Origin of the sequence: Bradyrhizobium sp. NBAIM03 (assembly GCF_020194055.1) — a bacterium.
Taxonomy (GTDB): domain Bacteria; phylum Pseudomonadota; class Alphaproteobacteria; order Rhizobiales; family Xanthobacteraceae; genus Bradyrhizobium; species Bradyrhizobium yuanmingense.
This window is the reverse complement of record NZ_JADYVS010000033.1, coordinates 1-57,671: the sequence shown is the minus strand read 5'-3', so window position 1 is coordinate 57,671 and position 57,671 is coordinate 1. Positions and strand designations below refer to the sequence as shown.

At 64.4% G+C, this 57,671-nt stretch carries 50 protein-coding genes and 1 tRNA gene (1 of these 51 running past the window's edge); 21 read left to right on the top strand and 30 right to left on the bottom strand.

Annotation, left to right across the window (positions count from 1 at the left end):
• Both I6F21_RS33080 and I6F21_RS33075 read right to left on the bottom strand, forming a co-directional pair.
• Positions 1–816, bottom strand: partial view of a PLP-dependent cysteine synthase family protein gene (locus I6F21_RS33080; protein ID WP_225184078.1) — the 5' portion only. It extends 348 nt beyond the left edge of the window; 816 of the gene's 1,164 nt are visible here — the first part of the coding sequence; it begins with the start codon at positions 814–816; the stop codon falls past the left edge of the window.
• 44 nt (positions 817–860) lie between these two features.
• A complete protein-coding gene (locus I6F21_RS33075; protein WP_057030169.1) occupies positions 861–1,325 on the bottom strand; it encodes an Lrp/AsnC family transcriptional regulator in 465 nt (154 codons plus the stop codon).
• A 158-nt stretch (positions 1,326–1,483) separates the two neighbouring features.
• Here I6F21_RS33075 and I6F21_RS33070 point away from each other — a divergent pair, with 158 nt between their 5' ends.
• Positions 1,484–2,500, top strand: a complete 1,017-nt coding sequence (locus I6F21_RS33070; protein WP_225184077.1) for a 1-aminocyclopropane-1-carboxylate deaminase — start codon at positions 1,484–1,486, stop codon at positions 2,498–2,500.
• Between the two features lie 203 nt (positions 2,501–2,703).
• Here I6F21_RS33070 and recQ read toward each other — a convergent pair whose 3' ends face one another.
• The 7 genes from recQ to I6F21_RS33035 form a co-directional block, all read right to left on the bottom strand.
• Positions 2,704–4,569, bottom strand: coding sequence for a DNA helicase RecQ (recQ, locus tag I6F21_RS33065; protein ID WP_225148656.1), 1,866 nt, complete (start codon positions 4,567–4,569; stop codon positions 2,704–2,706).
• Positions 4,570–4,810: 241 nt separating this feature from the next.
• The gene (locus tag I6F21_RS33060; RefSeq protein WP_346656844.1) at positions 4,811–5,554 is read right to left on the bottom strand and encodes a polysaccharide deacetylase family protein; all 744 of its coding nucleotides are present in this window, start codon (positions 5,552–5,554) and stop codon (positions 4,811–4,813) included.
• Between the two features lie 106 nt (positions 5,555–5,660).
• Positions 5,661–6,659 (bottom strand): homoserine O-succinyltransferase, encoded by a 999-nt coding sequence (locus I6F21_RS33055; RefSeq protein ID WP_225184075.1) that lies wholly within the window; start codon positions 6,657–6,659, stop codon positions 5,661–5,663.
• Between the two features lie 12 nt (positions 6,660–6,671).
• Positions 6,672–7,973 carry an O-acetylhomoserine aminocarboxypropyltransferase/cysteine synthase family protein gene (locus tag I6F21_RS33050; protein WP_225184074.1) on the bottom strand — a complete coding sequence of 434 codons (1,302 nt, stop codon included), beginning with the start codon at positions 7,971–7,973 and terminating at the stop codon, positions 6,672–6,674.
• 353 nt (positions 7,974–8,326) lie between these two features.
• Positions 8,327–9,886 carry an amidase family protein gene (locus I6F21_RS33045; protein WP_225184073.1) on the bottom strand — a complete coding sequence of 520 codons (1,560 nt, stop codon included), beginning with the start codon at positions 9,884–9,886 and terminating at the stop codon, positions 8,327–8,329.
• Positions 9,887–10,009: 123 nt separating this feature from the next.
• Entirely contained in the window at positions 10,010–11,044 is a 1,035-nt protein-coding gene (locus I6F21_RS33040) for an aldo/keto reductase (protein WP_225137190.1), read from the bottom strand.
• A gap of 10 nt (positions 11,045–11,054) precedes the next feature.
• Positions 11,055–12,236, bottom strand: a complete 1,182-nt coding sequence (locus I6F21_RS33035; protein ID WP_225137192.1) for an MFS transporter — start codon at positions 12,234–12,236, stop codon at positions 11,055–11,057.
• Between the two features lie 98 nt (positions 12,237–12,334).
• Between I6F21_RS33035 and I6F21_RS33030 the strand changes: the two genes are divergently transcribed.
• From I6F21_RS33030 to I6F21_RS33005, 6 genes are all read left to right on the top strand, one after another.
• Complete coding sequence (locus tag I6F21_RS33030; RefSeq protein WP_225148649.1) at positions 12,335–13,288, top strand: LysR family transcriptional regulator; 954 nt, start codon at positions 12,335–12,337, stop codon at positions 13,286–13,288.
• A 295-nt stretch (positions 13,289–13,583) separates the two neighbouring features.
• A complete protein-coding gene (locus I6F21_RS33025; RefSeq protein WP_225184072.1) occupies positions 13,584–14,546 on the top strand; it encodes a fatty acid desaturase in 963 nt (320 codons plus the stop codon).
• A 236-nt stretch (positions 14,547–14,782) separates the two neighbouring features.
• Positions 14,783–15,781 carry an NrtA/SsuA/CpmA family ABC transporter substrate-binding protein gene (locus tag I6F21_RS33020; RefSeq protein WP_225184071.1) on the top strand — a complete coding sequence of 333 codons (999 nt, stop codon included), beginning with the start codon at positions 14,783–14,785 and terminating at the stop codon, positions 15,779–15,781.
• Positions 15,778–16,551, top strand: coding sequence for an ABC transporter permease (locus tag I6F21_RS33015; RefSeq protein ID WP_057030178.1), 774 nt, complete (start codon positions 15,778–15,780; stop codon positions 16,549–16,551). The genes I6F21_RS33020 and I6F21_RS33015 overlap by 4 nt, the downstream gene beginning before the upstream one ends.
• Positions 16,539–17,414 carry an ABC transporter ATP-binding protein gene (locus tag I6F21_RS33010; RefSeq protein WP_225153367.1) on the top strand — a complete coding sequence of 292 codons (876 nt, stop codon included), beginning with the start codon at positions 16,539–16,541 and terminating at the stop codon, positions 17,412–17,414. The genes I6F21_RS33015 and I6F21_RS33010 overlap by 13 nt, the downstream gene beginning before the upstream one ends.
• Positions 17,415–17,518: 104 nt before the next feature.
• Positions 17,519–18,208, top strand: coding sequence for a Crp/Fnr family transcriptional regulator (locus I6F21_RS33005; RefSeq protein ID WP_225184070.1), 690 nt, complete (start codon positions 17,519–17,521; stop codon positions 18,206–18,208).
• On the opposite strand, the gene atzF is transcribed toward I6F21_RS33005, so the two are convergent.
• Positions 18,205–19,587 carry an allophanate hydrolase gene (atzF, locus tag I6F21_RS33000; protein ID WP_225152594.1) on the bottom strand — a complete coding sequence of 461 codons (1,383 nt, stop codon included), beginning with the start codon at positions 19,585–19,587 and terminating at the stop codon, positions 18,205–18,207. The genes I6F21_RS33005 and atzF overlap by 4 nt on opposite strands.
• A gap of 245 nt (positions 19,588–19,832) precedes the next feature.
• Here atzF and I6F21_RS32995 point away from each other — a divergent pair, with 245 nt between their 5' ends.
• Complete coding sequence (locus tag I6F21_RS32995; RefSeq protein WP_225184069.1) at positions 19,833–20,879, top strand: SMI1/KNR4 family protein; 1,047 nt, start codon at positions 19,833–19,835, stop codon at positions 20,877–20,879.
• Between the two features lie 24 nt (positions 20,880–20,903).
• Here I6F21_RS32995 and I6F21_RS32990 read toward each other — a convergent pair.
• Positions 20,904–20,993, bottom strand: a tRNA-Ser gene (locus tag I6F21_RS32990).
• Positions 20,994–21,186: 193 nt separating this feature from the next.
• Here I6F21_RS32990 and I6F21_RS32985 point away from each other — a divergent pair.
• Positions 21,187–21,528 carry a hypothetical protein gene (locus I6F21_RS32985; protein ID WP_225153359.1) on the top strand — a complete coding sequence of 114 codons (342 nt, stop codon included), beginning with the start codon at positions 21,187–21,189 and terminating at the stop codon, positions 21,526–21,528.
• A 237-nt stretch (positions 21,529–21,765) separates the two neighbouring features.
• On the opposite strand, the gene I6F21_RS32980 is transcribed toward I6F21_RS32985, so the two are convergent.
• The 3 genes from I6F21_RS32980 to I6F21_RS32970 form a co-directional block, all read right to left on the bottom strand.
• Positions 21,766–23,229 carry a trehalose-6-phosphate synthase gene (locus I6F21_RS32980; protein WP_057030182.1) on the bottom strand — a complete coding sequence of 488 codons (1,464 nt, stop codon included), beginning with the start codon at positions 23,227–23,229 and terminating at the stop codon, positions 21,766–21,768.
• Positions 23,230–23,471: 242 nt separating this feature from the next.
• Entirely contained in the window at positions 23,472–24,293 is an 822-nt protein-coding gene (otsB, locus tag I6F21_RS32975) for a trehalose-phosphatase (RefSeq protein ID WP_036016048.1), read from the bottom strand.
• A 4-nt stretch (positions 24,294–24,297) separates the two neighbouring features.
• On the bottom strand, positions 24,298–25,785 hold the full coding sequence (locus tag I6F21_RS32970; protein WP_036026149.1) for an MFS transporter: 1,488 nt from the start codon (positions 25,783–25,785) through the stop codon (positions 24,298–24,300).
• Between the two features lie 182 nt (positions 25,786–25,967).
• Between I6F21_RS32970 and I6F21_RS32965 the strand changes: the two genes are divergently transcribed.
• Positions 25,968–26,348, top strand: coding sequence for a DUF3175 domain-containing protein (locus tag I6F21_RS32965; protein WP_225184068.1), 381 nt, complete (start codon positions 25,968–25,970; stop codon positions 26,346–26,348).
• A gap of 84 nt (positions 26,349–26,432) precedes the next feature.
• Here the strand turns inward: I6F21_RS32965 and I6F21_RS32960 are convergent, their stop codons facing one another.
• A complete protein-coding gene (locus I6F21_RS32960; RefSeq protein ID WP_225143303.1) occupies positions 26,433–28,481 on the bottom strand; it encodes a HAMP domain-containing methyl-accepting chemotaxis protein in 2,049 nt (682 codons plus the stop codon).
• Between the two features lie 158 nt (positions 28,482–28,639).
• Positions 28,640–30,679 (bottom strand): HAMP domain-containing methyl-accepting chemotaxis protein, encoded by a 2,040-nt coding sequence (locus I6F21_RS32955; protein ID WP_225184067.1) that lies wholly within the window; start codon positions 30,677–30,679, stop codon positions 28,640–28,642.
• A gap of 205 nt (positions 30,680–30,884) precedes the next feature.
• Here I6F21_RS32955 and I6F21_RS32950 point away from each other — a divergent pair, with 205 nt between their 5' ends.
• Together I6F21_RS32950 and I6F21_RS32945 are read left to right on the top strand one after the other, a co-directional pair.
• On the top strand, positions 30,885–32,051 hold the full coding sequence (locus I6F21_RS32950; protein WP_225184066.1) for an FIST N-terminal domain-containing protein: 1,167 nt from the start codon (positions 30,885–30,887) through the stop codon (positions 32,049–32,051).
• Positions 32,052–32,056: 5 nt separating this feature from the next.
• A complete protein-coding gene (locus I6F21_RS32945) occupies positions 32,057–33,412 on the top strand; it encodes a hybrid sensor histidine kinase/response regulator (RefSeq protein WP_225184081.1) in 1,356 nt (451 codons plus the stop codon).
• Positions 33,413–33,514: 102 nt separating this feature from the next.
• Here I6F21_RS32945 and I6F21_RS32940 read toward each other — a convergent pair whose 3' ends face one another.
• Positions 33,515–34,030 (bottom strand): MarR family transcriptional regulator, encoded by a 516-nt coding sequence (locus I6F21_RS32940; RefSeq protein ID WP_225184065.1) that lies wholly within the window; start codon positions 34,028–34,030, stop codon positions 33,515–33,517.
• Positions 34,031–34,177: 147 nt separating this feature from the next.
• Here I6F21_RS32940 and I6F21_RS32935 point away from each other — a divergent pair, with 147 nt between their 5' ends.
• On the top strand, positions 34,178–34,855 hold the full coding sequence (locus tag I6F21_RS32935) for a VOC family protein (protein WP_225184064.1): 678 nt from the start codon (positions 34,178–34,180) through the stop codon (positions 34,853–34,855).
• Positions 34,856–34,891: 36 nt separating this feature from the next.
• Here the strand turns inward: I6F21_RS32935 and I6F21_RS32930 are convergent, their stop codons facing one another.
• The 5 genes from I6F21_RS32930 to I6F21_RS32910 all read right to left on the bottom strand — a co-directional run bounded on the left by I6F21_RS32930 (position 34,892) and on the right by I6F21_RS32910 (position 40,303).
• Positions 34,892–35,593 carry a response regulator transcription factor gene (locus tag I6F21_RS32930; RefSeq protein WP_050996263.1) on the bottom strand — a complete coding sequence of 234 codons (702 nt, stop codon included), beginning with the start codon at positions 35,591–35,593 and terminating at the stop codon, positions 34,892–34,894.
• 115 nt (positions 35,594–35,708) lie between these two features.
• Positions 35,709–36,401, bottom strand: coding sequence for a response regulator transcription factor (locus tag I6F21_RS32925; RefSeq protein WP_036016149.1), 693 nt, complete (start codon positions 36,399–36,401; stop codon positions 35,709–35,711).
• Positions 36,402–36,554: 153 nt separating this feature from the next.
• Complete coding sequence (locus I6F21_RS32920) at positions 36,555–37,751, bottom strand: transporter substrate-binding domain-containing protein (RefSeq protein ID WP_192893009.1); 1,197 nt, start codon at positions 37,749–37,751, stop codon at positions 36,555–36,557.
• A 143-nt stretch (positions 37,752–37,894) separates the two neighbouring features.
• Positions 37,895–39,610: a PQQ-dependent methanol/ethanol family dehydrogenase gene (locus tag I6F21_RS32915; RefSeq protein ID WP_063824126.1), complete on the bottom strand. Its 1,716-nt coding sequence runs from the start codon at positions 39,608–39,610 to the stop codon at positions 37,895–37,897.
• Positions 39,611–39,859: 249 nt separating this feature from the next.
• Complete coding sequence (locus I6F21_RS32910; protein WP_225145446.1) at positions 39,860–40,303, bottom strand: carbon monoxide dehydrogenase subunit G; 444 nt, start codon at positions 40,301–40,303, stop codon at positions 39,860–39,862.
• A gap of 721 nt (positions 40,304–41,024) precedes the next feature.
• Between I6F21_RS32910 and I6F21_RS32905 the strand changes: the two genes are divergently transcribed.
• From I6F21_RS32905 to I6F21_RS32890, 4 genes are all read left to right on the top strand, one after another.
• On the top strand, positions 41,025–41,510 hold the full coding sequence (locus tag I6F21_RS32905) for a (2Fe-2S)-binding protein (protein ID WP_036016131.1): 486 nt from the start codon (positions 41,025–41,027) through the stop codon (positions 41,508–41,510).
• Positions 41,511–41,594: 84 nt separating this feature from the next.
• Positions 41,595–43,937, top strand: a complete 2,343-nt coding sequence (locus I6F21_RS32900; RefSeq protein WP_036016129.1) for a xanthine dehydrogenase family protein molybdopterin-binding subunit — start codon at positions 41,595–41,597, stop codon at positions 43,935–43,937.
• Between the two features lie 13 nt (positions 43,938–43,950).
• A complete protein-coding gene (locus tag I6F21_RS32895; RefSeq protein WP_225184063.1) occupies positions 43,951–44,751 on the top strand; it encodes a xanthine dehydrogenase family protein subunit M in 801 nt (266 codons plus the stop codon).
• A gap of 201 nt (positions 44,752–44,952) precedes the next feature.
• Positions 44,953–46,059: a CaiB/BaiF CoA-transferase family protein gene (locus I6F21_RS32890; RefSeq protein ID WP_225184062.1), complete on the top strand. Its 1,107-nt coding sequence runs from the start codon at positions 44,953–44,955 to the stop codon at positions 46,057–46,059.
• Between the two features lie 133 nt (positions 46,060–46,192).
• Here the strand turns inward: I6F21_RS32890 and hppD are convergent, their stop codons facing one another.
• On the bottom strand, positions 46,193–47,311 hold the full coding sequence (gene hppD / locus I6F21_RS32885) for a 4-hydroxyphenylpyruvate dioxygenase (RefSeq protein WP_225184061.1): 1,119 nt from the start codon (positions 47,309–47,311) through the stop codon (positions 46,193–46,195).
• Between the two features lie 120 nt (positions 47,312–47,431).
• Here hppD and I6F21_RS32880 point away from each other — a divergent pair, with 120 nt between their 5' ends.
• Positions 47,432–47,911: an Lrp/AsnC family transcriptional regulator gene (locus I6F21_RS32880; RefSeq protein ID WP_036016121.1), complete on the top strand. Its 480-nt coding sequence runs from the start codon at positions 47,432–47,434 to the stop codon at positions 47,909–47,911.
• A gap of 74 nt (positions 47,912–47,985) precedes the next feature.
• Positions 47,986–48,297, top strand: coding sequence for a DUF1272 domain-containing protein (locus I6F21_RS32875; protein WP_225137233.1), 312 nt, complete (start codon positions 47,986–47,988; stop codon positions 48,295–48,297).
• Between the two features lie 9 nt (positions 48,298–48,306).
• Here the strand turns inward: I6F21_RS32875 and fahA are convergent, their stop codons facing one another.
• The 5 genes from fahA to I6F21_RS32850 all read right to left on the bottom strand — a co-directional run bounded on the left by fahA (position 48,307) and on the right by I6F21_RS32850 (position 53,935).
• Positions 48,307–49,575, bottom strand: coding sequence for a fumarylacetoacetase (gene fahA, locus I6F21_RS32870; RefSeq protein ID WP_225184060.1), 1,269 nt, complete (start codon positions 49,573–49,575; stop codon positions 48,307–48,309).
• Between the two features lie 140 nt (positions 49,576–49,715).
• Positions 49,716–51,062, bottom strand: a complete 1,347-nt coding sequence (hmgA, locus tag I6F21_RS32865) for a homogentisate 1,2-dioxygenase (RefSeq protein ID WP_036016113.1) — start codon at positions 51,060–51,062, stop codon at positions 49,716–49,718.
• Positions 51,063–51,064: 2 nt separating this feature from the next.
• The gene (locus I6F21_RS32860) at positions 51,065–52,021 is read right to left on the bottom strand and encodes an MBL fold metallo-hydrolase (protein WP_225148635.1); all 957 of its coding nucleotides are present in this window, start codon (positions 52,019–52,021) and stop codon (positions 51,065–51,067) included.
• A gap of 22 nt (positions 52,022–52,043) precedes the next feature.
• Entirely contained in the window at positions 52,044–52,268 is a 225-nt protein-coding gene (locus I6F21_RS32855; RefSeq protein ID WP_025032749.1) for a DUF2783 domain-containing protein, read from the bottom strand.
• An 8-nt stretch (positions 52,269–52,276) separates the two neighbouring features.
• Positions 52,277–53,935 (bottom strand): FAD-dependent oxidoreductase, encoded by a 1,659-nt coding sequence (locus I6F21_RS32850; RefSeq protein ID WP_225184059.1) that lies wholly within the window; start codon positions 53,933–53,935, stop codon positions 52,277–52,279.
• A gap of 111 nt (positions 53,936–54,046) precedes the next feature.
• Here I6F21_RS32850 and I6F21_RS32845 point away from each other — a divergent pair, with 111 nt between their 5' ends.
• Positions 54,047–54,589, top strand: coding sequence for a MarR family transcriptional regulator (locus tag I6F21_RS32845; protein WP_225113702.1), 543 nt, complete (start codon positions 54,047–54,049; stop codon positions 54,587–54,589).
• A gap of 91 nt (positions 54,590–54,680) precedes the next feature.
• Here I6F21_RS32845 and I6F21_RS32840 read toward each other — a convergent pair whose 3' ends face one another.
• Both I6F21_RS32840 and I6F21_RS32835 read right to left on the bottom strand, forming a co-directional pair.
• Positions 54,681–55,517 carry a hypothetical protein gene (locus I6F21_RS32840; protein ID WP_225113701.1) on the bottom strand — a complete coding sequence of 279 codons (837 nt, stop codon included), beginning with the start codon at positions 55,515–55,517 and terminating at the stop codon, positions 54,681–54,683.
• Between the two features lie 180 nt (positions 55,518–55,697).
• On the bottom strand, positions 55,698–56,504 hold the full coding sequence (locus I6F21_RS32835; protein WP_225184058.1) for an N-acyl homoserine lactonase family protein: 807 nt from the start codon (positions 56,502–56,504) through the stop codon (positions 55,698–55,700).
• 347 nt (positions 56,505–56,851) lie between these two features.
• Here I6F21_RS32835 and I6F21_RS32830 point away from each other — a divergent pair.
• On the top strand, positions 56,852–57,671 hold an 820-nt coding region (locus I6F21_RS32830), incomplete at its 3' end, for a caspase family protein (protein WP_225184057.1).

Sequence of the window (57,671 nt, the reverse complement as noted above, 5' to 3'; positions counted from 1 at the left end):
GCGATCGACCACGCCGGGCACGAAGGACGCCTCGCAGCGGGGACGACCGACGCCCTCGATCAGCGACGGGCGGTCGCAAACACGGGAGCGGTCCTGCGTGCGGAAGCAATCGAAGAACGCGGAATGCTCGACATCGGCGACGCACAGCCGGGTCGGATATTGCCGATACCGCAGATAACGTCCGATGGTGGCCGACGTGCCGCCGGTGCCGGCGCCCATCACGATCCAGTCCGGAATCGGCCGCGGCTCGCCTCCCAATTGCGTGAAGATCGATTCGGCAATGTTGTTGTTGCCGCGCCAGTCGGTGGCGCGCTCGGCGAAGGTGAACTGGTCTATGTAATGGCCGTTCAGGCGGCCGGCGAGCGCGGCGGCTTCCGCATAGAGCGCGCGGCCGTCGTCGATCAAATGGCAATGGCCGCCATAATGCTCGATCGCGGCGATCTTCTCCGCCGAGGTCGTGCGCGGCATCACGGCGTAGAAGGGCACGCCGATCATCTCTGCGAAATAAGCCTCCGACACCGCGGTCGATCCCGACGAGGCCTCGACCACGGGCGTGCCTTCGCGGATGTGGCCGTTGCAGAGCGCATAGAGGAACAGCGAGCGCGCGAGGCGATGCTTCAGGCTGCCGGTCGGATGCGTGGACTCATCCTTCAGATAGATGTCGATGCCCGATAGCGCCGGCACGATCAGCCGGATCAGATGCGTGTCGGCGGTGCGGCACTGGTCGGCCTCGATCGCGGCCAGGGCCTCGTCGACCCAGCCGCGCCGATAGGCCGGCCCGGCCGGATTGTGCTGGCGGAAGGGGAATGTCTGCATCGGGCGAATCTCTCATGATGCGGATAGCGCATCAATAGCTGCGCCTAAAATTCCAGCGGCGCGTTATCGACGACTTCCTTCATCACGAAGAAGGTCCGGGTCTGGCGCACGCCGGGGAGCGCGATCAGCTGCTCGCCGTGGATGCGGTTGAAATCCTCCATGTCGCCGACGCGGATCTTGAGGAAATAATCGAAATCGCCGGCGACGAGATGGCAGTCGAGCACGAATTTCAGCTTTGCAACGGCCTGCTCGAAGGTGGCAAAGCTTTCCGGCGTCGAGCGGTCGAGCACGACCCCGACCATCACCAGCGTGCCCTTTGCCACCTTCTTCGGCGCGACCATGGCGCGGACATTGGCGATGAAGCCGTCCTCGAACAGGCGCTGGGTGCGACGATGGCAGGTGGCGGGGCTGATCGCGACCGTTTCGGCCAGCTCGGCGTTGCTGAGCCGACCGTTATTCTGAAGCAATCTCAAGATCTTGAGGTCGGTGCGGTCGAGCCGGGCAGCCATGAAAGAAACTTCCGAAAATAGGTGCTGTTCTGGAAGGAATGTTAGCAATTATCACGACTTTCGCAAGAAGCCGTGCAACATGGCCGCAATATTCGAGAGCACATTTTCCCGACGTGATGCTAGGGAGCCGCCAACACCAACGCCAATCGAGATGACCCATGAAGCTGGACAAATTTCCGCGCTATCCTTTGACCTTCGGCCCGACGCCCATCGAGAAGCTGGAGCGGCTCTCAAAACATCTCGGCGGCCATGTCGAGGTCTATGCCAAGCGCGAGGACTGCAATTCCGGCCTTGCCTATGGCGGCAACAAGCTGCGCAAGCTCGAATACATCATCCCCGATGCGATCGCCTCCAACGCTGATACGCTGGTCTCGATCGGCGGCGTGCAATCGAACCACACACGCATGATCGCGGCGGTCGCGGCCAAGCTCGGCATGAAATGCCGCCTGGTGCAGGAAGCCTGGGTGCCGCACGAGGACGCGGTGTATGACCGTGTCGGCAACATCATGCTCTCGCGCATCATGGGCGCCGACGTGCGCCTGGTCGACGACGGCTTCGATATCGGCGTCCGCAAGAGCTGGGAGCAGGCGATCGAGGAAGTGAAGGCGGCGGGCGGCAAGCCTTACGCCATTCCCGCCGGTGCCTCCGTGCATAAGTTTGGCGGCCTCGGCTATGTCGGCTTTGCCGAGGAGGTGCGCAAGCAGGAAGCCGAGCTCGGCTTCAAGTTCGACTACATCGTCGTCTGCACCGTCACCGGCTCCACCCATGCCGGCATGCTGGTCGGGTTTGCGGCGGACGGCCGTGCGCGAAAAGTCATCGGTATTGATGCGTCGTTCACGCCGGCACAGACCAAGGCCCAGGTGCTCGAGATCGCGCAGAACACGGCAAAGCTCGTCGAGCTCGGCAAGGACCTCGTCACTGACGACGTCGTGCTGATCGAGGACTACGCCTATCCCGCCTATGGTGTGCCATCGGAGGAGACCAAGGAGGCGATCCGCCTCACCGCGCGCCTCGAAGGCATGATCACCGACCCCGTCTATGAGGGCAAGTCGATGCAGGGCCTGATCGATCTCGCCCAGAAGGGCTATTTCGAGAAGGGCGCGAAGATCCTCTACGCCCATCTCGGCGGCGCGCCGGCGCTGAACGGGTATGCGTATGCGTTCAGGAATGGGTGAGTGAGAGCGTAGCGCACTCGCACGTCATACACTGCTGTCGTCCCGGGGCGCGACGAAGTCGCGAGCCCGGGACCCATACGCCACAGCAATCGTTTTGCGAGGACTGGCAGTTGCCAGCCTGCCGTCATCACACCGGCCTGTGGTTATGGATCCCGGATCTGCGCTTCGCTTGTCCGGGATGACAGGGGAGTTTTTGGCTCGCCCTACCTCGTCCTCACGATCTGCAGCAGCTCGTCGCCGTAGTGCTCGAGCTTCTTGTCGCCGATCCCCGGCACGTTGCGCAGCTCGTCCAGCGTGGTCGGCCAGGCCCGGACGATGCCGTCGATGGTGGCATCGTGCAACACCACATAGGCCGGCACGCCGCGTTCGCGCGCGACCTCTGACCGCCAGGCGCGCAGGCGCGCGCGCAATTCGGGATCGACGTCGCCTTGCGGCGCGCTCGCCGCGGGCGCGAGGTCACCGCGGCGTGACGTGGCCCGGCTGGCGCGAACCCGCGTGCCGGGCGCCTCCTCGCGCAGCCAGACCTCGGTCTCGCCGCGCAGCACGCCGCGCGAAGACTCCGTCAGCTTGAGCGCGCCGTAGGCTTCGCTGTCGCTGCGCAAATGGCCCGTCGCCACCAATTGCCGCAGCACCGTGCGCCACTGCTTCTCGTTGAGCTCGCGGCCAATGCCGAACACCGACAGCTTGTCGTGACCGAACTGTGTGACCTTCTCGGTCAGGCGTCCGACCAGCACGTCGATCAAATGCATGGCGCCGAAACGCTGCCCGGTGCGATAGACGCAGGACAGCAGCTTCTGCGCCAGCACCTTGCCGTCGCGCATCTTCGGCGGCGTCAGGCAATTGTCGCAATTGCCGCAGCTCTCGCCCATCACGATCTCGCCGAAATAGGCGAGCAGGCGCCGGCGTCGGCAATGCGGCGTCTCGGCGAGGCCGACCAGCGCGTCGAGCTTGCCGATCGAGACCCGCTTGAAATCCTCCGATCCGGCCGATTCGTCGATCATGCGGCGCTGCTGCACGATATCGGAGAGGCCGTAGGTCATCCACGCCGCCGACGGCTTGCCGTCACGACCGGCGCGTCCGGTCTCCTGGTAATAGGCCTCGATGCTCTTGGGCAGGTCGAGATGGGCGACGAAGCGCACGTCGGGCTTGTCGATGCCCATGCCGAAGGCGATGGTCGCGACGATGACGATGCCGTCCTCGTTGAGGAAGCGATCCTGGTTGCGCGAGCGCACCGCCCCGTCGAGCCCGGCGTGGTAGGGCAGCGCCGCAATGCCGGCCTCGGCAAGCGCTGCGGCGACCTCCTCGACGCGGTTGCGCGACAGGCAATAGACCACGCCGGCATCGCCCATGTGGCGCTCGCGGATGAATTCCTTCAGCTGCGACACCGCATTGCGCTTGTCGACGATCTCATAGCGGATGTTGGGCCGGTCGAAGCTGGAGACGAACTGCGGCGCGCCCGTCAGCTGCAGCCGCTCGACGATCTCCTTGCGCGTCAGCTCGTCGGCGGTCGCGGTCAGCGCGATGCGCGGCACGTCGGGAAAGCGCTCGGCGATGACGGAAAGGCCGACATATTCGGGCCGGAAATCGTGGCCCCATTGCGAGACGCAATGCGCCTCGTCGATCGCGAACAGCGCCACTTTCGCCTGCGCCAGCAGCGATAGGCAGCGCGGCGTGACCAGCCGTTCCGGCGCGACATAGAGCAGATCGAGATCGCCGGCGAGCAGGCGGCGTTCGATGTCGGAGGCCTCCTGCGGCGTCAGCGACGAGTTCAGCGCGGCGGCATTGACACCGGCCTCGATCAGGCCGGCGACCTGGTCGCGCATCAAGGCGATCAACGGCGAGACCACGATGCCGCAGCCTTCGCGCAGCAAGGATGGAAGCTGATAGCACAGCGACTTGCCGCCGCCGGTCGGCATCAAGACCAGGCAATTGCCGCCGTCCGTGACGTGGCGGACGATCTCGCCCTGCGCGCCGCGAAATCCCGGCAGGCCGAACACCGAATGCAGCACCGACAGCGCATCGCCGCCGTTGGCCGGCGCAGGCAGTGGGGCGTTGGAGGGAGCGGACATGGGCGGAGCAGATCAGGCCGTGGGATTCGTCACAAGGCCAGTCGCATGCTGGTGTGGCTGTGGCAAGACTGTTTGGAGGCGAGGCACGACTCTTCCCTCTCCCCTTGTGGGAGAGGGTGCCTCGCGAAGCGAGGTGGGTGAGGGGTTCTATCCGCGAACGCAGATATGAGCTTGTGGAGACATACCCCTCATCCGGCGCTTCGCGCCACCTTCTCCCACAAGGGGAGAAGGGAAGAAGAGGCTACGCCCCGATCCGTCGGAGCGCTTCTGCGACCGTCACGATCGGCATGTTGCGCTTGGCGGCGGCTTCAAGCGCATGACGCATCAGATGCGGCGTGCAGCCATAGGGGCTCGGCCTGTCGCTGACGTCGTGGCCGTAGAAGATCAGCCAGCCGCCGCTCGCGACCGCCTCGTCGAAATAGCGATCGACGCCCGCCTCGTCGATCTCGCAATCGACCAAGGGGGAGGCGCGCAGGAATTGGAGGTCGATGACGCCGCTGTTGACGCCGGGAAGAATGCCGCGCGCGGAACGGAAGGCTTTTGTCAGCTGCGGCTTGCGCCACACCGAGGCGATGCCATAGGGATAGGCGAAATTCTCCAGCGTGATCGAGGCATCAATGCCACGGAGATGGCTGCGGTTTCGTTCGATCTCGCGCGCCATCGCGGCTTCATCGAGCGTGGCCGAGCTCTGGTGCGAGAAGGTGTGGCAGGCGATTTCGTGCCCGGCGCGGTGAAGCCGGACGATGGCGTCATCCGACAAGCCATGCCAATGCTCCGACGGCTGACCGATCAGGCTGCCGGCGAGGTAATAGGTGCCGCGGCCGCCATGCCGCTCCAGTAGCTCGGCGCCCTCGCCCGCGGCGCTATCGGGGGCATCGTCGAACGTGAAGCTCACCATCGCCGCATGCGCGGCCAGCCGGTGCGGCGCGGCGCGGAAATGCCGGGCCAACCGATTGCTCACGCGTCCCTGGAGTGCCGACCACACGACTGCGTTTCCTGTGATGCCTTCTTGCTCTACTGAAACATTCGTGCGCAGGTCGAGGCAAGCCTAACGCCCGGGTAATCCTAACGCCGAACCAAGAGCGCTTCGGCTAGCGCACCGACATCGACGCGTCGGCGTCCGCGCCGAGATAACGCAACCAATTGCGGAAGAGCACCGCCGCCGCGTCGCCAGCGCCGATATCGGCGCGCAGGTTCAGCGCGGGCAGCTCGTTGCTGAGCGCCGGATGGCGCTGGTGCGCCGCCTTCTTCTCGAACCGAGCCAGCTTCTCTTCAGTCGCTGCGTCAAAATAACTCACCGGCAGGCGCGGATAGGTCTCCCGCTCCCGCGCGAGATAGCGGCCGATGTCACGCAGATATTCGCGCTGCAGCGACAGCGCGTCATATTCGGGGTGACCCTGGAAGAACACGAAGCGGCTGGCATATTGGCGAACGAAGACGTCGACGCCAGCCTCCTGTGAGCGTGTCAGCACCTGATAACCGGCGTGCACGAGGTCGCTCTCGGCGATCTCGTTCAAACGTGAATGCGAGACCTTGAGCGGCGCAGACGCAGCGCGGGTCAGCGAATCGTCTGCGGCGATCTCGCAATCGAAAATGCCGTGACATTTGGCCGGCAGCCGCCGCCGTTCAATATTGTCGAGATGCAGCACCGCGGCATGCGCGGCAAGGCACGACCAGATCGTCGAACGCGTGTTGGCCTTGGCCCAGTCGATCAGGTTGGTGAGGTCGCGCCAGTACGGCTCCCTGTCGAGCTCGGGCGCGATCGGCTCTGCGCCCGTCACGATCAGCCCATCGAACTTGCCGCGCTCGAGATCGGAAAGGTTGGAATACTCGCTCTCGACATGCCATTTCGCTTCCGGCGACCGCTTCACGCTGGGAAGCGAGAAGCAGTGGAAGCGGATACGGCGCGAGCCCGCCGCGGCCTGAAGCAGCTTCATGAACTGCCGCTCGGTCGCCTTCAACGCGGCATCCGGCATGTTGTTGACGAGGCCGATGGTGAGCTCGGCGCCAGCATCGCGCGCGAGATCGTGCGCGGCCGGCACCAGCGTCGGGCCCGCGATGACCTGATCCTTGTCGATCAAGATCGTCATGGCCGGCGCCGCCTACTCCGCGGCCTCGCGGCGCGCCGACGGGCAGGCATTTTCCAGCGCCTGGTCGATGTCCTCGATGATATCAGAGACATGCTCGATGCCGATCGACAGACGAATCGTCTCCGGCAGCACGCCGGCGGCGCGCTGCTGCTCCGCCGACATCTGGCGATGGGTGGTCGATGCCGGATGGCAGGCGAGCGACTTGGCATCGCCGATATTGACGAGCCGCGTGATCAGCTTCAGCGCATCGTAAAACGTCTTGCCGGCCTCCATGCCGCCCTTGATGCCGAAGGTGAACAGCGAGGAGGCGTTGCCGTTCAGGTACTTCTGCACCAGGGGATAATAGGGGCTGTCCGGGAAGCCGGTGTAATTGACCCAGGCCACGCGCGGATCGCCGCGCAGGAATTCGGCGACCTTGCGGGCGTTCTCGACATGGCGCTCCATGCGCAGCGCCACGGTCTCGATGCCCTGAAGCAGCAGGAAGGCGTTGAACGGCGACAGCACCGAGCCCATGGTGCGCTGATAGACGCTGCGCGCGCGCTCGATATAGGCGGTCTTGCCGAAGCGCTCGGCATAGACCAGGCCGTGATAGGAGGCGTCGGGCTTGTTGTAGGCCGGGAAGCGATCGGCGTGCTCGGCCCAGGGAAAGTTTCCGGAATCGACGATGGCGCCGCCGAGCGTGGTGCCGTGACCGCCCAAGAACTTGGTCAGCGAATGCACCGCGATGTCGGCGCCGTAGTCGAACGGCTTGAAGAGGATCGGGGTTGCAACGGTGTTGTCGACGATCAGCGGCACGCCATGCGCATGGGCGATCTTCGCCAGCGCCTCGATGTCGCAGACATTGCCGGCGGGATTGCCGATGGTCTCGGCGAACACCGCACGGGTGTTCTCGTCGATCAGCTTCTCGACCGCCTCGGGCTTGTCGCTCTCGGCGAAACGGCCGGTGATGCCCTGGCGCGGCAGGATGTGGGAGAGCAGCGTATGCGTGGTGCCGTAGAGCTGCGGCACGGAGACGATGTTGCCGCCGTGATCGGCGACGTTGACGAAGGCGAAATGCAGCGCTGCCTGCCCGGTCGCGACCGCGAGCGCGCCGACGCCGCCTTCGAGCTGGGCGATGCGCTTCTCCAGCACTGCGCTGGTCGGATTGGCGATGCGGCTGTAACGAAAGCCTTCGGTCTCCAGATTGAACAGGGCGGCGCCATGATCGGCGCTGTCGAAGGCGTAGGCCGCGGTCTGGTAGATCGGCACGGCCACTGCGTGCGTGGTGGCTTCAGGCTCGTAGCCGGCGTGAATAGCGATCGTCTCGTTGCGCATCGTGCCACCTCCGCGTGGAGCGGGCCGCACTTATTGGCCTAGAATGAGGCATGTGCGTTGTCCGCCGCTCCTCTGTTAGAGGCGGGTGGTAAAGCGGACAATAATTCGCTTAGAGATCGAGGAAGTAACCCTAATGCTTGCTCGCGGATTGGCTGAAATCCGGGTTAAAGCGGATTAACGAACGCGCTCTCGCCGTGGCGCTCCTTCTCCCCTTGTGGGAGAAGGTGGCGCGAAGCGCCGGATGTGGGGTGTCTATCCACACGCGAACTCGTGGAGGGATACCCCTCACCCGTCTCGCCGCTCTGCGGCGAGCCACCCTCTCCCACAAGGGGAGGGGGTGAAATTACCCGCCGCTACGCCATTCTTTCCCACAGCCGGTGCGCGAGCACGCCGACGCGTTTCTCGATGGCGGCTGCGGCATCGAGGGCGAGATCCTCGCGATAGCGGCCGGCAATCAGTTGCACGCCGATCGGCTTGCCGTCATGCAGCGCCACCGGCACCACCGCGCCGGGCAGGCCCAGCACGTTGATGGCGGAGATGAAGCGGATCTCGCCCCAGAAGATCTCGCGCACGCGCTCGGAGCTGATGGTGTCCTCGCGCGGGCCCGGCGTCGGCTTCACCGTGGTCGGCGCCAGCACCACCGGATACTCCTCGAAGAACAATTGCCAGGCGCGGATGTGGCCGTTGCGCGCGGCGGTCGCCTGCATCCAGCCCTTGAGATCGAGCACGTTGGCCTTGGCCTTCATGCCGCCCCAGGACTTGTGAAAATCCTCGGATGTGACCTTCAGCATGGCGGCCTCCTGCATCATCACGGTCTCGTTGGTGATGATGTCGCACCAGGCCTGCCAGACCCCGTTGATGTCGGGTACCTCGACCTCGCTGACGCGATAGCCGGACCGCTCGAGATGATCGGCAGCCTGGCGCAGCGCCGCGGCGACAGAGGGATCGACGTCCATGTCCTCGGGGATCTTTGCCAGTGCAACCTTGATCGGCCGCTTCGGCCGCTCGCCGACCAGCGGCGCGGGCACCCACCAGGGATCGCGCGGATCGCGCTGGCTCATCACCTCCAAAGCGAGGCGCACGTCGGCGACATGGCGCGCGAGCGGCCCCTGCGCCGACATCAGATGCGCCAGCATAGGCCGCTCCGACGTTGCGCTTCCGTTGAAGGCGGGGATGCGGCCCTGCGTCGGCTTGATGGTGGCAACGCCGTTGCAATGCGCCGGCCAGCGCAGCGAGCCGCCGATGTCGTTGCCGTGGGCGATAGTGCCGATGCCCGCAGCGACCGCCGAGCCCGCGCCCCCGGAGGAGCCGCCGCAGGTGATGTCGGGATCCCAGGGGTTGAGCGTCAGCCCGTGCAGGGGATTGTCGGTGAAGCCGCGAAAGGAGAATTCGGGCGTGTTGGTGAGACCGATGACGATCGCGCCTGATTTCTTCAGGTTGCGCACCACGGGCGAGTCGGAGGGTGCAATGAGGTCCTTGTTGGCGGGCACGCCGTTGAAATTCGGCCGGCCCTCGTAGTCGACATTTTCCTTGATCGTAATCGGCACGCCGTGCAGGAGACCGAGCTCGCCGCCTTTGGCGCGCTGCTTGTCGGCCGCGTGCGCCGCTTTGAGTGCTTCCTCCGAGAGATCGACGACGACCGCATTCAGCTTCGGATTGACGGTGCGCATTCGTTCGAGATGCGCTTCCACCGCCTCCACCGCGGAGATGGCGCCGGAGCGGATCGCAGCCGCGGTCTCAACCGCCGACCATTGCCAGGCCGGGCCCTTCGGGCGCCGCGGCTTCGCCGATTTGCCGGCAGCGGCCTTTCCGGCCGGCTTGGCGACGGCGCTCTTGCGGCCGGAGCCCTTCTTCGAAGCCCTCGCCGTCGTCTTCAACACACTTTTCTTCTTGGTCGCCGTCTTCTTCGCCACGCCGCATCTCCTAAATTTGCGCGGCGGAGGTTAGGGACGACATGGGACCCTGTACAGGCGCGATTCTGCATGGCGCATTGTCGCGACGCTCTGTCGCAATCGCAGCCTTCCATGAGCAAGCTCCTACACCAACGGTGGATTGAGCCGCGCAAAGCCCTCCTGGACGCGATAGGGATAGTACGGATAAGGCGGCATCACCCCGCTGACCTCATCGAGCCGCTTGATCTGGTCCGCGCTCAGCGACCAGCCGACGGCACCGAGATTGTCGCGCAGCTGCGCTTCGTCGCGCGCCCCGATGATCACGGAGGAGACCGTGGGACGCGACAGCAGCCAGGCAATCGCGACCTGCGGCACGGTCCGAGCGGCCTCCACAGCAATCGCATCGAGCACGTCAACGACGGCGTAGAGGCGCGCATCGTCCACGGGCGGACCGAACTGTGCGGTGGCATGCAGGCGGCTTCCTTGCGGCAGCGACTGGCCGCGCCGGATCTTTCCGGTGAGCCTGCCCCAGCCCAGTGGGCTCCAGACCAGAGCGCCGACGCCCTGATCGCGCGCGAGCGGCATCAGTTCCCATTCATAGTCGCGCCCCAGCAGGGAGTAATAGACCTGGTGCGCGACATAGCGCGGCCAGCCATGCCGGTCCGCGATCGCGAGCGACTTCATCAGCTGCCAGCCGGCGAAGTTCGAGACGCCGACATAGCGCAGCTTACCGGCGCGCACGAGCATATCGAGCGTGGACAGCACCTCCCCGATCGGCGTGAACGCGTCGAAGGCGTGGAGCTGAAGCAGATCGATATGGTCAGTGCCGAGCCGTCCTAGCGCCGCATCGACCGAGGCAAGCAGCCGCTGCCGCGACGAGCCGGCATCGAGCGGACCGTCGCCCATCGGCAGGCTCATCTTGGTCGAGATCAGCACCTTGTCGCGGCGCCCCTTGATCGCGGCACCGAGGATCTCCTCGGAGGCGCCGTTCGAATAGACATCGGCGCTGTCGAACAGATTGACGCCGGCATCGAGGCAGATATCGACGAGCCTGCGGGCTTCATCGATGCCGCTGCGGCCCCAGGCGGAAAACAACGGACCCTGGCCGCCGAACGTGCCGGTGCCGAAGCTGAGGACGGGGACTTTGAGCCCGGAAGCGCCGAGATTGCGGTATTCCATGATCGCTCTCCTATTCCGCCGGGCACGCCGCGACGGTTGCCGGCGCGGGATCGAGCCGGAGACTCCACAGCGCCAGAACGAGGCCAATGGCGGTGATGCCGGCCGCGACCAGCGGCAGCGCCGAAAGGCCGAGCCCGCGGTCGATGGTGACGCCGCCTACCCAGGCGCCGAGCGCGTTGCCGAGATTGAACGCGGCGATGTTGAGGCTGGAGGCGAGCGTCCGGCCGCTGGGACCTGCGGCTTCCAGCACGCGAAGCTGAAGCGGCGCGACGGTCGCGAAGGCGGCGGTGCCGAGTAGCAGGATCAGCGCGACGGACAGGATCTTGATCGACAGCACGGCCGCCAGGCCGAGCAGCACGATCGCAAGCGCGGCAAGCGTGCCGGTCAAGGCCCGTGCGAGGCCGCGGTCCGCAAGCTTGCCGCCGGCGATATTGCCGATCCCAAGGCCGACGCCGAACACCAGCAGGATCGGCGAGACGGCAGCCTCCGAAAAGCCGGTGAAGCGCGTCAGGATCGGCTGGATATAGGTGAAGACGACGAACAGTCCGGCGAAGCCGAACACGGTCATGGCAAGACCGAGCAGCACCTGCGGACGGCCGAGCACGGCCACTTCCTCGGCAAGCGAGATCGGCTTGTCGCCATCGCCGACACGGCCGGGGACGAGCGCGGCGACGACCGCAAACGCGATCACGCCGATGACAGTCACCGCCCAGAACGCCGCGCGCCAGCCGAGCATCAGGCCGAGCCAGGCACCGAAGGGCACGCCGAGGAGCGTCGCGACCGTCAGGCCGATGAACATGGTGGCGATCGCAGACGCACGCTTGTCCTCGGCGACGAGGCTGGTGGCCACCACCGAGCCGACGCCGAAGAACGTGCCGTGGGCGAGGGAGGTCAGCACCCGCGCGGCCATCAGCAATTCGTAGGTGGGCGCGAGCGCGCAGGCCGCATTGCCGAGCGTGAAGATCGCCATCAACGCCAGAAGCACGGTTTTCCGCGGCATCCGCCGCGTCGCCAGCGTCAGCACCGGCGCGCCGACGAACACGCCGAGCGCATAGCCTGATATCAGCAGGCCCGCGACCGGCACCGAGACGTGCATGTCGGCGGCGACCTGCAGCAGCAAGCCCATGATGATGAATTCGGTGGTGCCGATGCCGAAGGCACCGGCGGTGAGCGCGAGGACGGCAGGAGGCATGCGTTGCTCCAAGGGATGAGACGAGCCACGCAGATAGCGGCGCTGCCGCCAAACCATTAGAATGTCCGCAATCCAATCATTTGTGACGTGAATTCAACATGGCCCGTTTCGATACCAACCGCTCGGCCGAGATGGAGGTCTTCGTCCGCGTCGTGGACCTCGGCGGCTTCACCCAGGCCGCGCGAAAGCTGCGTCTGACGCCATCGGGCGTCAGTAAGCTGATCTCGCGTCTGGAGGCGCGCCTCGGCGCGCGGCTCGTCAACCGCACCACGCGCAAGCTGACGCTGACAGCGGAAGGCCAGGCCTTCTACGAGCGATCGTTGCGCATCCTCGCCGAGATGGAGGAGGCCGAGCGCGAGGCGGCCTCGGGCGCGGCGCCGCGCGGCCGCCTCACGGTCAACTGCAACATCCCCTTCGGCATGCTGCATGTGATGCCTTTGATCCCGCGGTTTCTGGCGCAGCATCCCGACGTCACGCTCGATCTCGTGCTGACCGATACGGTGATCGACCTGATGCAGGAGCGCGCGGACGTCGCCATCCGCGTCGGTCCGCTGCGCGCCTCGCGTCTGGTCGCGCGAAAGCTCGGCACCAGCCGCATGGTCGTGGTCGGCGCGCCGGATTATCTCGCCCGTTGCGGCACGCCCAAGATTCCGGCCGACCTCGCCGACCACCGCGGCATCGGCTGGACCTTTCCACGCAGCATCCGCGGCTGGCCGTTCAGGCGTGGCGACCACGCCGAGGAGGCCCTGCCCCCGCCGGTCGCGCGCGCCAGCGACGGCGAAGCCGCCCGCCGCCTCTGCCTCGGCAGTGTCGGTCTCGCGCGCCTCGCGCTCTTCCACATCGGCCCCGACATCGAATCCGGCCGCCTCGTCCCGGTGCTGCAAGGATACAATCCCGGCGACCGCGAAGACATCCACGCCGTCTATGTCGGCCACACCGCCCCACTCCCGGCACGCGTGCGCGCGTTCATCGATTTCCTCGCCGAGCACGTGCGGGTGAGCGACCCCGCGTTGAAGCGGACCGGGGATGGGAAGTGGAAGCTGGTGGGGTGAAGCGGCGGCGAGCGCAGGAAAAGCTTGCCCCCCGGCAGGCTTGCCGAGCCGAAGCAAACGGCACCGAGTCCGCCTTCGGCCTGCGGGCTTCGGCGCGCCAGCCTTGCGCAAACTTGGTTTGCGAAGGCTGGCGAGGAGAGTGTCAGTCCAGGGATGCCGGGCGAGCCAACGCCGGCGAAATAAATTGCTTCAGCATTGCGGCCGCACTTCCTAGGGTCGGCCTGTGCTTGGCCAATTCCAGCGTCCGCACGAGCACGGTCAGGTGTGCGATTCCGAAAAAGAGGCGACCACGATCATGAGCAATGCCATCACTGCCACCGGAGAGAAGCCGCTGACTCCGGCCATGCTGCGCGAGTTGTCGGTGCGGTCCGATTGGCAGGGTCTGATCCGCGCGGCCAGCCACTACGGCGTCATCGTCGTTGTCGGCGTGCTGATCTGGCTGGTCTCATCGCAATACGGAATCGTCTGGGCGTTGCCGCCGCTGGTGGTCGTCCAAGGCTACTTTGTCGCATTCCTGTTCATGGTGGTCCACGAGACCGCCCACAAGACGGCGTTTCGCAGCCGGGCGCTTAATCTCGCCTTCGGTCATCTCTCCTCGTTCGCGGTCGGCTTGCCTTACGAATATTACTGCTTATTCCACTGGGATCATCATCGGTATACGCAGGATCCAAAGAGGGATCCGGAGCTGCTGTCGGTTCCGATCCCGACCTCGGACGCGCAACTGATGATCGTCTACAGCGGCTTGCGGCAGGTTGCCTTCCGGGTGGGGCTGATGCTTCGCCATGCGTTGACCGGCAACGCCACGTCACCCTGGATTCCCGAAAGCAAACGCCACATTGTCGTGACAGAAGCGCGTCTCCATCTGGCAGGCTACGTCGCGCTGTTGCTGGCCTCGATCGCGTTGCACACCTTGATCCTGTTGTGGGTCTGGGTGGTCCCCGTGATCGTCGGTCAATTGTTTCTGCGTCCGTATCTGCTTGCCGAACACACCGGCTGCGATCGCACGCGCAGCGCCTTCCAGAACACCCGCACCACCTATACCGCCAGGTTCGTGCGCTGGTTCGCATGGAATATGCCCTATCATGTCGAGCACCATGCCTATCCTTCGATTCCTTTCCATGCGCTGCCGAAACTGAACCGGATCGTCGCCGATCAGATCGTCTATCGGGGCCCGGGCTACATCGCAGTGACGCGGCAGACGTGGGCCTGGTTTCGCCGCGCACGCAACGGTACCGAACGCCCGACCGGTTCTGATTGAGTCGAGATCAGGACTTGGCGGAAGCCAGCAGAGTGCCGTTGCCGCAGGCCATGCTGCGCCCAAGGTGTGAGCAACTTGATGAATTTATTGCCCCGACCGCGGTTGGAAGCTGTTTTGCTTGCGCAAAAAGTGGACAGCAGGGCCTTGTCGATTAATTGCTTCATGATCTTCGATCTTCAGACGATCCTGTCGTCAAGGTCGATCACCTCCGATCGCCGGCATCACAGGGGTTTGGCATGCGATCAACAACTGCTCTTCGCTTCGCCGTGTTCGTGCTATCTGCGTCCTTCCTGTTTGCGCCGTCCGAGCGCGCGACGGCCGAGGAATTGCTGAAGGCGCGGCTCGCCCAGAATCTTGGGCCGATCTCGGGACTGGCGATCGTTGCCAATGCGAAGGGCCTTTTCGCCAAGCACGGGCTCGACATCTCGGTCTCCAATTTCACCAGCGGGAAGCAGTGCCTCGATACGGTGCTTGGGGGAGGGGCGGATTTCGCGACAACAGCCGAGGCGCCGGTCACGGCGGCCGCGATGGCGCAACAGCCGATCGCCTTCGTGGCGGGGATGGAATATTCGGATCTGAAGACCATGACCGCAGCTTCTGCCGGGATCAAGACGAAGGCCGATCTGCGTGGAAAGCGAATCGCCTTCACGGCAGGAACTGGCAGCGAAGTCTACACCTCGGTTCTGTTGAAAGCGGCGGGCCTGACCTCGAAGGACGTGACGCTCGTCAACCTGCGACCGCAGGAGATGCTCCCTGCCATGGCGGCCGGCAGCATCGACGCATTCGACACCTGGGAGCCGCACGTCGCGAATGCGAAGAAGGCTCTCGGCGAAGGCGCGATCCCGCTTGATACCAAAGGTCTCTACTCGGAGACCTTCAATATCGTCGTGACGCAGTCTTACCTCGCCGCCAACCCGGCGATCGTCGGCAAGTTCCTGGCGTCCCTCATCGAAGCCGAGGGCTGGCTCAAGGCGAATCCGGGTGAAGCAATCGACGTCATCGCAGCGGCGACGGGGATGAAACGCGATGAATTGGCGTCGATCTGGACGGACTACGTCTACCATGTGCGCCTCGACGACAGGATTCTCACGACTCTGAAAACCCATGCCGCCTGGCGGCTCGAGACCGGCAATCATCCCCCTGGAGCGAGCATGCCCGATTTCACGAAAGTCCTGGTGACGGCGCCGCTGAAGGCGCTCGATTCAGCTCGCGTCACGCTGGGGGCACGCCCGTGAGCGTCGGCAGACGCAGCAGCGCGACCGAACGGCTGAGCGTACTGGTCGCTGTCCTCTCCGTGCCCGCCTTCACAGGCATGTGGGAACTGGTTGCGCGCTCCGGCATCGTGAACACCGTGCTGTTTCCGCCGCCATCGACCGTCGCCGTTGCCGTTCTCGAATGGATTCGCAGCGGACAATTCTTCGCCGACCTGATGGCGAGCCTCGCGCGCGTGGCCGCGGGATTTGCCATCGGGGCCGCGGGCGGAATCGTGCTCGGCATCCTGACCGGCCGATTTCGACTGGTGTCCAGCCTGCTTTCGCCCTTGTTTCACATCCTTCGTCCAATTCCTCCCATCGCCTTCGTGCCGATCGTCATCCTTTGGTTTGGCCTCTCGGAAACAGGCAAGCTTTTCCTGGTCGTTTGGGGCGTGTTCTTCACGGTATGGCTCGCGACCCACATCGGGGTGCAGAAAGTCGACCACGGACTTATCCGAGCCGCCCAGATGCTCGGCACGCCGCAACCGCAGATGCTGTGGGAGATCGTCCTTCTTGGCGCGCTGCCCTATATCACGGTCGGTCTTCGAACCGCGGTGAGCATCTCCTTCTACACGCTGGTCGCCGCCGAGTTGGCAGGAGCGTTCGCCGGTATCGTTTATCGTATCGAAATTGCGCAACAGAACATGCAAACGGGTCAGGTCATGGGCGGGCTGGCGGCTCTCGGACTGCTTTCCTTCGTCGCCGACCGTTCCTTCGCGATTCTTGCCGAACGTGCCGTGTGGTGGCGATGACCCCTAGCCTGCTTCGTCCAGACCAGCCGCTCAGGCTCGTGGATACGTACCCGCCGTCCGCCGCGGCGTGTCAGGCGATCATCCGGGTCGAGGATTTGAGCATCGTCTTCGATGCGCCGAGCGGGCAGGTCATCGCGGTCGACCGCGTATCCCTGGCAGTAGCCCAGGGAGAATTCGTCTCGATCGTCGGTCCATCCGGCTGCGGCAAGTCCACGCTGCTGAATGCAATGGCCGGCCTCGAGCGGCCGTTCGGAGGCCAGGTGCTCATGGCCGGCGAAGCAATGCGCAAGCCACGGCCCGAGATCGGAATGGTCTTCCAGCAGCCACATCTGTTTCCGTGGAAATCGGTGCGCCGGAATATCGCGCACGGGCCCCGCGCCCTCGGCAAGCCGAAAGCGGAGGCGCTGCGGATTGCCGACGGCCTCATCGAGATGATCGGCCTGACCAGATTTGCGTCGGCATATCCGCACACGCTATCGGGGGGCATGCAGCAGCGGGTTGCGATTGCCCGTGCCCTCGCCAATCAACCGCGTGTCCTGTTGATGGACGAGCCGTTCGGAGCGCTGGATGCGCAGACCCGGGCGGTCATGCAGGACAATCTGCTCGAGCTCCGCGAGCGGATCAATGCAACAATCGTCTTCGTCACACACGACATCGATGAAGCGATCCTTCTCTCTGACCGTGTGCTGATCATGAGCGCCGGACCTGGCCGCATCCTCAGGGATCTTCAGGTGAGCCTGCCGCGGCCGCGCTCCAGCGCCATCGTCGCGGAGGCCGCCTATCTCGCCCTCAAGCGGGATTGCCTTGACCTGATCCGCTCGGAAGGCCGCAGGGCCTTCGAGCAGATGGAAATCAAGACGTAGGCGCCTGACGATATGTTCTGGCATGGCTCTTGAATAGCTTTCCCCTGCGGCGGCAGGGGAGCGAGCAGATGTCAGCGGCAAGTCTCAGGAATGCGACCGGCATCATGCTGGCGGGATCGGATGCTCTGGTCGGATCGCTGCCGAGCTTGTTGGATCCGTTGTGTGAGGCTGACCGGCGTCGTGTCCTCGCCATCGGACGCGAGGAGGTTCTGCAGGCAGGCAAGCATGTCTGGCGTCAGGGCGATCTGCAGAACGGCATATATCTGATCGAAGAGGGGCGTATTCGCAGCTACTACGCGGCGCCTTCCGGACGCGAGGTGACGCTGGCCTACTGGTTTGCCGGCAATTTCGTCGGCGGCCCCGATCTGTTCGGTGCTGGTGCCCACGTATGGTCTTCGGTTGCAGTGGAACGAAGCCGAGTGACGTTCTTGCCCGGCCCAGCCCTGCGTGCGCTGGCGCTTCAATCGGCAAGTATCGCAGTCGCGCTGCTGGATGCGCTCGCCTTCAAGGCACGGTGCTACTCGGCCATGGCGCAAATGCTGGGGACCCGCTCGGTGACCGAGCGGCTGCATCGTCTGTTGGTCTTCCTCTCGAAGATCTACGGTTCGCAGCAGGGCCGCGAGATCGTGATCGGGATCCCGTTCACGCATGGTGATCTCGCCAATCTGATCGGCTCAACCCGCCAATGGGTGACGGTGCAGCTTTCCCGCATGCAGGCAAGAGGCGTCATCCGTTATCACCGGGGCCTGATTGTGATCCTCAATCTGCGCGCCCTCGATCTCGAAGTGGTCTAGGAGGCGGCCTTCGGATATTCCTTTAGATCGAACAGTCTGGCCTTCGCATCGGGCAGCCATCGTTCGGCAAGGTCGAGAACAACATGGTCGCGCCACGCAGGTGCCAGCAAAGTGATACCCATCGGCATGCCGTTGCCGAGCGTTGCATTGGGAACCGACACCGCGCACAAGTCCACGAGATTGGCGAAATAGGAGTAGTAACCGAGGCGGTTGTTGAGCGTGATGGGATCTTCCATCATCTCCGCAATCGTGAAGGGGCGTGGCGCGGTCGGTACCACCAGAACATCGATCTCCTCGAAAAGCGTTTGGATCTGGCGTCGCAGCTTCCAAAGTCGATGTTGCGCGGCGAATGCATCTGTTGCGGAAAACCGGGCAGCTCCGCTCAGCACGTTGCGGATGACGTCAAGCAGGTCTCCATGATCGATGTTCATGAGCTTGCTGATCGCCGCATGACGTTCGGCAATCCAAGGCCCTGAAAAGAGCATTTCACCGGCTTCGGCGAAAGGCGCGAAGTCAATGTTCCTGGCTTGACCTCCCAATCCCGAAAGCCTCGTGCAGGCCTGCCTGTAGAGGTCATCGCATTCCGGCATGCCGAATGAATTGAGATGACCGACAGGGACCTGGCCGAACCGGAATTTGCGAGGAGGTGGGAAGGACGAGGCAATCCGTTGGCGGCTAAAGGGATCACTGTCGTCGAATCCTTCGATCAACCCGAGCAGAATTCGACCTTCGGCAATGGAATTGCAGAAGATCGAGGGACAATCGAGCGTCGGACAGTTCGGCACAAGTCCCCGGGACGAGACGAGGCCGACGGTTGGCTTGATCCCGATGATTCCGTTGAAACCTGCGGGAATCCGGCCTGAGCCGCCGGTATCTGTGCCGAGAGCGAAGGCAACATGGCCGGATGCTACGGCAGCAGCCGAGCCGGAGCTCGAACCGCCGGAGACATACAGATCGTCCGCCGCACTGGAACAGGCGCCGTAGGGGGAGCGGGCGCCGGACAGTCCGGTTGCGAACTGATCCAGGTTGGTTTTGCCAAGACAGATCGCACCCGCGGCCGCCAATTTCTCGACGCATCTAGCCGATTGCGCAGCCCTATATTCGAATGACGGGCAGGCTGCTGTCGTTGGCATGGCCTCAACGTCAATATTGTCCTTGACGCCGAATGGCACGCCAAGGAGCGGCAGGACTTCACCCTCTTCCGCTCGTTGCACAAGGGCATCAACCTCAGCCAGCGCTTCTTCCATGGGCCGCACATAGATCCAGCAATTGCGGTGCCGGTCCCGCTCGATGCGCTCATAGGCGCTTATGATGATGGAGGCTAACTCGGCACGGGAACGGAGGGGTCGGCTCTGCGCGGATAGGATCGCTTGCGGCACGGAATAAGCTCCTGAGGGCATGACCCCACGAATATGAAGCCGCTGCCCAGCAATGAAAGCAACTAAGCGCCTCAACCGCACCGGCGGGACTCGAGCCTGCAACCAAACCGTTATGAGCGGCAGCAAATGGCGGAGAGAGTGTCAGTCAATCCTGATTGACGTATAAGCTGTTTTCATTCCGAAGGGCGGCAATCAACGGTCCTGGCTACTGGGCGCTTAGACACGCCTCGTAACATGACGAGGTAATGAAGATGGCGACGAAACGGCTCTTTGACGACTTTGACTTCGAAGGCTTCTGGAATGACTGTCCGTATTCCCTGGAGAACTATGTCGAGCCTCCGCCGACCGACGAGCTGATCGCCTCCATTGAGCATGAAATCGGAGGGTATCGGCTGCCGGCGGCCTATGTCGACCTCGCACGGCGCCACAATGGCGGAATGGTCAAGCGCAACTGCCATCCAATGAAGGAGCGTACAGGCTGGGCGGAGGACCACGTGGCTATCGAGGGGCTCTTCGCTCTTGGCCGTACGTCCACCTATTCACTCGCCGGGAAGTTTGGCGCCAAGTTCATGATCGAGGAATGGGGCTACCCGCCGATTGGCGTCGGAATCGCCGACACGCCGGCCGGCGGCCACGAACTGATCATGCTGGACTACCGGAGCTGCGGAAAGCGGGGCGAGCCGCAGGTCGTGTACGTCGACCAGGAGGATGACTGCCGTATCGTCGTCGTCGCGCCGGACTTCGAGACCTTCATTCGCGGCTTGGTCGAGGAGTCCGAGTACGACACTGCTGAGGAGGATCGGGCCGCTGCGATCGCGACCGTCGAGCGGGGAACGTTATCGCCAATCGTGGTGCGAGCCTTGGCCGCCGTCGGCGACCGTCTGCCGCACGGCGAGCGAATGTTGCGCACCTTGGCCCGGCAGATCGTGGACGAGAAAGGCTTCTTTGCCCTGCACGACGACGAGCGCTCACATCTGATGTATGGACTGATGTTCTGGCTTTATTCGAGCCTCCGTACGGCCAGATCCTTCGAAGCTTTCTTGGGCCGGTCCGAGACCGGCGCCTCCTACGACTCGCCTTGTTACGAGCTGATGATCGCTTTCGACCTTGTCACCGAACCTTACGGCTTCAACACGCGCGGGTACGCCGAGGGCTTTGTGAGGGACTGGTGGGACGCGTGCGTCGCCCGCGGCGACATGGCCGAGATGGCGGAAGGCTACCGTCTGACTTCCAGGGCCGAGGCGGCCCTGCTCGGACGCTTGGCGACGATTGCTGGCCCCGAAGGCAAATAAGCCGGCGCCATTGATTTGAGCGGGTGGCGGAGAGAGTGGGATTCGAACCCACGGTACGGTTTCCCGCACACACGCTTTCCAAGCGTGCGCCTTAAGCCACTCGGCCATCTCTCCGGAGCGCCCTCTCTTGAAGGGGCGCCGACGATTTTGCAAGGGATCGCGGAGATATCGGGCGATTTTTCCGCAACTTACTGTATTTGCAGCACAATATCCGGCTCCGCGGGCACCCGAAGCGGCCGCGGGGCTGAACCGCGGGCGGCCCTGGCGCGACGATTCACGGCAAGCCGCCACACACGACCGGGACGCCATGACCATCCGCAAGACCATCGCCGCCTTGAGCCTGATTTCGACCCTCGGCTCCGCCCTTGCCGCGCCGGCCCTGGCACAGGTCTGCACCCGGCAGGGGGTCGACGTCAGCTGCGACGACGGCCGGCGCGGGGTGCTTTCAGGCGATACCATCCTCTGGCCGGACGGAACCCGCTCCAGCTCGACGCCGCATCAGAGCGTGATCATCGGCAACAAGAGCTCGGTGCGTGTCGGGACCGGCGTGTTTGTCGGTCAGGGCAAGGGCGTGGTGCCGCTGGATAATCCGAACGCGCCGAACAAGCGGCAATGCGCGATCCTGGACGGCGTGTCGTATTGCTATTGAGGGGCGCTCTTGCCTTCTCCCCTTGCGGGAGAAGGTGGCGCGAAGCGCCGGATGAGGGGTTGCATCCACGAATCTTGCTGCGAGACGTTCACGCGTGGAGAGACACCCCTCACCCGTCTCGCCGCTGTCGCCATAGCCGATGCAAAGCATCGGCGTTCTTAAGAACGGCGGCCAGAGGCCCCCTATGCCACCCTCTCCCACAACAAGGGGAGAGGGTGAGATCGAGCCAAGCTGAGATTAGATCAACCGCACGCCTGAGATCGCCGACTTCAACCAGCGCAGCGCCTGCGGCGGCTGGGCCGCGAGCGGCGCCACGGCGGCCTTCTCGGTGCGGCACTTCTCGAGCTCGGCGACGAAATCGGCGGACCATTGCTGGATGGTGTGGCCGCGCAGCTTCTTCATCATCGCGTCCCAGCGCATCTTGCGCTCGGTGAGCGGCATCGAGGCCGCGACCGCAATCGCGCGGGCCATGCCGTCGACGTCGTGCGGATTGACCAGCAGCGCGGCATCGAGCTCGTTGGCGGCGCCGGCGAACTTCGACAGCACCAGCACGCCGGGATCGGCGGGGTTTTGCGCGGCGACGTATTCCTTGGCGACGAGGTTCATGCCGTCGTGCAGCGGCGTCACCACGCCGACCTGCGCGGTGCGGTAGAGACCGGCGAGCACGGCCTGGCTGAAGCCTTTGTTCAAATAGCGGATCGGCGTCCAGTCGACCTCGCCGTGGCGGCCGTTGACGTCGGTGACGAGGCGCGCGACCTCGTTCTGGAGATTGCCATAGGCCTCGATGCCGCCGCGCGAGGGATTGGCGATCTGGAGCAGCGAGATGCTGCGCGCAAACTGCGGCTGCTCGGTCCAGAGCCGGTCGAATGCGCTGATGCGGTTGACAAGACCCTTGGAATAGTCGAGCCGGTCGACGCCGATCGCGAGGCGCTCGCCGTTGAGGCTGCGGCGCAGGCGCGACACATCCGGATGCGCGGCCGACTTCGCGGCATAGGCGGCGAACTTCTCCGCATCGATGCCGATCGGGAAAACTTCACAGCGCGTGCGCCCATGCTGCGAGACCACGACCCCGTCCTCGATGGTGAGGCCGAGCTCGGCGCCGACATAGCCGAGGAAGTTCTGCCGATCTTCCTCGGTCTGGAAGCCGAGCAGATCATAGGCCAGCATCGCGGTGATCAGCTCGCGATGGTTGGGTACGCCCTGCATCACAGCAGTGACGGGCCACGGCGTATGCAGGAAGAAGCCGATGGGATCATCGACGCCGAGCTCGCGCAGCTCGGCACCAAGCGCGAGGAAATGATAGTCCTGAACCCAGAACGCAGTCCGGGCTTTGCGGAAACGCATCAAGGCGCGTGCCATGAAGGCGTTGACCTCGCGATAGCTGACATAGTCCTCGCGCGAGACGCGGATCAGGTCGCTGCGCGAATGCAGCGCCGGCCACAGCGCCGAATTGGCAAAGCCTTCGTAGTATCCGCCGTAATGGGCCGCCGGCAGATCCAACGTCGCAATCGCGCCTGTCCCGAGCGCCTCGATCTCGGCGAACGGCTCCTTCTGGTGGCCATCACGCACCCGGCCGGAGGAACCGACCCAGATCGCACCAGAATGTTCCACAACGGGAAGCAATGCCGCCGCAAGGCCGCCCGTCATGGGCTCGTTGGGTTTGCCGCGGGCGACGCGATTTGAAACGACGATCAAGTTCACAGGTCGTCCCCTCCTGTTCATTCCGCCCCATTTAACTGCCGTTCATCAATATGGTTCCTGATCATCGTTTCAACCAATTGAAACCAAAATCGGGCGTGCGCGTTGGAACTGGTTTCGCTCGTGGAACCCAGTCATTTCGCTGCAAAGACAGCGTTTCCGGTCCTGTTGCGCAGCATGCATTGCAGCGCGCAATGGCGCTGCGATGGAAGCCTTTGTGTCTGCGAGATGACGCTGCCTTGGTTTCACCTGGGATCGAGCAGATGTGCAAGGAACGCACGCACATCCGCCGGCGCATCGAAGTGGCCATTCACGCCCATGGCGCGGCGGCCGACCGAGAACGCCAGCCCGTCCATGTCGGGCATGATCGCGAACACGGTCTCATCGGTGACGTCGTCACCGATGAACAGCGGACGACGTCCTTTGAACGGCGCGCGCTTCATCAACTCGCGCACGCCGCTCGCCTTGGTGAATCCGGAATGCTTGATCTCGCAGACGAACTTGCCCGGCAGCACCTCGATCGGCGCATTGGGCAGATCGGCGCGGATCAGTGAGACGGATTCGTAGATCGCCTTCTCCGCATGCGGCGCCAGGCGGTAATGCAGCGCGAGCGAATAGCCCTTGTCCTCGAGCAGGATTCCAGGGCTGAGCTTGGCGATGGCGGCGAGGCGCCGCTTCAGCTCCTTGTCGAGCGGCGGCGCGTGCAGGGCATCCGCTTCACTGTCCACCGCCAGCCGCATCTCCGCGCCATGACCGGCGACGGCGCGGAACACGTCGGGCGCGAAGATCAGGTCGATGTCGTTGAGCGAGCGGCCGCTGACCAGCGCCAGCGCCCCCGAGGTGCGCTCGGTCAGAGCTTTCAGCGTTTCCGACAGGCCCGGCGGCACCCACACCTCGCGCGGCGTCGGCATCAGCTCAAGCAGCGTGCCATCGATGTCGAGCAGAATGGCGATTTCATCGAGATGCGGCACCAACGCATGCGGCACCGGCACCGTTTCCGGCGTCTCGTCGTCATCAGGTATGGTGAGCTTCTGGTCCAACGCCATTTCCGCAAGTTCCGATTTCATTAGTCTACTCCATAAAGGCGAGCGGTCGCGCGATGTGTTCAAGCGATTTGCGCTCGGCGGCGACGGCATAGCGCCACGCCACGATCGCAGCCGCGATCATCAGGACGGCCCCCAGCAGATAGCCGGCGAATACGCTAGTGCGCGATCCCGTGTCGATCAGCGCGCCGAACAACGCCGGCCCGATCACGCCGCCGATGCCGGTGCCGACCGCATAGAACACCGCGATCGCCAGCGCGCGAACCTCGAGGGGAAAGGTCTCGCTGACGGTGAGATAGGCCGCGCTCGCGGCGGGCGAGGCGAAGAAGAAGATCACCATCCAGGCGATGGTCTGCCCCTGCGCGCTCAGGACACCGATCGAGAACAGATAGCCTGATAGCGCCAGCAACAGGCCCGATGCGCCATAGGTGAACGTGATCATGGTGCGGCGTCCCAGCGTATCGAACAGGCGGCCGAGCAGCAGCGGCCCGAGGAAATTGCCGGCCGCGAACGGCAGCAAGTACCAGCCGACGTGGTCGGCCTTGATGCCGTAGAAATCGGTCAGCACCAGCGCGAAGGTGAAGAAGATGGCGTTGTAGAAGAATGCCTGCGCGCTCATCAGAACGAGGCCGACCAATGCGCGCCGGCGATAGACCGAGAACAAGGTGTGGACCACCTCGGGGATCGGCGTGTGATCGCGCATCTTCAGGCGGATCTTGGTGAAGCGTCCGTCGCTCGTATCCTGGTCGTGCCCGATCACCGACCGCTCGATCCCGTCGACGATGGCATGGGCCTCGTCGGGACGACCATGAATCATCAGCCAGCGCGGACTTTCCGGGATCCACATCCGCATCAAGAGAACGACGAGGCCGAGGGCGGCGCCGATCAGATAGGCCAGGCGCCAGCCGAGATCGGGAGCGAATACTGCGGGATCGAGCAGCACGATGGCCGCCACTGCGCCCATCGCAGCCCCGATCCAGAAGCTGCCGTTGATCACGAGATCGGTCCAGCCGCGATAGCGTGCGGGCACCAACTCCTGGATCGTCGAGTTGATCGCTGTGTACTCGCCGCCGATGCCGGCGCCGGTGAGAAAGCGGAACAGCGCGTAGCTCGCGACATCCCATGACAGCGCGGTTGCGGCCGTTGCCGAGAGGTAGAGCGCCAGCGTGATGAAGAACAGCTTCTTGCGGCCGATACGGTCGGTCAGCCAGCCGAAGCCGAGCGCACCGAGCACGGCGCCCGCGAGGTAGGCGGAGTTGGCGATGCCGAGATCGAGATTGGAGAACTGCATCGATGGGCTTTGCTTCAGCGCACCGGAGAGCGCACCCGCAAGCGTCACCTCGAGGCCGTCGAGAATCCAGGTGATGCCCAGCGCGAGCACGACGCGGGTGTGAAAACCGCTCCACGGCAGCGCATCGAGCCGCGAGGGAATGCTGGTCTCGACGATGCGGTCGGTCACGGCCGCCGCCGAGACTACGGGTGCATAGTTCAGCGCTGGGCTCTGCTGCAGTTCCATCGGATTGTTGCGTCTGATCAATGGAAGCGGCCCCGGCTCACATGACGTGGACGGGGTCGATCCGATCATCGGGGTGCGGCATTCTGCCTGCCACCTGCGACAACGTTTGCGAGGGGGCCGGGTTCCCGCGGGAACGCCAGCGAGCACCGCTCGTTTCCGCTGGACCCGCAAGGAGTTGGCGCATGGCTCAGGTCAGAAAGACGACACATTCTCGAAACAGCAGCCCGCGCAAGACGGCACGCAAGGCAAACACCCGGCGGAGCGGGACCGCGCACAAGAGCACCAAACGCGCCACAAGGCGCTGGTCGCAGCGCGTGACGGAGGAGAGCAATGCGCTCGACCTCAAGCAAGGGGTGTTCAAGCTGACCAGCGCGAAGAGGATTGCGGCCTCGCTGAAGCGCTCGGCCGAGCACAGCTCGCGACGCAAGACCGGCGCCTATCGGTCGGCGCTGTCGATGCTGACCTTCTACATCAACCGTGCCGGCAAGACGCTGCCCAAGACGCAGCGCACGCGACTGGAGCGCGCGAAGGTCGAGCTGAAGCGGGCGTTCGGAAGGGAATGAACTCACTCCGCTGTCGTTCCGGACAGCGGAGTGTAAGGCGATAGCGCGGCCCCTTCGGGACCGCGAGCTACAGGAGCAGCGAACCTACGCCGCGCGGATATTCTCCATGAAGCGGTCGAGCTCGGCGCGAAGGCGGGTGCTTTCGCTCGATAGTGTCTTGGCCGAGTTCAGCACCTCTTCGGAGGCCGAGCCGGTCTCGGCGGCGCCGCGGTTGACCTCGCCGATATCGGTGGCCGCGGTCTGGGTGCCCTGCGCCACGGTCTGGACGCTGCGAGCGATCTCCTGCGTGGCCGCGCCCTGCTGCTCCACCGCGCTCGCGATCGAGGTCGAGATCGACGAGATCTGGCCGATCGTCGCGCCGATCTCCTTGATCGCGGCAACCGATTCGGCGGTGGCGCCCTGCATGCCCGTGATGTGCGAGGAGATCTCGTCGGTCGCCTTCGCGGTCTGGCTTGCCAGCGATTTCACCTCGCTCGCAACCACCGCGAAGCCGCGGCCGGCTTCACCCGCGCGGGCGGCCTCGATGGTGGCGTTGAGCGCGAGCAGATTGGTCTGCTCGGCGATCGCGGTGATCAGCTTGACCACCTCGCCGATCTGCTGGGCGGCATGCGAGAGCTTGCCGATGCGGCCGTCGGTTTCCTTGGCCTGCATCACGGCAGCCTCTGCGATGCGGCTGGAATCGCGCACTTGGCGGCCGATCTCCTCGACCGAGGCCGACAGCTCTTCGGTCGCGGTCGCGACCGACTGCATGTTGGAGGAGGCCTGCTCGGAGACGCCGGCGACCTGGCTCGACAGGCTCTGCGTGGTCTCGGCGGTGCGGGTCAGCGTGGAGGCGGCCGATTCCAGCTGCACGGCCGAGGCCGAGACGTTGGAGACGATGGCGCCGACCGCGCTCTCGAAATCGTCAGCAAAGCGGATCAGTTCGGCGCGGCGGCTTGCGGCCTGCTCGCGGTTCTGCACTTCGCTGGCGGCGGCATCGCGCTCGGCCTTCGCGACGGCCTGGATCTTGAACTCCTCGACCGCGCCGGCCATCTCGCCGATCTCGTCCTTGCGGCCAAGACCCGGCAGCACGACGTCGAAATTGCCGGAGGCCAGCTCGCGCATCGCCTTGCACATCGCGATCATCGGCCGCGAAATGCCGTTGCCGAGCCACAAGGCCAGCACGATGCCGATGGCCAGCCCGCCGAGCGCCATCATCAGCATCAGCTGCTGGGTCTCTACGATCGTCGCATTGGCGCTCGCCTCGATGCGTTGCTGGTCCGCGGTGAGATCCGAACGCAGCTCGGCCGAGAGCTTGAGGATGGTCGCCGCCGTCTTGGTCATCTCGCCGTTCAGCTTGACGATGACCTTCACGTTCTCGGTCAGCTTTGCGAACGAGGTGCGGTACTGCTTCAAGAGATCGCCGATCTCCTTGACGCGATCGGTGATCTTCTGGTCGTTCGCGTAGACGGAGACCAGCAGCGTCTCGAGGAACTTGATGCGGGCGATCACGCCGTCGGCGGTCTTCGGCTCCGGCTTGGCGACGAAAGCGCTGACCGAGGTCGAGACCGCCAGATATTGCGAGGTGATGTCCTTGGCCGTGGTCTGCACCGAGGAGAGACCCGCCAGCGCCGCGGTGTCGGCGAGATCGTCGAATTTGAAGCGGATCTTGTTGCCGACACTGTTGAGCTCGTCGGCCGCGATCTTGTTGTTCTCGCGCGTCAGCGTGATGATCTCGCTGAAGACTTTCGTAAAGCTCTGGAACTCGGCCTCGAGCTTGCCGACCTGCTCGCGGCGAGCCGCGCCCGTGGTGGCGGCCATCGATTTGGCGATCGCGCTCTTCAGATTTCCTTCAGCGGCCTTGGCCGCGGTCTCGTCATCAGCCGCGCCGGTCAGGGTATAGGCCCGTGCCAGCCCCTGATAGGCGATCAGCTCGCGATCGACCGTCCGCGCCAGATCGGCTTCCGCTACGCTGGTGCGGTAGGAGGCCACAGCGCCTGCGATCCGCTCGAAGCCGAAATAGGCGAACGCCATGCTGACGGCGAGGATGGCGAGCACCGCCACGAAGCCGAGGATGATTTTTGCGCGAAAACGCAGCGTTGGCAGCTTCGATTGGCGCGACTTCGATTGGCTCGATTTGGACGTGACCGACATTCCCCCACCCCATTCCATTCGCGGAAAACCAGGCGCAGCCGGGAAGCAGCCCGCTTCCGACTCGTGTGCACGGTAACCGGCAAAGGATAAGCTGCGGTAAACTTGTGGCGCCGCAACTGGCGGTTAGGTGACGTAGGGATTTGTTAAGGTGCGCTTTACTACGCCGCCCTGATGTTCGCCATGAAGCGGTCGAGCTCGGCGCGAAGGCGGGTGCTTTCGCTCGATAGTGTCTTGGCCGAGTTCAGCACCTCTTCGGAGGCCGAGCCGGTCTCGGCGGCGCCGCGGTTGACCTCGCTGATATCGGTGGCCGCGGTCTGGGTGCCCTGCGCGACGGTCTGGACGCTGCGGGCGATCTCCTGCGTGGCCGCGCCCTGCTGCTCCACCGCGCTCGCGATCGAGGTCGAGATCGACGAGATCTGGCCGATCGTCGCGCCGATCTCCTTGATCGCGGCAACCGATTCGGCGGTGGCGCCCTGCATGCCCGTGATGTGCGAGGAGATCTCGTCGGTCGCCTTCGCGGTCTGGCTTGCCAGCGATTTCACCTCGCTCGCAACCACGGCGAAGCCGCGGCCGGCTTCACCGGCGCGGGCGGCCTCGATGGTGGCGTTGAGCGCGAGCAGATTGGTCTGCTCGGCGATCGCGGTGATCAGCTTGACCACCTCGCCGATCTGCTGTGCCGCGTGCGACAGCTTGCCGATGCGGCCGTCGGTCTCCTTGGCCTGCATCACAGCAGCCTCTGCGATGCGGCTGGAATCGCGCACCTGGCGGCCGATCTCCTCGACCGAGGCCGAGAGCTCTTCGGTCGCGGTCGCGACCGACTGCATGTTGGAGGAGGCCTGCTCGGAGACGCCGGCGACCTGGCTCGACAGGCTCTGCGTGGTCTCGGCGGTGCGGGTCAGCGTCGAGGCGGCCGATTCCAGCTGCACGGCCGAGGCCGAGACGTTGGAGACGATGGCGCCGACCGCGCTCTCGAAATCGTCAGCAAAGCGGATCAGTTCGGCGCGGCGGCTTGCGGCCTGCTCGCGGTTCTGCACTTCGCTGGCGGCGGCATCGCGCTCGGCCTTAGCGACGGCCTGGATCTTGAACTCCTCGACCGCGCTGGCCATCTCGCCGATCTCGTCCTTGCGGCCAAGACCCGGCAGCACGACGTCGAAATTGCCCGAGGCGAGCTCGCGCATCGCCTTGCACATCGCGATCATCGGCCGCGAGATGCCGGTGCCGAGCAGGAAGGCGAGGACCGCGCCTAACAGCGTGCCGCCGACGGCCAGCATCAGCACCAGCTGCTCGGTCTGCCCGATGGTCGCCGCCGATTCCGAATCCAGCCGCTGCTGCTCGGCGACGAGGTCCGCCTTCATGGCGGTGGCGCCTTGCTGGATCGCGCCAGCCGAGCCGCTCATCTCCGTGACGAGGCCATCGACCAGCTTGGCGTTGGCGATCAACTTCTCCAGCGCCTCGCGATAGGCGCCGAGGATGGACTTGGCCTCCTTCAGGCCAGCGACAATCTTGTCGTCCATGGAATAGACCGCGCCCAGCGAGTTCTCGACGAATTTCAGCCGCGCCAGGGCGCTGTTCGCGATCGCCTGATCGGACGTCAGCACGAACTGGGTGGCTGCAGCGCTTGCGGTCTGGAATTGGGCGTTGACCTGCTTGGTGCCAAACTCGATCGCCTGCGCTTCGGCGTCGGAGGCGTTGTTGCCGATGTCGTCGAGCTTGTACTTCAGAAGATTGGCTTGGCGCTGGAGCTGGTTCTGCACCAGCAGCGCGCTGTCTCGCTTGGCCTGGAGCACCTTGGCGAAGGTGGCGGAGAAGTTGGAGAACTCCTTGGCGAGCTTGCCGAGGCCTTCCTGCCGCGGCGGCTGCTTGGCGCTCTTGACGGCCTGGTCGATGGCATTCTTCAGGCTGGCCTCGGCATCGAGCGCCGCCTTGGCGTCGTCTTCCTTACCGGTGACGACGAAATATTTGGCGGCCGAACGATAGGCGAGCAGCTCACGGTCGATATTGCGGGCGAGATCGGCCTCCGACACGCTGCTGCGGTAGGATCCGACCCCGGCGGCGACCCGCTCGAAGCCGAAATAGGAAAACGCCATGCTGCCGGCGGAGATCACCAGCACGGCGGCGAAGCCGAGTATGATCTTTGCGCGGAACTTGAGGGTCGGAAATTGTGCACGCTTCGACGGCGACGCGGTACGCCCGGACATTCCCAACCCCCAGCTCATGTGATTCTGCGGCCCGGAAGCAGCCCTTTCCGAACGTTGCGGAAAATTAGGGCAGAATCCTCAAGGGGTGGTAAATCCGACCGGGCTTGCGGGGAGCGGCTGCCGTGTTGCGGCTCACCGGAAAACGCCCTACTCTCGATAATTATCAGGCACTTGGCATCAGACCGAGCCTTAAGGGAGAAACGGAGTGGGGCAAACCGATTTTCGGTTTGGCGGTGCGTCTGGCGTTGCCGTGGCCAAGTCGAAGGCCGCGAACGTCGATGACGCCGTGGCCGAGCTGGCGGCCCAGCTCCCGTCCGACGGGCTGGCGCTGATCCTGGTGTTCGTCTCCCCCAGCTACGACCCCGATCGCTTCATCGCGGAGATCAGCCGCCAATTCGACGACACCCAAGTCTGCGGCTGTACCACCGCGGGCGAGCTTGCTCCTGACGGCTGGGACGAGAACAGCGTCGTGGCGCTGGCGTTCAGCCGCGCGGACTTTTCCGCGGTGGTGCGGCCGATCTTCAATCTCGACAGCTTCCGCGTCGAGGACGGCCGCAGGATCGGCGGCGAGCTCCGGCACGAGCTGTTGCGGGCCGCGCCGCAGGTCGAGCGCGGCAGTCCCTTCGGCCTAGTCCTGATCGACGGCCTGTGCCGCCGCGAAGAAGCGGTGATGTCCGCGATCTATGCATCGCTGGACGATATTCCGGTCGTCGGCGGGTCGGCAGGCGACGGGCTGCGCTTCGAGAAGACATTCGTGTTCTTCGACGGCAAGGCACACAGCAATGCCGCCCTCTTGATCCTGCTGAACACCTCGTTGCCGTTCCGCGTCTTCAAGTGCGACAATTTCGAGCCGCAGGCGCAGAAGATGGTGGTGACCGAGGCCGACATCGAAAACCGCATGGTCCGGGAGCTGAACGCAGAGCCTGCCGCGCAGGAATATTCGCGCGTGGTCGGCATCATGGATGCCAAGCTCGATCCGTTCTCCTTCGCCTCGCATCCGGTCCTCGTGCGCGTCGGCGGCGCCTATTACGCACGCTCGATCCAGCGGGTCGAGCCGGACGGCTCCTTGCATTTCTTCTGCGCCATCGACGAGGGCATGGTGCTGACCGCGGCGACCTCGCGAAGCCTGGTCGGCGCGGCCCGCGAGACGTTCGCCGACATCCGCGACCAGATCGGAGACGTCTCGCTCTATATCGGCTTCGAATGCCTGCTCCGCCGGCTCGATGCCGAGCAGCATCAGCTCGCCCGCGACATGTCAGAACTGTACCGGCAGAACTGTGTGGTCGGCTTTCACACTTACGGCGAGCAGTTCGGCTCCATGCATGTGAACCAGACCTTCACGGGAGTTGCGATCGGAAGGCGACCGTCGTGACGGACATGTGGCAGGGCCCCGATGCGGTCGACCAGCTCAGGCGCGAGGCCGCCAAGCTGAGGAAGATCAATGCCGCGCTGATGTCGCGCGTCGAGCGCTCGATGGACCAGCAGCTCAACGCCTTTTCATTGTTCGAAACCGCCATCGCGCTCGACAACAAGGTTCGCGACCGGACGCACCAATTGCGCGAGGCGCTGCATTCGGTCGAGCGCGCCAATGAGGGACTCTACCGCGCCAAGCAGCAGGCGGAGGCGGCGAGCTCGCTGAAATCCTCGGTGCTGATCTCGGTCACCCACGATCTGTTGCAGCCGCTCAACGCGGCGCGCCTCACCCTGTCCGCACTGACGGAGATGATGGAGTCGCAGGAAGCGGGCGTGCTGATCGACCAGGCGAGCCGCTCGCTGGTGATGCTGGAGGACCTGCTGCGCTCGCTGCTGGAGATCGCCAAGCTCGATTCCGGCGCGCTCAAGCCCGACGTGCGCGCGATCGCGCTGGCCCCCCTGTTCGAGCAGCTCCGCAACGAGTTCGAGCCGATCGCCGCGCGGCAAGGTCTGTCCTTGCGCATCCGCACCTCTCAGCTCGCGGTGATGTCGGATGCGATGATGCTGCGGCGGATCCTGCAGAACCTGCTCGCCAATGCCATCCGCTATACCCGCAGCGGCGGCGTCGTGATCGGATGCCGGCCGCGCGGCGACCGGATCTGCGTCCAGGTCTCCGACACCGGACCCGGGATTGCGCAGGCGCAGCAGGAGGCGATCTTCCGCGAATTCCAGCGCGGCGATGCCAATGCGGACGACCAGGCCGGCTTCGGGCTCGGCCTCTCCATCGTCCGCCGCTTCGCCAGCGAGCTCGGGCACGAGGTGCGGCTGTCGTCACAGCTCGGCAAGGGATCGACCTTCACCCTGGAGCTGGAGCCGGCCGACCTCGCCGAGGTCGCCGACGAGGTGCAGGAGGTCGCGCCCGCCGCGCGGCACTACGATTTCAGCGGGCTCGAAGGCGCCAAGATCCTGCTGATCGAGAACGATCCGAACGGCTCGGAGGCGATGGCCGCGCTGCTGGAGGGATGGGGCTGCGACGTCGCGACCACGCGATCGGGTGCGGACGCGCTCGTGCGCCTCAGCGAGCTCGGCGGCGCGCCCGATGTCGTGATCGCCGACCTCCATCTCGATCACGGCGAGAGCGGCCTGTCGGCCATCACCGACGTGCGGGAGCATTTGAAGCTCGACACGCCCGCCATGATCATCACCGCCGACTATTCCGAACAGGCGGCGAAGCAGGCGAGCCTGCAGGGCCTCGAAGTGCTGAAGAAGCCGATCAAGCCGGCCGAGATGCGGGCGCTGCTGTCGTTCCTGCTGAGCTGAAGCGCGGATGATCTTCGCCTCGTCTTCCTTGCGGCGGGGCTATCGGACGTAGCCAAGACAAAAATGTCGAAAACAACCCCATGCAAAGTAGACAGGGGCCTGTCACTCCTCCTCCATCGCCTTGATTAGATTGTCGCGGAGCTTGACGACGCTTTTCTGCAGCCGCGCGAACTCATCGGGCTTTAGTCCGCTCGACTTCACGAGATTCATGTGCATGCCTTTCTCGCGGAGGCGTCGGCCGGCGTCGGTGAGACTGACGCGCACCTGCCGCTCGTCGGCGGGATCGCGCTGGCGGCGCAAATAGCCCGCCGCCTCGAGCTTTTTGAGGATCGGCGTCAGGGTGTTGGATTCCAGGAACATCTTGTCGCCGAGTTCGCTGACGGTTTGGTCGTCCTGCTCCCACAGCGCCACGATCGCGATCCACTGGGGGTAGGTTAGGCCGAGCTCATCGAGGCCCGGCTTGTAGGCTCGTCCGTAGGCGAGGTTGGCCGAATAGATCGCGAAGCACAGGAAATCGTCGAGGCGCCGGTCGCCCTCGGCCGGTTTCGGCTGATTGGTCGTTGAATCATCTCTGGAATCGTCTCTGAATTCGGCTCTGGGACCGTTCTGCAGGCTCATGGGGGTGCCCTTTCCAACACGGACATGTGAAACTCCGCGTGCATATATATCGTGTCCGATTAAATCGGAAGGTTGACATTGAGGCTCCAAGGTACTTTATATCGCGTACACGATTATATCGTAACCGCTATAATCAGGAGAGAAGCAATGCCTGCCCCCGATGCAAATGAGACCACCCAAGCGCCAACGATCGACATGAAGCTCGAAGTCGTCGTCATCCCTGTTTCGGACATCGATCGCGCCAAGAAGTTCTATGCGAACCTCGGATGGCGGCTCGATGCCGATTTCGCCGGGCCTGACGACTACCGCGTCATCCAGTTCACACCTCCCGGCTCCCCCTCCTCGGTCATTTTCGGCAAGAACGTGACCGCGGCGGCGCCCGGCTCCGCCCAGGGTCTGTACCTGATCGTCTCCGACATTGAAGCCGCGCGAGACGATCTGCGCGGTCGCGGCGTCGAGGTCAGCGAAGTCTTCCACGCTGAAGGCGACGTGCACACCGGACCCGACGAGCCTTATCTGTTCGGGCGCCGTCGGATTGCTGGTCTGGATCCCGCACGCGCCAGCTATCGCTCGTACGTCTCGTTCAACGATCCCGATGGCAACGGCTGGCTGTTCCAGGAGATCACCACGCGATTGCCGGGACGCGTAGAGGCAGCAGGAACAATATTCACCTCCTCGTCCGAGCTCGCGAGCGCGCTCCGACGTGCGGCTAAGGCACACGGTGAGCACGAGAAGCGGAACGGCGGTCAGTACGATGCGAACTGGCCGGACTGGTACGCCGACTACATCGCTCGCGAGCAAGCCGGCCAGCCGCTACCGGCTTGAACCGCGGCTCGCCTCGTTCCGACGAATGACACCGGATTATCCTGAGGGCGGATCGGCCTGCGAACGCTCCCCCTTCAGGCCGGCGCCTTCGCCGGCCAGGGTCGCGAAATCGATCCGGGACATTTCGACGATGGCCTTGGTGCGGCTGAGCACGTTGAGCTTGCGCAGGATGTCGGAGACGTGGACCTTCACCGTGGTCTCGGAGATGTTCAGCTCGAAGGCGATCTGCTTGTTCTGCAGGCCGCGCTTGAGCATTTCGAGCACGCGCAATTGCTGCGGCGTCAGCTCGTGCAGGCGTTTCAGCAGATCCTGCGCCGGGCCGGCGGCGCGTTGCGGGCGGACGAGCCCGCGATAGGCGGCTGGGACACAGACCGCACCGCGCAGCACCTCGCCGATCGACTGCGCCAGCTCCTGCTTGGAGGACGATTTGAGGATGTAGCCGGAGACGCCGAGCGACAAGGCGCCGGCTATGATCTGCGGATCCTGATGCCCTGATACGATGACGACGGGAATCCTGGGAAAGGCCTTGCGGATGCGGATGATGCCGGAAAGGCCCGTGGTGCCCGGCATCGACAGATCGAGCAGGATGAGGTCGAGCTCGGCAGCCGCCGCGGCCTGCTCGAGCGCACCGTCGATCGACGTCGCCTGAAGGATCTCGGCCGCCGGCGCCGCCATCTGGAGCGCGCCCTCCAAGGCTTCTCGAAACAACGGATGGTCTTCGACGATCAGAAATCGCATCACGCGTGAGCCATTCCCGGTTGATTGGCCAGATGATCGACGGGTTCGACGCCGAAACGAGAATGTCGCAGCCGGACCAGACCGGCTTGATCCAGGTCAAGCGGGACATCGCGCGTCATTGCGGCCGCCCGCGGTCGGCCCGCGCATAAGGCCGGGCCTTGGGATCCGGCAGGTCCACCTTGCCGATCTCGATGATCGCCTTGTTGCGGCTGAACAGGCCGAGTTTGCGCAGAATTTCGGTAATATGCGCCTTCACCGTGGATTCGGCGAGCTGAAGCTCCTGGCCGATCTGCCGGTTCGGATAGCCGCGCCGCAGCAGATCGAGCACGCGAAGCTGCTGCGGCGTGAGCTCGCGCAGCTTGACCTCGAGCGCCTTGCTGGCCTCGGCCCGGCGCCGCTGCGACGTTGCCACGAAATCCTTCGGCACCGACACCGATCCGTTCAGCACGCCCTCGATCGACTGCGCCAGCTCGCGCTTCGACAGCGACTTCGGCAGAAAACCCGCGGCCCCGAGCTCCAGCGCCTCGCGAACGACGCGCTGGTCCTCCTCGCTCGACACGATGGCGACGGGCAGGCGCGGATGGGCCTCGCGCAAGCGCAGAAAGCCGGAGAAGCCGGTCGCATCGGGCAGCAGGAGGTCGAGCAGCGCGAGGTCTATGCCCTCGCCCTGCTCGGCCGTCAGGATGTGAAGGGCGTCCTCGATCGACATCGCTTCGACAATCCGCGCCTCCGGCAAGGCCAGCCGCACCGCATTACCGAGGGCCTCGCGAAACAGCGGATGATCGTCGATGATCAGGAAGCTGGTCATGGCGCCTTCACAGGACTGCACCGCCGAATGCTGCACCGTACGGGCATCCGCCGCCGCAGCGGAAGAGGCGGAACTATCCGGCATCAATCCGGCACCGGGATGGCGCCGGATGAACGCTACCACATCCTCCCGATCGGGTTCGGTCAAGACCGTTCAATCGTTCGATTCGACCTGGACCGTCAGCAGGAAGGAATAGATGCTGTTGACCTGGTCCTCGGTATAGACCTCCTTCCAGGCCGGCATGCCCTTGTTCGGCCGTCCCTCCTGCACGGTGGTCAAATATTTCTCGCGCATCTCGTCGCCGTAGCGGTGACGCAGCAGCCGCAGATCGATCTTGCGCTCGCTCTGGATCGCATCGGGACCGTGGCAGTGGGCGCAGGTTCCGTTGAAGATCTCCTTGCCCGCGCCGACGGCCTCAAGGCCCGGCGCGACCGCATCGCCCTTGGTCTCGGTCGCCACGACATTGGCGACCTGGACGACGCCGGCTCCGCTTCCCGTGCCCGTCGTCAGCGGCGCTGGCGTCGGCGCTGCGCCAAAGCGAACCGGCGCGCCGCCCGGCAAACCGTATTTCACGGCGAGCTCGCCGATCTTGCCCTGAAGCTGCGGCAACACGGCATTGACGCGGTCGCGCAACTCGGTCGAGGCCTTGGCAAAGCCGATGGCGGCGTCCCATGACAGGCCCTCGCCCTCGGTGAGCTCGATCTGGTAGCGGCCGCCGTAGCTGGTCTTGTTCAGCCAGCCGGCGACCGGGCCCCAGATGAAGGCGACGTCGGCCCGGCCCTGGTCGAGCGCCTGCATGCCCTCCTCAGGCGACAGCACCGTCACTTTCTGGATGTCGTCGCGGCTCGCGAGCAGGTTTTGCGGCGTGCTGGCGAACTGCACGGCGACGCGCTTGCCCTTGAGGCCCTCGATGCCGCCGATCGCCGCGCCCTTCGCAGATTCCTTGGTGGCGACGAGGGCATAGCCCTCTTTGGCGATGGCGTCGGAGAAGATCACGGCCGGGCCCATGAAATCTGCGGACCTGGGCAGCCCGATCATGGCGTCGCATTGCTTGCCGAGCAGCGTGACCCGCACGGTGCGCTTGCCGAAATAGGATTTGTACCAGTCATAGGCGATCGGCCGGCCGAGCGCCTGCGCCAGGGCCTGCCCGATCTCGACATAGAAGCCCGGCTTCGACGAACTGTCGCTGGAGAATGGAAGGTTGGTCGGATCGGCGCAGAGACGGAACGGTTGCGCCTCGTTGGCCTGCAGCGGCGAGGCCGGAACGATCAGCGCCGCGGCGGCACATGCGAGCAGGCCTGCGATGGCGCGATGTCGGCTCGCACCGGTGGCGGAATGATTCGGACGCATCCTCGTCTCCCTTGGTGTTGGCTTTGTTGCGCCGGAGCTCGTTGAGCCGGGCGCAGCGGCACCAGGCATCGGCCGATGCCGCAGCTAAAATCCGGAGAAAGCGCGCGCGTATCCCGTCACCTCGAGGATACGCGCGCGAGTTGTCACTGGACGGAGAACACGAAGAGCGAGCCGCCCTCGGGGGCTGCGGCCGTCATCTTCTTTCCTACCTCGCCCAGGAACGCAGGCAGCGCAGCGGTGCGGCCGACGACGATGGCGACATATTGCTTGCCGTCGACCTGATAGGTCACCGGACCTGCGCCGATGCCGGAGCCGAGATTCTTGCTCCACAGCACCTTGCCGGACTTCGCATCGATGGCACGGAAGTCGCCATGGATGTTGCCGGCAAACACGAGGCCGCCGCCGGTGGTCAGCGTGCCGCCGTTGAAGGGCAGGTCTTCCTTGATCGACCAGACCTTCTTCTGCGCGACCGGATCCCAGGCGACGAGCTCGCCGAGGAAGCCGCCGGGGCCTTCCTTGGTCGGGAATTCGGCGCCGAGATAGAACACGCCGCGCTTGTAAGTGACGTCGCTGACCGACCAGTCCATGCAGACGTTGTTGGACGGGATGTAGACGAGGCCGGTCTGCGGATTGAACGACATCGGTTGCCAGTTCTTGCCGCCGATCAGGTTCGGGCAGATGTCCTTGGCGGGATGGCCCGGCCCGGGACGCTTGTCGGGATCCTCGACCGCGCGCATCGTGGCGACGTCCCACTTCTTGGCCCAGTTGGAGAACACGTATTTCTCCGCCGACAGCACCTTGCCGGTCTCACGGTTGGCGACGAAGAAGAAGCCGTTGCGGTCGGCCTTCATCAGCGTCGGAACGGTGCTGCCGCCGATCTTGAGATCCGCGAGCACGGCTTCGTTGACGCCGTCATAGTCCCACGCGTCGGCCGGCGTGGTCTGGATGTGCCACTTGATCTTGCCGGTGTTGGGATCGAGCGCGAGCGTCGAAGCCGTGTAGAGGTTGGTCAGCTTGCCGAAGTTGCCGTCGCCGGTCGAACGCACCGCCGTGTTCCACGGGGCGGGATTGCTGGTGCCCCAATAGACCGTGTCGGTCTTCGGATCGTAGGAGCCGACCAGCCAGGCCGCGCCGCCGCCATGCTGGGCGGAGTCGCCCTTCCAGGAATCGCCGCCGGGCTCGTCCGGCGAAGGAACGGTGTAGGTCTGCCACACCTGCTTGCCGGTGTTGATGTCGAAGGCCAGCAGCGCGCCGCGCACGCCGTATTCGCCGCCGCCGAAACCGGTGATGACCTTGTCGCGCACGACGAGCGGCGGCGAGGTGATGACCGAGCCCTGCTTGTAGTCGACCACCTTCGCCGTCCACAGCGACTTGCCGGTCGCGGCATCGAGCGCGGTCAGCTTGCCGTCGAGGCGGCCGACGAAGATCTTGCCGTCGGCGTAGGAGACGCCGCGGCTGTTCACGTCGCAGCAGGCGTATTGCAGCACGTCCTCGGGAATATCGGGCTCCCAGGTCCATTTGCGCTGCCCCGTCGCCGCATCGAGCGCATAGACGTATTTCGGACCCCACGAGCTCGAAACGTACAGCGTGTTGCCGATGACGATCGGCGAGGATTCGTTCGAACGCAACGACGCCAGCGAGAAGGAGTAAGCGAGCGTCAGCTTCCCGGCGTTCTCGGTGTTGATCTGCTTGAGCGGGCTGAAGCGCGTGTTGCCGTAATCGTGGCCGGCAACGGCCCATTGATTCGAATCGGATTGCGCGTTGAGCACCGAGTCGTTGGCGCGAACGCCCGGTGTAACGGCGGCGAGCATCGCAATCATGGAGATGCCGGCCAAGAAGCCCTTCGTTCCAAAGGTCATGTATTCCCTCCGCGATGTTGTTGTGCACGCCTCGTTGGGCGCCTGAGCGCACTGCGCTCGTGATGCGCAGTTCGCCTGCGAGCCATCGTTCGAAATTACAGCATCGCCGTTTCGCGCTTAGTATAGGCGGAAGGTAGTAGTGCAAATCATCGGCGGCTTTCGCCGCTCATCTTGTTGTCGCGCCTTGCGTCCTGCCCTTGTTTTGCAGCTTGAAATGCGCGTTCGAATGAAGGCGGCATCGCGCATCAATCACGATGATGGCGCTACCACGCCGGCGAGATTTTCGAAGAAGCTCGCGGCGAGTTTTCGCGACGTCGAGTCGATCAATCGCGAGCCGAGCTGTGCGAGCTTGCCGCCGATCTGCGCATCGGCCTCGTAGTGCAGGATGGTGACGTCAGGGGCTTCTTCTTCCAGCCTGACCTTCGCGCCGCCCTTGGCAAAGCCGGCGACGCCGCCGGCGCCCTCGCCGACGATGCGATAGCCATTGGGCGCATCGATATCGGTCAGCGTCACCTTGCCGCTGAACGTCGCCTTCACCGGCCCCACCTTCAGCACCACGGTCGCCGTCATCTCGGTCGGCGACGCCATCTCGAGCGATTGGCAGCCGGGAATGCAGCGCCTGAGAATTTCGGGATCGTTGAGCGCGGCCCAGACCTTTGCCTTCGACGCCGGGATCCGCTGACTGTCGTTCATCTGCATCGCTTCCACCCTTGTTGCCGTTGCCTGTACGGCTCGACTAGGGGGACGGGCGGCTGCGATCTATCGCCAGGAAGTAGTAGTCCTGCTTTCCGGACCTCTCATTCACGCGATGTCATTCCGGGGCACGCCTGTTGGCGCGAACCCGGAATCCACTTCCCCGCGGACTCTGCGGCCCGATGGATTTCCGGGCTCCCTCGCTCCGCTCGGGCCCCGGAATGACGCTGTGGGTTGTTGAAAGCGCAACACGCGGGGCGTCCTAACCCACGCGGCTCGACGGCGGCACTTCGCTGCATTGCCGTAAGCAAAATCAATGGCTTAAGTCGTCTCGTCCTACTACCAAGATCGCGATTACAAAGGCGGGGGCGCATGCTCCTATTCGCGCAACGAGCACGGCATTAAAGGGAGGAACGACGCACGACCGGGCCTAGGTCCAGGGCAAGCGGCGAGATGACCACGGCACGCGCGACCAGCTCACCCGCCTATTGCGGCGGCAGCGAGCACGCCATCGCAGATGCTAGCTGAGACTTTCCGTGTGTCTCCTACAATGTCGCAGCACGTGATGGCGGCGGCACGAGACGTCGTGGCCGAATCGCAGATCGGCGACTGTCATCACGATGACCCTTCCATGACCGCGGTCAGCAAAAACCCAGTTGCAAAGTTTCGTTTGCGCTGTCTCTAATTAGAACCAATCAAAATAACTTTGGGAGGACTTCAAGTGTCTACAGTCAAACTGACGGTCAACGGCAAGGCCGTTGCTGTCGATGTCGAGGACCGCACGCTGCTGGTCCAGCTCCTGCGCGATCACCTCAACCTGACCGGGACCCATGTCGGCTGCGACACCAGCCAGTGCGGCGCCTGCGTCGTGCACATGGACGGCCGCGCGGTGAAATCCTGCACCATGCTGGCGGGGCAGGCCGACGGCGCCAGCGTCACCACGATCGAGGGCATCGCCAAGGGCGACGAACTGCACCCGATGCAGGCCGCCTTCCGCGACAATCATGGCCTGCAGTGCGGCTATTGCACGCCGGGCATGATCATGTCGGCGATCGACATCGTGCACCGCCATGGTGGACAGCTCGACGAGGCGACCGTCCGCACCGAGCTCGAAGGCAATATCTGTCGCTGCACCGGCTATCACAACATCGTCAAGGCGGTGCTGGACGCCGCCGGCCGCATGAAGGTCTCGCAGGCGGCCGAGTAAGCGGCGCGCCTCGAAACAAGAACAACCGTCGCAGCCGTCGATGGACGGCGCGATCAAGGAAATTTCCGGTCGGGAGGACCAGACATGGGTGTTGAAGGCATCGGCGCACGCGTCGTGCGCAAGGAAGACAAGCGTTTCATTACCGGCAAGGGCCGTTACGTCGACGACATCAAATTGACGGGTATGACCCATGCCTATTTCATCCGCAGCCCGCACGCGCACGCCAAGGTCAAGAAGATCGACTCGTCCGCGGCGCTGAAGATGCCGGGCGTGGTCGCGGTGCTCACCGGACAGGAGCTGGTCGACGACAAGGTCGGCAACCTGATCTGCGGATGGGCCATCACCTCCAAGGACGGCAGCCCGATGAAGATGGGCGCATGGCCGGCGATGGCGCCGGAGACGGTGCGCTTCGTCGGACAGGCAATTGCCGTCGTGATCGCCGACAGCAAGAATCTCGCGCGCGACGCGGCGGAAGCCGTCGTGGTCGACTACGAGGAGCTCCCCGCGGTCGCCGACATGCACGCCGCCATCAAGCCCGGCGCGCCGCAGCTTCATCCTGAGGCGCCCGGCAACCAGGTCTATGATTGGGTGATCGGCGACGAGGGCGCGGTGAATGCCGCCTTCTCGAAAGCCGCCAATGTGGTGAAGCTCGACGTCACCAACAACCGCCTCGCGCCGAATGCGATGGAGCCGCGCGCGGCGATCGCCGATTACGACACCGCGGAGGAGCACTTCACCCTCTATACGACGTCGCAGAACCCGCACGTCGCCCGTCTCGTGCTCTCGGCGTTCTACAACATCGCCCCCGAGCACAAGCTGCGCGTGATCGCCCCCGACGTCGGCGGCGGCTTCGGCTCCAAGATCTTCATCTATCCCGAGGAGATGGTGGCGCTGTGGGCCTCGAAGAAAGTCGGCCGTCCCGTCAAGTGGACCGGCGACCGCACCGAAGCCTTCCTCACCGACGCGCATGGCCGCGATCACATCACCCATGCCGAGATGGCCTTCGACGCCAACAACAAGATCATCGGCCTCAAGGTGAAGACCTACGCCAATTTCGGCGCCTACATGTCGCTGTTCTCGTCCTCGGTGCCGACCTATCTCTACGCGACGCTGCTGTCGGGCCAGTACAACATCCCGGCGATCCATGCCGAGGTGATCGGGGTCTACACCAACACCACGCCGGTCGACGCCTATCGCGGCGCGGGCCGGCCCGAGGCGAGCTATCTGATCGAACGGTTGATGGAGACGGCGGCGCGGCAGCTGAACGTCGATCCGGCCCAGTTGCGGCGGACCAACTTCATCACCCAGTTCCCGCACCAGACGCCTGTCATCATGGCCTACGACACCGGTGACTTCAACGCTTCGCTCGATGCGGCGATGAAGGCGATCGATTATGCCGGCTTCCCTGCCCGCAAGGCCAAGGCGAAGGCCGACGGCAAGCTGCGCGGCATCGGCGTGTCCTGCTACATCGAGGCCTGCGGCATCGCCCCGTCGAAGGCGGTCGGCAGCCTGGGCGCCGGCGTCGGCCTTTGGGAATCGGCCGAGGTGCGCGTCAACCCGGTCGGCACCATCGAGATCCTCACCGGCTCGCACAGCCACGGGCAGGGTCACGAGACCACCTTCTGCCAGCTCGTCGCGGAGCGCCTGGGCGTTCCGATCAGCCAGGTCTCGATCGTCCATGGCGACACCGACAAGGTGCAGTTCGGCATGGGCACCTACGGCTCGCGCTCGGCGGCCGTCGGCCTCACCGCGATCCTGAAGGCGATGGAGAAGATGGAATCCAAGGCCAAGAAGATCGCCGCGCATGCGCTGGAGGCATCGGAAGCCGACATCGTCATCGAGAACGGCGAGTTCAAGGTGACAGGCACCGACAAGGCGATCGCCCTGCCGATGGTCGCGCTCGCGGCCTATACGGCGCACAACCTGCCTGACGGGATGGAGCCGGGCCTGAAGGAGAGCGCCTTCTACGACCCGACCAACTTCACCTTCCCGGCCGGCGCCTATATCTGCGAGCTCGAGGTCGATCCCGGCACCGGCAAGACCTCCTTCGTCAACTTCGTCGCGGCGGACGATTTCGGCCGGCTGATCAACCCGATGATCGTCGAGGGCCAGGTCCATGGTGGCCTCGTGCAGGGCATCGGGCAGGCATTGCTCGAGCATGCGATCTATGATGCCAACGGCCAGCCGGTCACGGCCTCGTTCATGGATTACGCCATGCCGCGCGCCGACGACGTGCCGTCGTTCAACCTGTCCCACACCACGACGCTGTGCCCGGGCAATCCCTTGGGCATCAAGGGCTGCGGTGAGGCCGGCGCGATCGGCGCATCGGCGGCCGTGATCAACGCGATCACGGATGCGATCGGCAAGAACAACCTGGAAATGCCCGCAACCCCTGACAGGGTGTGGCGCACGATCCACGCGGCTTAAGGGAGGACCGAAGATGTACCAGACCACCTATCATCGCGCCTCCTCGGTCGACGAGGCCGCCAGCCTGTTCGCCAAGGGTAGCGAGTCGAAGTTCCTCGCCGGCGGTCAGACGCTGCTGCCGGTCATGAAGCAGCGCCTCGCAGGTCCCTCCGACGTCATCGACCTCGGCAGGATCAAGGAGCTGCAGGGTGTCGAGCTGTCGGGCGACACGCTGACCATCAAGGCCGCGACGACCTATTACGACATCATGACGAATGCCGATGTGAAGCAGGCGATCCCCGCGATCGCCTATCTCACCTCGGTGCTCGGCGACCCCGCCGTGCGTTATCGCGGCACGATCGGCGGCTCGATCGCCAACAACGATCCGGCTGCGGATTTCCCGGCGGCGCTGCTCGCGCTCGGCGCCACCGTGAAGACCAACAAGCGGTCGATTGCGGCGGATGATTTCTTCCAGGGCCTGTTCACGACGGCGCTCGAAGACGGCGAGATCATCACCGCCGTGTCATTCCCGGTGCCGGCAAAGGCGGGCTACGAGAAGATGCGGCATCCGGCCTCGCGCTTCGCGCTGACCGGCGTGTTCGTGGCGCAGGCCAAGTCGGGCGAGGTTCGGGTCGCCGCCACCGGCGCCTCGCAAACCGGCGTGATGCGGGTGGGCGCGATCGAGGCGGCGCTGAAGGCGAACTGGTCGCCATCGGCGATCGACAGCGTGACGATTTCGGCGAACGGATTGCTAGCCGACATCCACGGCACGGCGGAGTATCGCGCCAATCTGATCAAGGTGATGGCACAACGCGCGGTCGCCACTGCGCGCTGAACTTAGCGTCTCCACGCAAATTTTCCGCGGCGCGCACTTCGGTGCGCGCCGTTTTATTTTGGCCGTGCGGCATGAAAACCGCTTGCCTCGCTGGAGTGAAGGCGAGAAAAGTTAATCGGCCGATTAACTCGCTCAACAGAAGAAACGTCAGGGGCAATTGCCGACCGCCGGCATCCGCCCGCGACCCTAGGAAACAACAACGTGCTCGACAAACCAGCCCCCACCTCCTCCGTCCGCGCTTCCGGCCCGCTCTCGGGCTTCCGCATCGTCGAATTCGCCGGCATCGGGCCCGGCCCGTTCGCCTGCATGATGCTGGCCGACATGGGCGCCGACGTCGTCACGCTCGACCGCGTCGGCGCCAAGAAGAGCATGAAGTCGGTGGCCGGGCGCGGCCGCAAGGTGATCGAGCTCGACCTCAAGGACAAGGCGGCGATCGCGCAAGTATTGGACCTGCTCGCGAGCGCGGACGCGCTGGTCGAGGGTTTTCGCCCCGGTGTGATGGAGCGGCTCGGGCTCGGGCCAGACGTCGTGCTCGCACGCAACCCGAAGCTGGTCTATGGCCGCATGACCGGCTGGGGCCAGGAAGGCCCGCTCGCCAACGCCGCCGGCCACGACATCAATTACATTTCCATCACCGGCGCGCTCGCCGCGATCGGCACTGAGGAAGCGCCGGTGCCGCCGCTCAACTTGGTCGGCGATTTCGGCGGCGGTGCGCTCTATCTCGTCGTCGGCGTGCTCGCAGCACTGCTGGAAGCGCAGAAGTCGGGCAAGGGCCAGGTGGTGGACGCGGCGATGTGCGACGGTGCGGCCTCGCTGATGTCGTTCTTCTTCGACATGACCACGATGGGACGCTGGACCGAAGGGCGTAACCAGAACTTCCTCGACGGCGGCGCGCATTTCTACGGCGTCTACGAATGCGCCTGCGGGCACTTCGTCTCGATCGGCTCGATCGAGCCGCAATTCTACGCGCTGCTGCGCGAGCATGCGGGCCTGACGGATGCCGATTTCGACGCGCAGATGGACCGCAAGGCCTGGCCGGCGCTGAAGGAGAAGCTGAAGGCCGTGTTCAAGAGCAAGACGCGCGAGGACTGGTGCAAGATCATGGAAGGCACCGACATCTGCTTCGCGCCGGTGCTGACCATGTCGGAGGCGACACAGCATCCGCACATGGTCGCCCGCAACGTCTTCATCGAGCGGCACGGCGTGAAGCAGCCGGCGCCCGCGCCACGGTTCTCGCGCACGCCGTCAGCGGCACGCGAGCCGGAGGCGGCGGGGATCGGCGCGGTGATGAAGGCCTGGCAGCGGTAGATCTAGCGCCAGCAAAGGTCGCGTAGGGTGGGCAAAGGCGCGAAGCGCCGTGCCCACGTCTTCGCATCAATTGGGCAGGACGTGGGCACGCTTCGCTTTGCCCACCCTACAGCAGTGTGCGTGACGGCCGCGCCTACGCCGCGTCCCCCACCTTCAACACGCCGCGCCGGATCTGGTCCTCCTCGATCGATTCGAACAGGGCCTTGAAATTGCCCTCGCCAAAACCGTCGTCGCCCTTGCGCTGAATGAACTCGAAGAAGATCGGGCCGATTGCGTTGGCCGAGAAGATCTGCAGCAGCACCTTGGTCTGGCCGCCATCGACCACGCCCTCGCCGTCGATCAGGATGCCGTTCTTCTTGAGCCGGGCGACATCCTCTCCGTGCTTGGGCAGGCGCGTATCGATCTTCTCGAAATAAGTGTCGGGCGGCGACGGCATGAACGGCAGGCCGGCCTCGCGCAAACCTTCGATGGTGCGATAGATATCGCGGCAGCCGCAGGCGATGTGCTGGATGCCCTCGCCGCGATAGGTCTGCAGATATTCCTCGATCTGGCCGGACTCGCCGGCGTCCTCGTTGATCGGAATGCGGATCTTGCCGTCGGGGCTGGTCAGCGCGCGCGAGAACAGGCCGGAGGCGCGGCCCTCGATGTCGAAGAAGCGGATCTGGCGGAAGTTGAACAGCTTCTCGTAGAACCCGGCCCAGACATTCATGCGGCCGCGATGGACGTTGTGGGTGAGATGGTCGAGATAGAACAGGCCGGCGCCATGCGGCTTGGGATCGCGCGCGCCGAGCCATTCGAACTCGGCATCGTAGGCCGAGCCCTTGGCACCGTAGCGATCGACGAGATAAAGCAGGCTGCCGCCGATGCCCTTGATCGCGGGCACGTCGAGCGTCTTCTGCGCCGATGACACATCGGCCGGCTCGGCGCCGAGCGCAATCGCACGGTCATAGGCCGCCTTGGCGTCGACGACGCGAAACGCCATCGACGGCGCACAGGGGCCGTGGGCGGAGACGAACTCATAGCCGTGAGTGCCGGGCTCCTCGTTGACGAGATAGTTGATGTCGCCCTGGCGATAGACCGTGATCTTCTTGGTTCTGTGGCGCGCGACGGGCGCATAGCCCATCAGCTTGAACAATGCGTGCAGCTCTTGCGGATTGGGATGCGCGTATTCGACGAACTCGAACCCGTCGGTGCCCATCGGATTGTCGGCAGTGATCGTGGCCGGCGGTGCATCGTGCGGAAATGGTCCCATGGTGTTCTCCCGAATGGCTGCTGACGGAACTATCCTTCATGGGCCATGCAATGAGCGTGCAAACGAGGCGGGCTTTGGCTATTCTATGCACGATCCGTGCACGAAATGGATGAAAGACGCATGATTTCCGTTGACGCCTTCGACCTCAGGATTCTCGGCGCGCTCCAGGACGACGGTCGCCTCACCAACCAGGAGCTCGCTGAGCTCGCGGGCCTGTCAGCCTCGCAATGCTCGCGGCGGCGGATGCGGCTGGAGGAGGAGAAGGTGATCGCGGGCTACCACGCCGACCTCTCCAGCGAGGCGCTCGGCTTCGGCGTGATCGCCTTCATCCAGGTGGGACTGGCGACACATTCGCCGGACAATTCGAAACGCTTCCGCGCGCTGGTGAACCGGATCGACGAAATCCAGGAGGCGTATTCGCTGACGGGCGATGCCGATTATGTCCTCAAAGCCGTGCTGCGCGATCTCAAGGGCCTGTCCAATCTCGTCAACGACGTGCTGATGCCGCACCAGAGCGTGGCGCATGTGCGCTCCTCGATCGTGCTTGATAGGCTGAAGGAGAGCTCGAAGCTGCCGCTGAAGGAGATCAAGCCCGGCTGAAATCGAGGGAACTATGGCATTCGCGCTGGCAACGCGATCTGCGATGATCGCAGCTCCAGTTGCGGAGATTCAACATGGCGCTCCAGCTGCGACCGAACTGCGAATATTGCGATTGCGACCTGCCGCCCGACGCGACCAATGCGCGGATCTGCTCCTATGAATGCACGTTCTGCGCGGACTGCGTCGAGACCAAGCTGTTCAATGTCTGCCCGAATTGCGGCGGCGGCTTCGCTCCGCGGCCGATCAGGCCGGCGCAGGAATGGCGGCCGGGCGTGTGCACCGCCAAGCAGGCGCCGTCCGACAAGCGGGTGCATCTGAAGTACAGCCTGGAGGATGTCGCGGCGCATTGCGCGCGGGTGCGCGACGTGCCGCCGGAGAAACGGTGATTTGGCCCGCTACTCCGCCGCCACGATCGTTCCCTCGACCTCGCCGAACCCGACGCGGTAGCCGTTGCCCTGACACCAGCCGCGCATGACGAGGCTGTCGCCGTCCTCCAGAAACGAGCGCCTGGCGCCGCCGGGCAGTTCGACCGGCTCGGTGCCGTTCCAGCTGATCTCGAGCAGGCTGCCGCGCTGGTTCTTCTCCGGGCCGGAGATGGTGCCGCTCCCTAAGAGATCGCCGACATTCATGGCGCAGCCCGAGGAGGCGTGGTGCATCAATTGCTGCACCGACGACCAGTACATGTACTTGAAATTGGTGCGGCTGATGCTGGCGGGCGCATTGGCACCCGCAGCGCGCAAGGAGACGTCGAGCTCGACATCGTAGTTCTGCGGCTTGGTCTGCTTGAGATAATCGAGCGGCACCGGCTGCTGCTCCGGCCCATTCAGGCGGAACGGCTCCAGCGCCTCGCGCGTCACCACCCAGGGGCTGATCGAGGTCGCGAACGCCTTTGCAAGGAACGGACCGAGCGGCACATATTCCCATTGCTGGATATCGCGCGCGCTCCAGTCGTTGAGCAGCACGAAGCCGAAGATCATCTCCTCGGCCTGTTGCTCGCTCAGCATGCCGCCCATCGGCGACGGCTGACCGATGACGACACCCATCTCCAGCTCGAAATCGAGCCGCTTGCACGGCGCAAAGCTCGGCAGCTCCACGTTCGGCGGCTTCAGCTGCCCGCGCGGCCGCTTCACCCTGGTGCCGGAGACCACGACGGTGGAGGCGCGGCCGTTATACGCGATCGGCATATGCAGCCAGTTCGGCTGCAGCGCATTGTCCTTGCCGCGGAACATCACGCCGACATTGGTGGCGTGCTCCTTCGACGAATAGAAATCGGTGTAGCCGGAGACGGCGAAGGGCAGGTGGAGCTTCGCGTCGCGCATGAGAACGAAAGCGCGCGAGCGCAACTGCTCGTTATCGCGAAGCTCCGGATTGTCGTGCCGCAAGAGCTCGCTGATGCGCGCGCGGGTTTTCGACCAAACCTTTGGACCCAGATGCATCAGGGCGTTCAGTCCTCCTGCAAATGTGCCCGGATCGCCCGCACTGATCAGGCCATCTTGCTCGAGCTCCCAGAGATCGAGCACGTAGTCGCCGATCGCTACGCCGAGGCGCGGGGCACGGCCATCCTTGGTCGAGAACACGCCATAGGGCAGATTTTGGATCGGGAAGTCCGAGGCCGGATCGACGGCGATGAAGGAGCGGAGGCTGGGGTCGTTGGGGTGGGGCATTGGTTCCTGCCGAATGTTTATTCACAGTTTCTCCGCCGTCATTCCGGGGCGCGCGGAGCGCGAGCCCGGAATCCATATTCACAATCGTGGTTATGGATTCCGGGCCTGCGCCTTCGGCGCATCCCGGAATGACCAAGTAACTACGGCTTGCCCGGATCGAACCGCTTCTCCAACCCCTTCCAACAATCCGCGTAATCGGCCTGGAGCGTGGCGGCGTTCGCCGCATGCGCGGTGACGCGCTGCGGGTAGCGGGTCTCGAACATGAAGGCCATGGTGCCGGTCAGCTTCACCGGCTTCAATTCGCCGTTGCTGGCGTGCTCGAAGGCGTCGCGGTCGGGGCCGTGCGGCAGCATGCAATTGTGCAGCGAGATGCCGCCGGGGACGAAGCCCTGCGGCTTGGCGTCGTAGACGCCGTAGATCAGGCCCATGAACTCGCTCATGATGTTCATGTGATACCAGGGCGGCCGGAAGGTATTTTCCGCGACCATCCAGCGCTCCGGGAAGATCACGAAGTCGATATTCGCGGTGCCCGCCGTCTCCGACGGCGAGGTCAACACCGTGAAGATCGAGGGATCGGGATGGTCGAAGCCGATCGCGCCGACGGGAGAGAAGGTACGCAGATCATACTTGTACGGCGCGTAATTGCCGTGCCAGGCCACGACGTCGATCGGCGAATGCGGCAACGTGGTCTTGAACAGCGAGCCGCCCCATTTCACGTAGAGCTCGGTCGGCGTGTCCTTGTCCTCGTAGTTTGCCACCGGCGTCAGGAAGTCACGCGCATTGGCGAGGCAATTGGCGCCAATCGGCCCGCGCTCCGGCAGCGTGAAGGCGCCGCCATAATTTTCGCAGAGATAGCCGCGCGCCGGGCCGTTCGGAATCTCGACGCGGAACTTGACGCCGCGCGGGATCACCACGATCTCGCCAGGCTCGGCATCGATACGGCCGAACTCGGTGACAAGGCGCAGATTGCCCTGCTGCAGCACGAACATCAGCTCGCCGTCGGCATCGTAGAAATGCTGATCCACCATCGACTTGGTGATGAGGTAGACATGCGCGGCCATGCCGGCCTGCGTATTCACATCCCCCGCCGTCGTCATGGTCTGCACGCCCTGAATGAAGGTGACCTCCTCCTTCGGCAGCGGCGTCGGATCCCAGCGCAGCTGCGCGATCGGCAGGTCGTATTCATGGCACGGCGCCGAACGCCACAGCCCGGCGTCGACCTTCTCGAAGCGGCCGGAATGCTTCACTGAGGGGCGGATGCGGTAGAGCCAGGAGCGCTCATTGCTGCCGCGCGGCGCGGTGAAGGGCGAGCCCGAGAGCTGCTCGGCATAGAGTCCGTAGGCGCAGCGCTGCGGCGAGTTGCGCCCGATCGGCAGCGCGCCCGGCAGCGCCTCGGTCTCGAAAGAGTTGCCGAAGCCGGACATGTAGCCCGGCGTCACCTGGGCCGAGCTGCGGATGATCTGATCAGGCGAGGTATTGATGTTCATGACTATCCTCCTCCTTGCAAAGCGGCCCACATTTCCTGGTCGCGCTTGTCGGTCCAGATCACGGGGTCGTCGATACCGGATGCTTCGTCGTAGGCGCGCGAGACGTTGAACGGCAGGCAGTGCTCGTAAATGGCAAAGCTCGAGAATTTCGGATCCATCACCTCGCGCGTCGCCGCCATCGATTCCTTTAAGCTGCGGCCCCTGGCGACCGAGATTTCGGCCGCGCCATAGAGCGAGGTGACGAAGTCGCGCGTCATCGCGATGGCCTCGCGCACCGTGGCGGTGCCCTTCAGCGCATCGCCGCGGCCCGGCGCGATCGCCTTCGGATTGAAGTTGCGGATCTCGTTCAGCGTCATCGGCCATTCGCGCAAATGCGCATCGCCGCAATAACAGGCCGAGTGATATTCGATGAGGTCGCCCGAGAACATCACCTCTGCATCCGGCACCCAGCCGACGATGTCGCCCGAGGTGTGGCCGGCGCCGAGCTGCATCAGGCGCACCTCGCGCTTGCCGAGATAGATCGTCATCTCGCCTTCGAAGGTCAGCGTCGGCCAGGTCAGGCCGGGAATGCTCTCCGCATCCTGGAACAGGCGCGGAAAGCGGCCGTACTCGGAATCCCAATCCTGCTGGCCGCGCTCCGCAATCAGCCGATGAGTCTCCTGCGAGGCGACGATACCTTGGGCGTGATAGGCGGAGGCGCCCAGCACGCGCACGGCGTGATAATGCGACAGCACGACATATTTGATCGGCTTGTCGGTCACCGTGCGGACCCGCTCGATCACCTTGTTCGCCATGGCCGGCGTCGCCTGCGCGTCGAACACGAGGCAGCCATCGTCGCCGACGATCACGCCGGTGTTGGGATCGCCCTCGGCGGTGAAGGCATAGAGATCGGTGCCGATCTCGGAGAAGGTGATCTTCTTCTCGGAGAGATCGCCGGTGGATGCGAAGTTCTTCGCCATCAATTCGTCCTTCAGGTCAGGGTTATTGTTGTTGCTGTTGCTGCTGCTGGCCGTCGATCATGCGGCGCTTGGCGAGTCCGATCGCCTCGCGCAGCACGTCGATGTCGCCGATATGATTGGCGAGGATCAGAACCAGCGCCGCGTCGAAATCGGCGCTCTGCTCCTCGGTCAGGCCGCGATGCGCCTCGACGATGGCGCGGAAGGCGTCGTCAGGGCGCGCGAAGTTCGAACTGGTGGAGAGCGGCATGCCAGACCTCAATACAAACCTTCGGCTCGCGCCAGCGCCGCCGCGATCGCCGAACGGGTCGGATGACGGAAGCGCGCCGCGACATAACCGTCGGGCCTCAGCAGGTAGGCGGCACCCGGCACGGCGCCGTAGCGCTTTGCGATTAGGCCCGAGGGATCGGCAAATTCACCGTCGGCGCCAATGCGGATGCCCTTGATACCATCAGGCGCATCGATCGGCGCGCCATTGCTGAACGACAGCAAGGTGAAATCCGTTCCACCCTTGCGGAAGGCATCCGTCAGATAGATCGGCTCGCCGGCGGACGTTGCGGCGGGCGCGTCGAGCATCGAACCGCCGGGCGGCGGTCCACCGCGCCACGTATCCGCATCAAGCGAGGACAGCGGCGTATCGTAGCTGCACGGCACCGACAGCCGACCGCCATTGACCATGCGCTTGCCGAACTCGGTTTCCTTGGCCAGCGACAGCACCGCCTTGCGCAACCGCGCCTCCTGATGCGAGTTCGGTGCCATGAAGTCGGTCGAGCGGGTGGATTCGCGGATGTTCTCGTCGGCCGCCATGCTGCGCTCGAGATGGTAGCTTTCGAGCAGGCTCGCAGGCGATTTGCCGCGCAGCACGCGGTCGAGCTTCCAGGACAGATTCTCCGCGTCTTCGAGTCCCGAATTCGCGCCACGCGCACCGAAGGGCGAGACCTGGTGCGCGGAATCGCCGGCAAAAATGACGCGGCCATGGATGAAGCGGTCCATCCGCCGGCACTGGAATTTGTAGAGCGAAATCCACTCGAACTCGAACTTGTCATGGCCGAGCATGCGCGCGATCCGCGGCCGCACGTTTTGCGGCTTCTTCTCGAGGACCGGATCGGCATAGCGATTGAGCTGGAGATCGATGCGCCAGACATCGTCGGGCTGCCGGTGCAGCAGCGCCGAACGCCCGGCATGGAACGGCGGATCGAACCAGAACCAGCGCTCGGTCGGAAATTCCGCGGTCATCTTGACGTCGGCGATCAGGAACTGATCCTCGAAGACCTGGCCGGCGAATTCCGCCCCGACCATCTGCCGCAGCGAGGAGCGCGCGCCGTCGCAGGCGACGACATAGCGCGCATTCAGGCGGTAGGCGCCCTCGGGCGTCTCGATCGTCAGCAGCGCGGATTCGTTGCGCTGCTCGAGCGCTGTCACCTTGTTGCGCCAGCGCAGGTCGATCTCTGGCAGCTCGTTGATGCGATCAACCAGATAGGCCTCGGCGTAATATTGCTGGAGATTGATGAAGGCCGGCCGCTTGTGACCGTCTTCGGGCAGGAGATTGAACTGGTAGAGCTGCGACTCGCCATGGAAGATCCGCCCCACACTCCACACCACGCCCTTCTCGACCATGCGGTCGCCGACGCCGAGCCGGTCCCAATATTCCAGCGAGCGTTTCGAGAAGCAGATCGCGCGCGAGCCCTCGCCGATGCGGTCGGCGTCATCGAGCAGCACGACGCGCTGGCCGCGCTGGGCAAGATCGATCGCCAGCGACAACCCGACCGGGCCCGCGCCGACGATCACGACCGGATGCGCCGCGGGGCTCGAGCCGGGGCGGTCCTGATCGGGGTGACGGCGGTAGCCGAACTGGGTCTTGGCTTGAGCGGTCTTGGCGTTCAGGGTTTTGGCGTGAGGGGTATTGGCCGGCGCCATACACGAACCTCGGCTCTGGTCAGGACAGGATCGATCTGTTAGATAGTCTCACGTGCAACTATTTTGGACCGGAGCCGGCCGGCCGTCAACTGGAATTCGGAGGCGCTCTCCTTGGCGAGGACATCCAGCGACATCGCGCTCAAAGCGCGCGCGGCCGACGAGGCGTCGGCGCGGCCAAAGCTGCGGCTCGATCTGTTCAAGTTCGTGCCGTTCCGCCTCAACCGGCTCGCAGCGGAGGTCAGTTCCGCGCTGTCGGTCGAGTATCAGGAACGCAACGGCCTCGACATTCCGGCCTGGCGCGTCATCGCCACGCTCGGCTTCCGCAATGATGCCTGCAGCGCGCAATACATTTCGCAATGCACCCGCACGCACAAATCCACCATCAGCCGCGCAGTGACGGCGCTGCTCAGCGACGGCCTGATCGAGCGGGTCGAGAACGAAGCCGACCGCCGCGAATTCCGCCTGCAACTGACGAAAAAGGGCCGCGCGCTCTACGAGGAGCTGTTCCCGCAATTGCTGCGGCGAGAGGACGAGATCCTCGCCTGCCTGTCGGCGCAGGAGCGCAAGCAGCTCTCGGCCCTGCTCGGCAAGATCGAGCAGAGCCTCGATCTGATCCAGACCAGCGAAGAGGCGGATGCGAAGCAGGCGTATTAGGGTGCTGGCTGGCAAACGGGCTGCGCTCAAGGGCTGAAGCGTGTGGCGTCTAAACGAGACCACAGAGCGCGCGGCCCTCAACGCTGTTCAATCACTTCACGCCATCATTCCGCGGCTCTTCGTCGATGGCTCGATCGGAGACCCGAGCCTGGACGTCACAGTCTTCCGGCGTGATCGAGACACTCGCCGCGCCGGCTTCCTCCTTCGCTGATAGCGACGGTGATGGGGGTCGATGTTCGGCGCGGTTGCCGCGGAAACGGCGATGTAGTTTCTCACCCTGGTCGAAAATGATGTTGAGCAGCCAACCTGCGATCGGTCGCGCGATTGCACGAAACGGCCTGGCAATGATGAAACCGCCTTTGACATTCTCGATCGGGAAAGCCAATGCGTTGACCAGAGTGTCGGCGGTGACGTACCGATAATTTTCCGCCAGATGCTCGCTGTTCATCAGCATCTGGATGGCAGGCTTGTCGTTCTCACCGTCGACCAGGATCATCGAGGAAAATTTGTCGTCCGAACCGGTCAGTGCATTGGCCTCAGCCGTTGTGACGGGATGCAGGCGCACGACGCCAGCTTCGGTTTGCTGGCGGTAGTGCACGGCCAGCGTAAGCTCGCCCATCTGCACCGCGACCAGCAGCGTACCGAGATAATCGGCATTAGGCTGTGGCTTCTCGAAACTGACGCCAGGGACCATTTCGATGATATCGAGAATGCGGCCTAGATCAGCGGCGGCCGCGGCGCGGCCGGCGAGACTGGCGGCCAGGTCGGCAATTGCCCTGGAAGCTTTCGAGAAATGCCCGCTGGCGCCTTTCATGGCGTTGGCAGCAAGGTTTTTGAGTTTTGAAAGCACGCCGAACACCGTTGTGAATGTCAGGCACAACCTAGAAATGACGGATGAATACGTCAATCGGCGTGCACGATCGCGCATCCCGGGTCGATGCTTTACATCGTCCCGAGCGACGAAAGTCGCTACCCTCACTTGCCGAAACCGACTTCGCCGCCGTCACCACGAGGGACGGACCGGGTCAGGCACGGCCGCGACGGCGCGGGGTCGGCGTGAGGCCGGGAAGGGCGGGTGACCACATTTGTCTCCAAAGTGACGATATCGTCATCCCGCAAACGACCGCGTCGGCGGCAGATGCAGCGCCCAGGCATCGACCTCATCGCTGGCGCGCGGATAGATCTCGGTCACGATCGGATCGTGGCCGGGGATGAACCTGTCGGGATGGCCGGCGAGGCGCTCGATCGTGTCCCAGCCTTGCGCCATGTCGCCGACATTATAAACGATCGGGAACGGGCTCTTGCGCTGCAGATTGGCGTAATAATGCGCGGCATCGGAGGCCAGCACCACGGCGCCGCGCGCAGTCTCGACCTTCACCACCTGCAAGCCGTCGGAATGGCCGCCGACGCGGTGCACGGTCACGCCGGGAGCAACCTCGCCATCGCCGGAATAGAAGGTGACGCGCTCGCCATAGACGTGGCGCACCATCAGCGTGACATGCTCGACCGAGAACGGGTGGCGCAGCAGGCCGTTGCACATGCAGCGTCCGGTCGCGTAGGCCATCTCGCGCTCCTGCAGATGGAAGCGCGCGTTGGGAAAGCGGTCGAGATTGCCGGCATGGTCGTAATGCAGATGTGTCACGATGACGTCACGAATGGCTGACGCCGCGACGCCGAAACGCTCTAGCGCATCGACGGGATTGAGCGTGAGCTTGCGCGCCCGCGCGCTCGCCTCCTCGGCGTTGAAGCCGGTATCGACCAGAATGTCGCGGCCGTGCCCTCGAATCAGCCAGACGAAATAATCGAGGTCCTGCGCCGCGCTGTCATGCGGGTCGGGCAGGAGGAAGTTCATGTGGGGGGTGCGCGGCGACATCGTCGCATAGCGCAGGGCGTAGATCTCGTAGACGTTTCCCATGGGCTCGCTTTTTTTAGAGTTGGATCTAGGACGATCGCGCACACCAAGCCACCACCGGCAGGAAAGGTCAAACCCGGAGGCGAGGCTGCAATGTGAGATCGATCACGTCTTCACCCGCCCTGGCCGCGCTAAGGTCCGCCGGACAGCATCGAGGTACCGAGGACCGTCATGACAACACCATCCATTCCTCTCGCGGCATGCCCATCCGCTGCGGTCCATCATCGGGATAAGGTCGAATCTCCAAGCGGTTGACGCCCTCCGTCCCCGGTTTGATAATGAGGTAAGCGTAAGTTAAGGTCGCCGCGGCGCAAGCTGGAACGGCGCCTTTTGGCTGGACCGCGCTGATTATGAAAATTCGCTTCTTTATTCTTCTGCCCTTGCTGATCTCGCTCGTCCCGACGGCCCCCTCGCTTGCGGCCGGCGACCGTTTTGCGCTGGTCATTGGCAACGCCAAATATCCGGATGCGGATGCCCCGCTGAAGGAACCGATCAACGATGCGCGCGCCGTCGCCGACGAGCTCAAGCGCGACGGCTTTTCGGTCGAACTCGGCGAGAATCTGACCGGCGACGCCATGCGCCGCGCCTTCGACAAGCTCTACGGCAAGATCAAGCCGGGCTCGGTCGCGCTGGTGTTCTTCTCGGGTTTCGGCATCCAGTCCGCGCGCCAGAGCTACCTGCTGCCGGTGGATGCGCAGATCTGGACCGAGTCCGACGTGCGCCGCGATGGTTTCAGCCTCGAGACGGTCCTCGGCGAGCTCAACACCCGCGGCGCCGGCGTCAAGATCGCGCTGGTCGATGCGTCCAGGCGCAACCCGTTCGAGCGCCGGTTCCGCAGCTTCTCAGCGGGCCTGACCCCGGTGATCGCCCCGAACGGCACGCTGGTGATGTACTCGGCGGCGCTGGCCTCGGTGGTTTCGGACGCCGGCGGCGACCGCAGCCTGTTCGTCCAGGAGCTGCTGAAGGAAATCCGCGTTCCCGACCTGATGGCCGAGGAGACGCTGAACCGCACCAAGATGGGCGTCACCCGCGCCTCGCGCGGCGAGCAGGTGCCGTGGATTTCCTCGTCATTGGCCGAAGATTTCTCGTTCATTCCGGGCGCCGGCGGATCGCGTCCGGCAACGCCGCCGCCCGCGCCTCCCGCCGCGCCGGCCGTCGTCGCCAACAACC

Coding starts and splice junctions, on each gene's coding strand:
- I6F21_RS33050 (WP_225184074.1), bottom strand. CDS start 7,973: ATGCGCAACGAGACGATCGCTATTCACGCCGGCTACGAGCCTGAAGCC.
- I6F21_RS33075 (WP_057030169.1), bottom strand. CDS start 1,325: ATGGCTGCCCGGCTCGACCGCACCGACCTCAAGATCTTGAGATTGCTT.
- I6F21_RS32955 (WP_225184067.1), bottom strand. CDS start 30,679: ATGTCCGGGCGTACCGCGTCGCCGTCGAAGCGTGCACAATTTCCGACC.
- I6F21_RS32970 (WP_036026149.1), bottom strand. CDS start 25,785: ATGGAACTGCAGCAGAGCCCAGCGCTGAACTATGCACCCGTAGTCTCG.
- otsB (WP_036016048.1), bottom strand. CDS start 24,293: ATGAAATCGGAACTTGCGGAAATGGCGTTGGACCAGAAGCTCACCATA.
- I6F21_RS32895 (WP_225184063.1), top strand. CDS start 43,951: ATGTACCAGACCACCTATCATCGCGCCTCCTCGGTCGACGAGGCCGCC.
- I6F21_RS32840 (WP_225113701.1), bottom strand. CDS start 55,517: ATGCGCGATCGTGCACGCCGATTGACGTATTCATCCGTCATTTCTAGG.
- I6F21_RS32960 (WP_225143303.1), bottom strand. CDS start 28,481: ATGTCGGTCACGTCCAAATCGAGCCAATCGAAGTCGCGCCAATCGAAG.
- I6F21_RS32915 (WP_063824126.1), bottom strand. CDS start 39,610: ATGACCTTTGGAACGAAGGGCTTCTTGGCCGGCATCTCCATGATTGCG.
- hmgA (WP_036016113.1), bottom strand. CDS start 51,062: ATGAACATCAATACCTCGCCTGATCAGATCATCCGCAGCTCGGCCCAG.
- I6F21_RS33035 (WP_225137192.1), bottom strand. CDS start 12,236: ATGCCTCCTGCCGTCCTCGCGCTCACCGCCGGTGCCTTCGGCATCGGC.
- I6F21_RS32925 (WP_036016149.1), bottom strand. CDS start 36,401: ATGACCAGCTTCCTGATCATCGACGATCATCCGCTGTTTCGCGAGGCC.
- I6F21_RS33030 (WP_225148649.1), top strand. CDS start 12,335: ATGGCCCGTTTCGATACCAACCGCTCGGCCGAGATGGAGGTCTTCGTC.
- I6F21_RS32985 (WP_225153359.1), top strand. CDS start 21,187: ATGACCATCCGCAAGACCATCGCCGCCTTGAGCCTGATTTCGACCCTC.
- I6F21_RS33005 (WP_225184070.1), top strand. CDS start 17,519: ATGCTGGCGGGATCGGATGCTCTGGTCGGATCGCTGCCGAGCTTGTTG.
- I6F21_RS32940 (WP_225184065.1), bottom strand. CDS start 34,030: ATGAGCCTGCAGAACGGTCCCAGAGCCGAATTCAGAGACGATTCCAGA.
- I6F21_RS32850 (WP_225184059.1), bottom strand. CDS start 53,935: ATGGCGCCGGCCAATACCCCTCACGCCAAAACCCTGAACGCCAAGACC.
- I6F21_RS32935 (WP_225184064.1), top strand. CDS start 34,178: ATGCCTGCCCCCGATGCAAATGAGACCACCCAAGCGCCAACGATCGAC.
- I6F21_RS32835 (WP_225184058.1), bottom strand. CDS start 56,504: ATGGGAAACGTCTACGAGATCTACGCCCTGCGCTATGCGACGATGTCG.
- I6F21_RS33070 (WP_225184077.1), top strand. CDS start 1,484: ATGAAGCTGGACAAATTTCCGCGCTATCCTTTGACCTTCGGCCCGACG.
- I6F21_RS33040 (WP_225137190.1), bottom strand. CDS start 11,044: ATGGAATACCGCAATCTCGGCGCTTCCGGGCTCAAAGTCCCCGTCCTC.
- recQ (WP_225148656.1), bottom strand. CDS start 4,569: ATGTCCGCTCCCTCCAACGCCCCACTGCCTGCGCCGGCCAACGGCGGC.
- hppD (WP_225184061.1), bottom strand. CDS start 47,311: ATGGGACCATTTCCGCACGATGCACCGCCGGCCACGATCACTGCCGAC.
- I6F21_RS32920 (WP_192893009.1), bottom strand. CDS start 37,751: ATGCGTCCGAATCATTCCGCCACCGGTGCGAGCCGACATCGCGCCATC.
- I6F21_RS32945 (WP_225184081.1), top strand. CDS start 32,057: ATGTGGCAGGGCCCCGATGCGGTCGACCAGCTCAGGCGCGAGGCCGCC.
- I6F21_RS33025 (WP_225184072.1), top strand. CDS start 13,584: ATGAGCAATGCCATCACTGCCACCGGAGAGAAGCCGCTGACTCCGGCC.
- I6F21_RS32875 (WP_225137233.1), top strand. CDS start 47,986: ATGGCGCTCCAGCTGCGACCGAACTGCGAATATTGCGATTGCGACCTG.
- fahA (WP_225184060.1), bottom strand. CDS start 49,575: ATGCCCCACCCCAACGACCCCAGCCTCCGCTCCTTCATCGCCGTCGAT.
- I6F21_RS32995 (WP_225184069.1), top strand. CDS start 19,833: ATGAAGATGGCGACGAAACGGCTCTTTGACGACTTTGACTTCGAAGGC.
- I6F21_RS32930 (WP_050996263.1), bottom strand. CDS start 35,593: ATGCGATTTCTGATCGTCGAAGACCATCCGTTGTTTCGAGAAGCCTTG.
- I6F21_RS33020 (WP_225184071.1), top strand. CDS start 14,783: ATGCGATCAACAACTGCTCTTCGCTTCGCCGTGTTCGTGCTATCTGCG.
- I6F21_RS33055 (WP_225184075.1), bottom strand. CDS start 6,659: ATGACGATCTTGATCGACAAGGATCAGGTCATCGCGGGCCCGACGCTG.
- I6F21_RS32860 (WP_225148635.1), bottom strand. CDS start 52,021: ATGGCGAAGAACTTCGCATCCACCGGCGATCTCTCCGAGAAGAAGATC.
- I6F21_RS32900 (WP_036016129.1), top strand. CDS start 41,595: ATGGGTGTTGAAGGCATCGGCGCACGCGTCGTGCGCAAGGAAGACAAG.
- I6F21_RS32965 (WP_225184068.1), top strand. CDS start 25,968: ATGGCTCAGGTCAGAAAGACGACACATTCTCGAAACAGCAGCCCGCGC.
- I6F21_RS32910 (WP_225145446.1), bottom strand. CDS start 40,303: ATGAACGACAGTCAGCGGATCCCGGCGTCGAAGGCAAAGGTCTGGGCC.
- I6F21_RS32880 (WP_036016121.1), top strand. CDS start 47,432: ATGATTTCCGTTGACGCCTTCGACCTCAGGATTCTCGGCGCGCTCCAG.
- I6F21_RS32855 (WP_025032749.1), bottom strand. CDS start 52,268: ATGCCGCTCTCCACCAGTTCGAACTTCGCGCGCCCTGACGACGCCTTC.